The following is a 53,179-nucleotide window of genomic DNA, read 5'->3' on the forward strand; positions in this document are numbered from 1 at the left end:
ACCGCCACCGTCTGCGACGACAGACCCAGGCCGCTCAGGCCTTGGCTGCGCTCCGACCTCAGCAGGAAATCCGCTCGCAACGGTCTGAGCAAGCCAAGGGCTGGGCAGGCAGGCAGAGCCGGCCAGCGAGGGCGGTCGGCTGCGCCGACTTCCCTGCGCTGCTCGAACTGCAGGGCGGCCCCCAAACTCGCTCCGCTCGCCTGCGGCTCGCTGTGCTCAGACAATGTGGGCCAAGTCAGAGAGATTTGCCCTGCAGTCCTGCGCTGCTCGGCGCCCTCCAATGGCCGGCTCTGCCTGCCTGCCCAGCCCTTGGCGGCACGGTCGATGTACTGCGACGGCCCAGGAAATGCGCCCTGAGCGTCCGCTCAGGGCAGGGAACTGCCGTCGTCAGATGTCTTCGCTCAACCGCTTGAACGGCCCAATGCAGCTGTTGAGGCTTTCGTCCCCGCACATCAGGAACTCGCGGCCCGAGCGGTGGATGATGATGAAGTTGACCGCGATGTGGCCGACCTCCATCACCTCGCCCATGCAGTCGGGGCGGCCGTTGTCCTTGACGATCTTGTCGACCCAGCGGTAGAAGCCGCGCGGCGAGGGTTCCAGGTCGATCTCGAACTCGGACTGCGCGGACTGTTCGCCGCTGGTGACCGACATGCTGCCGTCGGCGTGGATGTCGTAGACCTCGTGGCAGGCGGTGCCGGGCACGTCGATGCGCCAGGCGCCCACCAGTGGATGCTTGCTGGGCAGCGGTGTGCGTCGCACGCTGCTGGGCGCATCCTCGGCTCCGGCCGGCGCGGCGGGTGCCAGCAAGGCCAGGGCCAGCAGCCAGGGCAGGGTCGGGTTCATGACGGCGTCTCCTGGGGATCATCAGGTCGCAGCGGGCGCACGCCGTAGCGGGCCATGGCCGCGGCGGTCTGCGACGCTTCGGTCGTTTGTCCAGGATACAGCCGGTAGCTGGGTGCGAGGATGGGCTCGGTGTGGGTGGGCGCGATCAGCACGACCGCATGGACCGGGAAGCGCCCTTGGGTCATGGCCAGCAGGGGCGCGGCCCAGCGCTGGAAATCGGCATCGACAGGGCGCAGCAGCCGCGCCCGTCCCTTGAGCTTGAAGCCCCTCTGCACGAAGACATCGACGAAGCTGAAGCACACCGCCGGCCGCTCGGCCAGGTTGCGCACCGTGGTGGGCGAGGCGATGTGGGCCACCGCAATGTGCCCGTCGACCAGCGCGAAGACTTCCTTGGGCGAGACGTTGGGCGTGCCGTCCGCGTCCACCGTGGCCAGCCAGCCCAGCACGGCGCGCCGGGCGGTGTCGAGCAGCGCATCGTCGAAGCCGGCTGGCAACGCGCTCATCGGGCGCGGGCCTGTGCCACCGCGTTCTTCGGATGCACCAGGCGGCGGCGGCCGTCGGCGCTGGGCTCGGCGGTGGCGACGATGATGTCGATCAGCTCGCGTGGCGTGAGCTTTGGGTTGACCGCCAGCATCTTGGCCGCCAGGTTGGCCACCTGCGGTGCGGCCATCGAGGTGCCCGACAGGGCCACGCGGGCGCCGCCGGGCAGGTAGCTTTCCACCAGATAGCCGTTGGCGTGCACCTTCACCGTGGGGCCGTAGCTGGTGAACGAGGCCTCGTCGCCGGCCAGGTCCACCGCACCCACCGTCAGCAGGTTGGGCAGCACGATGCCCGAAGGGATGAACTCGTTGAAGCTGGCATCGCTGTTGTCATTGCCGCCGGCGGCGATGAACAGGATCTCCGGGGCGCTGGCCATGGCCTCGGTCTCGGCGCGCTTGAGCAGGTCGAAATACTCGCGCGCCATGGCCTGGCGGTCTTCGGGCGACTTGCCCAGGCCGCATTGCTCCAGGTCGCTTTCGATGCTCTTGACGTTGCCGCCCCAGCTCATGTTGACCACCCTCGCGCCGTGCTGCTTCAGGAAGGCCACCGAGCCGTGCATCGAGGCCGCCTCGCGCTCGGTCTGCTCGCGCGTGGGGCAGGGATCGGGCTTGAGCGTGTGGCCGAACTCGATGCGCGCCACCAGCAGCCGCGCGCCCGGGTTGCCGGCCATCGCGATGCCGGCCACATGGGTGCCATGCTCGTAGTTGCCGGCCAGGTTGATCTCCTCGATCGCCGCCTTGTAGTCGGCCGGCGCCAGCGTGGACAGCCAGGTCTTGACCTCGCTGGCTTCCTTGCTGTCGATGTTGGCCTGCAGGTCGGAGAAGCCCTTGCTGCGCGCCACCATCTGCGGCAGCTTGCCGCGCAGTTCGGCGGGAATCGGTGCCAGCGTGGTATTCGCCGGGCGGGCGTACTTGTCGTAGCCGATGACCAACGGCTGGCCTTGCGCGTCCTTCACCACCTGGGTGCCGAACAGCGCGGTGTCGACACCGCTGTCCCACACCGCCAGCACCACCGGCGCCTTCACGTCGGCCGGCTGCAGGGCCACGTCGCGGGCGGCCCAGATGTCGGTCTTGGCCACCTGGTGCTGGGTCAGGTAGGCGGTGTAGGTGTCGATCAGGGTCTGCTTCAGCGGCAGGGTGCCGATCAGCGCGAAGCGGGCGAACACCAGCAGCGGTGCAAACTCGGAACTGACCGCGCCCGAGCTGTCGGCGATCGGCTGCACCACCTCGCGCACCCGGCCCAGCGCCAGCGCCTCGCCGATCAGCTCGGCGCTGGCCTTGGCGCCCTTGATGTCGTTGGCGATGACGGGGTAGGGCAGCGGGGCCAGCTCGCTGCGGATGAAGGCCGCCACGGCGGCCTTGTAGGCGGGGCTGCCCAGCGGATGCTGTTTCGCGGCGCTGGCCATGGCGCGCAGGCGCTGCGCCGAGATCAGCTTGTCGGCGGGCTTGTCCTGCAGGCTGCGCACCAGCTCGGCGCGCTGCAGTGCGCTGTCGTAGCGGCCGTCCAGGAAGTCCATGATGGCCAGCGTACTGAGCAGGTCGCGGCGCGTGCCCACGTCGGGGATGTCGTAGCCCGCCAGCACCGACTCGGTGTCGCGGCGCAGCGTGGCGGCGAAGGCCGCGAAGGCCTCGGGCTGGCGCACCACGGCTTCGAGTGAGCCCTTGACCGGGTAGCTGAAGCGCGGCAGATCGGCCGCCTTCTCGATGCGCGGCTTGGCGGTCTGGGCCTGCGCGGCGGGTGGGGTGAGCGCCAGCGCGCCAGTCAGCGCGAACACGGCCAAGGCGGCGAGCGGGGCAATGCGGGGGGTACGCATGGTGGGACAAAGCTCCTGGGTGAGGAGCGCGGATGGTAGCCGCGGCACCCGGGTGGCCGCGGGGAGTCCCCTTGAAACCCCTGAGAGGGAAGGCCCCGGGGGCCGTCGTATCCTGCAGCGTTGTTTGCCAGCACCCCACAGGAGCCAGACATGGGCCAGATGATCCAGTTTCAACGTCCCGACGGCCAACAGGCCGCCGCCTATCTGGCCGAGCCGGCCGACGCTGCCGGCGCGCCCGGCATCGTGGTGATCCAGGAATGGTGGGGCCTGAACGACCAGATCCGTGGTGTGGCCGACCGCCTGGCCGCCGCCGGCTACCGGGCGTTGGTGCCGGACCTGTACAAGGGCCAGTCCACGGTGGAGGCCGAGGAGGCCCACCACCTGATGGACGGCCTGAATTTCGGCGAGGCCGCCTCGCAGGACATCCGCGGCGCGGTCCAGCACCTGAAGGCCGGCGGCGGCAAGGTGGGCGTCACCGGCTTTTGCATGGGCGGCGCACTGACGCTGCTGGCGCTGTGCAACGCCCCTGAGGCCGATGCCGGCGTGGTCTGGTACGGCTGCCCGCCGCTGGAGTACATCGACGCCAGCAAGATCAGCGTGCCGCTGCAGGGCCACTGGGCCGAGCAGGACCAGTTCTTCCCGATCGCCACGGTGGATGCGCTGGCGGCCAAGCTCACCGAGGCCGGTGTGGCGCACGAATTCCACCGCTACCTGGCCCACCACGCCTTTGCCAACGAGACCGCGGTGGGCCCGGCGCGTATCCCGGCCACGCAGTACGACGCGGTGTGGGCGGCGCGCGCCTGGGACCGCACGCTGCGCTTTTTGGGTCGCACGCTGGGCTGATCCGCTCAGCTGCGGCAGGCTGGTGCGCCAGCGTCGGCGCGCATCTCCTGGTGGCGCCGCAGGCGCTGGGCCCAGCGGCGCGCGGCGCGCTCGGCGCGGGCCGCGGGCCGCATGCACTGCGCGCCCAGCCAGTCCCAGGCCTGGGCGATCGCGGCCTGCCGCAGCGCCAGAGCGCGCTCGCGGGCGTCATCGTGCAGCCGTGCGTGTTCGTGGATGTCCATGTCGTGCTCCTTCGGTGGGGTGTGCTTGCACTCTATGGATGGGGCGATCGGTTGGAAACCGCTTCAACTGCGCATCGGATTTGCAAAAAACGCAAAATAGGCGCGATGAACCTGCAGCTGGATGATCTGGCCCTGTTCGTCCGCGTGGTGGAGCTGGGCACGCTGTCGGCCGCCGCCCGGGAGCGCAATGCCCCGGTCAGCCAGGTCACGCGCTCACTGGCGCGGCTGGAGGCGCAGTGCGGCGCGCGGTTGCTCCACCGCAGCACCCATGGCCTGAGCCTGACCGACGAGGGCGACACCGTGCTGGCCCACGCGCGCCAGATGCTGCAGACCGGCCAGCAGCTGGAGAGCGAGCTGTCGGGCCGCCTGGCGGGTCCGCGCGGCTGGGTGCGGGTGGGCTGCAGCGCGGTGATCGCCCAGGCGGTGCTGGCGCCCAGCCTGCCCTCACTGCTGGCCGCGCACCCGGGCCTGCGGCTGGACATCGTGGCCGACGACCGCATGGTCGACATGGCGCGCGAGGGCCTGGACCTGACGATCCGCACCGGCACGCCCGCGGGCGACGACCTGGTGGCCCGCGAGATCGGCCAGCTCAGCCGCAGCCTGTATGCGGCGCCGGCCTACGCCCAGGTGAACGGGCTGCCCACCACACCCGAGCAACTCGCCGCCCACCAACTGGTGGGCCATGCGCTGATGCCGGTGCTCAACACCTGGACCTCGAGCGAGGGCCGCGAGCAGCGCCGCTGGACGATCAGCCCGTCGATCCGCGCCAGCGACACCGGCACCGTGCTGGCGCTGGTGTGCGCAGGGGTGGGCATCGGCCGCCTCGTCGATCTGGTGGCGCGGCCGCTGGTGCGCAGCGGCCAGTTGCTGCCGGTGCTGCCCGAGTGGTTTGGCGACAAGCCCCTGCCGATGTACGCGGTGATGCTGCGCGAGCGCCACCGCCTGCCCAAGGTGCGGGCCTGCATCGGGCACTGGGCGGCCTGGATGGCCGCGGTGTGAGCCCCCGGCTCAGGCCCAGGCGTCCCACACCAGCTTCACGCCGGTCAGCAGCATGCCCAGGTGGAACAGGCGGTAGAACCAGGTGGGGTTGATGCGGCGAACGATCTTCAGCCCCAGCCACACGCCCACCGGCGCGAAGGGCGCCAGCACCAGCGAGGTGGCCATGTTGCGGCTGTCGATCAGCCCCAGCCACCCGTAGGGCAGCCACTTCGAGAAGTTCACCGCGGTGAACAGCACCGCCAGCGTGGCGGTGAAGGTGATCGGCGCCAGGCGCAGCGGCAGCAGGTAGAAGCTGATCGGCGGCCCACCCGCATGCGCCACAAAGCTGGTGAAGCCCGACACCGTGCCCAGCAGCGTGCCCAGCCAGGCGGGCGGCGGCGGGCTGTCAGCGCGTGGCGGCCAGGCCAGCCGGATCGCCAGGAAGACCAGCGTGATCGCACCAACGACGCCGGCCACGGTGCGGCTGCTCAGCACGCCGAACAGCGCGGTGCCGATCAGCGTGCCCAGCAGCGCCGCCGGAATCAGTCGGCGCAGCAGCGTCCAGTCGGCCTGACGCATCAGCGCGGCCAGGCCCATCAGGTCCATGATCGCCAGCAAGGGCAGCATGATCGCGGCGGCCTGCGGCACCGGCACGGTCAGCGCCATCAGCGGCACCACGATGGCGCCGAAGCCGGCGCCGAAGCCGCTCTTGGAGATGCCCATCAGCACCACCGCCGGGATCGCCACGGCGTAGAAGAGCGGGTCGGTGATCATGCGGCGACAATTGGAGCATGTTCCAGCCCTCGCAAAACGATGTGCGCCGCTTCTTCTGCGAGACGCACGCCAAGGCCCGCCAGGGCCTGCCGCTCACACCGATCGAAACCCTGGCCGCCGGCTGGATCGAGCAGCACCCCGAGTACCACGCCGAGTTGTCCGACCTGCAGGCGGCACTGGCGGCGGTCTACACGGTGGAGGACGGGCGCACCAATCCCTTTTTGCACCTGGCCATGCACCTGACGATCAGCGAGCAGGTCTCGATCGACCAGCCCACCGGCATCCGCCAGGCGGTGGAGCTGCTGGCCGCGCGGCGCAACTCTTTGCACGAGGCCCAGCATGTGGCGATGGAGGCGCTGGGCGAGATGATCTGGGCCTCGCAGCGCAGCGGCCTGCCGCCCGATGGTCACGCCTATCTGGACGCGGTGCGCCGGCGCGCCACGGCCTGATCAGGCGGCCAGCGCGTCGACCGGGAAGTTCCAGGCCCAGTCGGGGCCGGCGCCCTGGCGAGCCAGGCGGCGCAGCACCCGCCGATAGGGATCGGTGTTGCCCGCATCGAACTGTGCCAGCACACGGTCGCGCCGAGCGGTGTCCAGACCGCTGGCGCCCAGCAGAACCTCGACCACGCACTGCGCCACCTCGCGGCGGGCCTGCAGCAGGGCCTGCAGTGCCAGTTGGAAGTCCTCGAATCCCAGCGCCCGCGTGTGGCTCACCGTGGGCAGATGCTGGAACAGCACATCCCGATCGAAGCGGCGGCGCGCCACCTTGGCATTGGACGGCGCGCAGTGTGCGCGCACCTGCTCGGCCCGCTGCGGGGTCAGCGCCGGCCGCAGGCGCAGCGCCGGGTCGGTGCCGGCCGCCTGACTGAACGCCTGGTACACGCCCTTGGGCCAGCGATCGACCGGCAGGCGGGCGTTGAGCAGCCGCTTGAGCTCAAGCAGCGCACCGCCGATCGACGGGTTGCGGTCCTGCGGCTCGTCGGAGGCATCCACCTCGATGCCCAGGCGGGCGAAGAAATCGTCGATCACGTTGCTGCGCAGCAGGGCCTGGCGGGCGTACACCCCCACCTGCAAGTCGGCGCCAGGCCAGGCGGCCTCCCAGCCGGCCAGGAAGTGGTCGTAGTCGACGCCTGTTCCGCTGCCGTAGGTGGCCAGGTCGGCGGCATGCTGTCGCGCATGGACCACCTGCTGGTAGCTGGAGACCAGATAGTCGGCCTGTTCGCGCAGGTAGACGATGACCGACGAGTTGCGCGGGGCGAAGGCGGCAGCCACATCCACGGCACGGGCGTTCTGGAAAGCCTCGGAGCTGAGCAGGACACGGCGCGCCGGGCGGCCGTCGAGCTCGCGCGCCAGATCGTGCCGGAACTGGCGCAGCGTGGCATCGGCCCGCTGCGGGTCTTCGCGCATCGAGCGCTGCTGCAGCACGCCGGCCAGCGCATGGTGGGCAATGCCCTGGCGGCCGGCGCGCGGATACAGGATGTCCTCGGCGGCCAAGCGGTCGGGGTGGTCGGCCAGGTAGGCCTGCAACGAGGAGGTGCCACTCTTGTGGCGGCCGATGTGCAGGATGAAGGTCGGCTCGGTCATGGATCGGTCGGGTCGCCTCAGGCGCCCGGCGCGAGCTCGGCCAGGGCATCGACGCGCTCGTGGAAGACCACGCGGTCGAAATAACCCTCGATGCTGGAGCGGTACACCGCCTGCAGCTTGAAGTAGCCGTTTGGATACAGGTGCACCGCCTTGCCCAGCAGGCAGCCGCCGATGGCCACGTGCAGGCGGTCGGTGTGGATGGTCTCGTAGCGGTCGATTGCGGCCATGAAGCCGGCGATGTCGGTGGTGTGCTTGCCCTGGTTGCTCAGGTCGACATTGCCGTGCGGTGCGACAAAGCGTCCGGGGTGACGTTCGCGGTCGTTGCGGAAGAACAGGCCGACACCCTGGCCGGTGCTGCGTGGCCAGTCCTGCAGCGCAAAGGCCATGTCGTGGCAGAAGTGCGCGCGCGGCATGGCCAGGCGGCTTTCCTGGTGGTCGCGGCGAAAGAAAGTGACGTCATCAGGAAGGTCCACCGGGACCTCATAGGTGGAGGGCAGCACCACCACGCGGAACTTGCGCCGCAACTTGCCGACGTGCGTGATGGCGTGGTTCCAGAACGAGCACCAGGCACCGCTGCCGCCGTAGATCAGCGTGCCGCCGGAGGGCTTCTGCATGAAGTCGACGCAACGGAAGTGCTCCTCCACCTGGAAGCCGTGGGTCTCGAAGAAGCGCAGCGTGCCGGCGCGGATCAGCCCGTCACCCCAGTTGCCCGGGTTGGGAAAGTAGTAGACGGGCTCGTCGCGGCAGATGTCCCGCAGCACATCGCGCAGGTGCTCGAAGTCGGGTCGGTGGGATTTCATGGCACGTTCCAGAGTTCGGATTCGACCATCGCGTGCAGGGCGGCCAGGTCGCCTTTGGCCTTGCGCGCGAACAGCGCACCCTCGGCGTGGGCCTGTCGCAGTGCCGGGGGCGCACCGGCGCCGTTGGCGCCCAGCTGGCCGCGCAGGTTGTGGCGTGTGCCGATACCGGCCTTCAGCGCCTCGGGTGCCTGGGACAGCGCGGTCTGGAAGAAGGTCTCGTCGGGCAGGAAGGTCTGCGACAGCAGCGTGGCCACCGCCGCCGCCTGCGGGGACTCGACCAGCCACTCGACCACCGAGCGGTGCAGCACCACCCACTGGCGGCCGATGACGTAGGGGTGGGTCGTCCAGAACCGCTGGCGGTCGCGCAGCTCGGGCGACGTCAGCGCGCGCAGCTGCAGGAACTTGTCGGTCTCGGTGCAGCATTCGGTGCAGGCCAGCGTGCGCCGCAGCTCAATACGGGACATCGGGTTGAAGGGCTCACCCGGCGCCGCCATCAGGCCCTCGACCACCTGGTCGGCCACCACCGAGATGCGGAACAGCGGCAGCCGCCGGCCCGAGCCAAGCCCCGCATAGGCCAGCCACACCGGCGGACGCCGCACCGGGAAGGCGAACAGGTGCGAGTGCAGGCCGGTCTCGGCACGGTGGCGCGCCAGCGCTTCGGCCATGGCCGCGGGCCGCCGCAGCGGAATGCAGCTGCCGCTGAGGTTGATGAACCAGTCCCACCCCGGGCGTTCGGCGGCGAACAGCAGCGACTCGCGCATCTGCTGCATCACGCTGGGGCCAGCCCAGATCACGGGCTGGCTGCGTCGCACCGTGGCCAGGGGGCCGATCTCGGCGGCCAGCGTGGCCACGTCGGCGGCGGGCGCGTCCAGGGTGACATCCACCTGGCCGCCCTCGCCGCTGAGGGCGCGCACCAGCCAGTGCAGGTGCGCCCACTGCTGGCCGTGGTGCTGGATCGAGAAGTGGATCATCGACGGCGGGTCAGCGCGCAGCCGCTCAGATGTCGTCGGCGAAGGCGCCGTCGGCGTCGCCGCGGGACTCGAAGGCGTAGTGCTCGGCCAGCTTGTGCCAGGCCTCCTCGGCGCTCTCCACGTACTGGAACAGGTGCACGTCCTCGGGGCTGATCATGCCGGTGTCCACCAGATGCTGCAGGTCGATCAGCTTCTCCCAGAACTCGCGGCCGAAGAGCAGCACCGGGCGGCGGCGGCTCTTGCCGGTCTGGATCAGGGTGAGCGTCTCGAAGAGCTCGTCGAGCGTGCCAAACCCGCCCGGGAAGCACACCAGCGCCACCGAGCGCATCACGAAGTGCATCTTGCGCAGCGCGAAGTAGTGGAACTGGAAGCACAGCTCCGGCGTGATGTAGGGGTTGGGCGCCTGCTCATGCGGCAGCACGATGTTCAGGCCCAGGCTCTGGCCGCCCACCTCCCAGGCGCCGCGGTTGCCGGCCTCCATGATGCCGGGGCCGCCCCCGGTGCACACGGTGATCGGCGTGGCCAGTGCCTTCGAGCGCTCAGTGACCAGGCGGGCGAAGCGGCGCGCCTCGTCGTAGTAGCGGCTCATCTGCTGCGCCGTCTCGGCGCGGCGCAGCGCGGTGGCATCGCCGCTGGCGCGCGCGGCCTGCAGCCGTTCCTCGGCCTGCTCAGGGCTGGGAATGCGGGCACTGCCGAAGATCACGATGGTGCTCTCAATGCCCAGCGCCTGCTGCACCATCTCGGGCTTGAGCAGTTCCAGCTGCATGCGCACCGGGCGCAGTTCCTCGCGCAGCAGGAAGTCGGTGTCGGTGAAGGCCAGGCGGTAGCTGCTCTCGGGACCGCCATAGCGGCCACTCGGCTGGGCGGCCTGCTGCGCATCCAGCGCGGCACTCGGAAAATTGCGGGCGGTGAGGTCGGACGGTCGTGCGGTCATGGGCAGGAGCTTACCCCCGCCGCGCCGCACTCAGCCACGCCCGGCCGCACAGACGGGGCATCCGGGATGAGCGGCCATGCGCACCTCGTCCCACTGCATGCGGCGCGCATCCAGCATCAGCAGCCGGCCGGCCAGCGAGCTGCCGATGCCGGCCACCAGGCGCAGCGCCTCCGCCGCCTGCATCGTGCCGATGATGCCCACCAGCGGCGCGAAGACGCCCATCGTGGAGCAGCGCACTTCTTCAAAGGTGGCCTCGGGCGGGAACAGGCAGGCGTAGCAGGGCTGGCCCGGGGCGCGCACGTCGTACACCGAGATCTGGCCGTCAAAGCCGATCGCCGCACCCGATACCAGCGGCCGGCGGTGCGCCACGCAGGCGGCGTTGACCGCCTGGCGGGTGGCGAAGTTGTCGCTGCAGTCGATGACCACGTCGGCCTCGGCCACCAGCGCGTCCAGGCGGGCGGCGTCGGCCCGCTCGGCCAGCGTGTCGACCCGCACGCCGGGATTGAGGGCATGGATCGCCGTGCGGGCGGATTCGACCTTGGGCTGGCCGATGCGCGCCTGCGCATGGGCCACCTGGCGCTGAAGATTGGTCAGGTCGACCGTGTCGTGGTCGACCAGGGTGATGCGTCCCAGGCCGGCGGTGCCCAGGTACAGTGCCACCGGTGATCCCAGACCGCCCGCGCCGATGACCAGTGCGTGCGCGTCCAGCAGCCGCTGCTGGCCCTCGATGCCGATCTCATCGAGCAGGATGTGGCGCGAGTAGCGCAGCAGCTCGTCGTCGGTCACCGTGGTGCTTAATCGGTGGCGGCTTCGGCCTTGCGCTCGGTGGCGGTCTTGGAAACCAGCACCGGCTTGCCCTTGAGCTGGTTGAGCGCCTGCAGCAGCGGGAAGTCCTCGGCGCTGCCGAACTCGGGCAGCGGCTTGACGGCGTCCTTGGACTTGGCGAGTTGCTCCTCCAGTTTCTGGCGGGCTTCCTCGCGGGCCTTTTCGCGGGCCTCGTCCTTCTTCTCGTCGGGACCGCCCAGGTGCTTTTCCAGGTCGGCCTCGCGCATGCGCAGCGCGGCGAAGACATTGCCCTCGGCGGTTTCGTCCAGCCACACATCGGGCACGATGCCCTTGGCCTGGATGCTGCGGCCACTGGGCGTGTAGTAGCGCGCGGTGGTGATCTTCAGCGCGGTGTCGGCGCTGAGCTGGCGTACGGTCTGCACCGAGCCCTTGCCGAAGGTCTGGCCGCCCATGACCAGGGCCCGCTTGTGGTCCTGCAGTGCGCCGGCGACGATTTCGGAGGCCGAGGCCGACCCTTCGTTGACCAGCACCACCAGCGGCACCTTCTTCAGCGCGGCGGGCAGCTTGCGCAGCGGATCGGGGCCACCGCGGCGCACGTAATTGTCCGGGTTGGCGCGGAAGGTGGCCTTGGCATCGGCGATCTGGCCGTTGGTGCTGACCACCACCGCATCGTTCGGCAGGAAGGCGGCTGCCACCGCCACGGCGCCCTCCAGCAGGCCGCCCGGGTCATTGCGCAGGTCGAGCACCATGCCCTTGATCGCCGGGTCCTGCTTGTACAGCTCTTCCAGCTTGCGGGCGAAATCGTCCACCGTGCGGTCCTGGAACTGGCTGACGCGCAGCCAGGCGTAGCCCGGCTCGATCAGCTTGGCGCGCACGCTTTGGACGTGGATTTCCTCGCGGGTGATGGTGACCGGGAAGCTGCGGCTCTCGGTCTTGCGGAAGATGGTGAGCGTGACCTTGGTGGCCGGCTCGCCGCGCATGCGCTTGACGGCCTGGTCGATGCTCAGGCCCTTGACGGGCGTGTCGTCGATGCGGGTGATCAAGTCGCCACTCTTGATGCCGGCGCGGAAGGCGGGCGAGCCTTCGATCGGGGAGACCACCTTGACCAGGCCGTCCTCGGCGCCGATCTCGATGCCCACGCCAACGAACTTGCCGGTCGTGCCCTCGCGGAATTCCTTGAAGGTCTTCTTGTCGAAGTACTGGCTGTGCGGGTCCAGGCCGGCGACCATGCCGCCGATCGCGTCAGTGATCAGCTTCTTCTCGTCGACCGGCTCGACATAGTCGTTCTTGACCATGCCGAACACCGCCGCCAGCTGCTGCATTTCTTCCAGCGGCAGCGGGCCGACGCTGCTTCGCGCGATGGCCTGGAGCTGGATGGTGGTCAAGGCTCCTGCCACGGCCCCCAGGGCCAGCCATCCCGCGACTTTCAATGATGTCCCCATGTTCTCGGCCTTCCGTGAGCACTCACCGGTGGCGGTATTGTAGGTGTCCAGGTCAAGCCCGGATGTCTCAATGCGGCCAAATGTTGCCGTCAGAAGGGGCTTGTGAGGCGGCTGGGCGGCGAAGCGGCCGCTCGCCTTGGGCCCGGCGTCCCTTAGACGCGGGATGCGGCGCGCCAGGCCTGCGGCACGCGCCTACACTGCCGGGATGGAACCGATTTCGGTCTTGATCGTCGAGGACGACGAACGCTTTCGCGTGGCCTTCGCCACCTCGGTGGCCGAGGCCGCGGACATGCGCCTGGCCGGCACCGCCGGCGATCTGGCGCCGGGCCTGCGCCTGCTGCGCGAGCAGCGCCCCGACGTGCTGCTGGTCGACCTGGGCCTGCCCAGCGGCAGCGGCGTCGAGCTGATCCGCTACGCCAACGACCACCTGCCGCAGACCGACGTGATGGTGGTCAGCGTCTTCGGCGACGAGCCGCACGTGATGGCCTCGCTGGAAGCCGGCGCCACCGGCTACCTGCTGAAGGACGCCCAGGCGGCCGACCTGACCGAGCAGATCCGCACGCTGCGCGCCGGCGGCAGCCCGATCAGCCCGGTGATCGCCCGCCAGCTGCTGCTGCGCCTGACGCCGCAGAGCGCGCCGGTGGTGGATGAAGCGCTGCTGTCGCCCCAGGAGCGCCAGGTGCTGACACTGTCGGCCAAGGGCTTCAGCTTCGAGGAGATCGCCCGCATGCTGGAGGTCTCTCGGCACACCGTGATGACCTATGTGAAGCGCAGCTACCGCAAGCTGCAGGTGCACTCCAAGACCGAGGCGATCTACGAGGCCCGCAAGCTGGGCCTGGTGCGTGACTGAAGCCGGTGAGGGCGCCGCCGGCCGGGCCGCCGCGGTGCGCTGGAGCAAGGCGCTGGCCGCCGGCCTGCTGGGCCTGGCCGGTCTGCTGGTCGCCGGGTCGGCGCCAGCGGTGCACAAGCTCGACCCCGACACCGTGACCAGCGCCGCCCAGCCAGCGCCGGTGCTCTACGCCGCCGGCCTGCACGCCTTGCGGCCGCACCAGTTGCCGGCCTACCGCGGACCGGCCGACCCCGGTGGCGTGGTCCAGGCACCGGCCCCCGACGACGCCAATGCCTGGACGCCATTGGCCCTGCCGCGTCACGAAACCCGTGATCCGCTGCGCGCGGCCGCCGCCGACCGCCCGCTGGTGGTGGACTGGCTGCGCATCGACCATGTCGTGCCGGCCGGCGAGCCGGGCCCGCTGGCGCTGTACCTGCCGCGGGTGGTGGGTTCGGCGGTGCAGGTGATCGCCCACGACGGCAGCCAGTGGCGCCTGCGCTGGGACGGCACCGACCAATGGCGCGAGCAGTGGAACCGCCCCATCCTGGTCGATCTGGGACCAGCGCCGCCGCCCGGCAGCCGGCTGACGCTGGCGGTAGGCCTGATCCACTATGACGGCGCCGAGACCCGGGTGGCGCGCATCTGGATCGGCCCGCGTGCCGAGTTGGCCGAGCGTGCCAGCCAGCGCCATGTGCTGCAGCAAGTGGCGCCGCCGGTGGGCAGCCTGACCTTCCTGTCGCTGGGTCTGTTCGCACTGCTGTTCTGGCTGGGCCGGCGGCGCGAGCAGGCTTATCTGCTGTTCTTCGGCTCCTCACTGGTCTGGGCGCTGCGCAACCTGCATTACTACGTGGACATGCCCGAGGACCGGGTGGCCTACGACTGGTTCTGGTGGATGACCAATGCCTCGCTGTCCTGGGTGATGGTGCTGGTCTACCTGTTCGCACTGCGCTTCGACGCCCGCCGCGCGCCCTGGCTGGAGCGCGGGCTGCTGGGCTTTGTTGCGCTGATGTCGGTGCTGGCCATGCCGCTGGAGGCCTCGCCGGTGCGCACGCTGGTGCAGTTGCACCTGATCAACGCGCTGGTGGGCGCGGTGGTGCTGCTGCGCCTGAGCTGGATGGCCTGGACCGGCGGCAGCCGTGAATTCCGGGTCATCACCGCCAGCCTGTGGCTGACCGAGGCCTTCGGCGTACACGACCTGTTGCTGGTCTCGGGCGGCGTATCGCCGGAGTCGATCTACCTGCTGCCCTACGCCTCGTATGTGCTGTTCCTGGCCTTTCTGTACGCGGTGCAGGTGCGCTACTCGATGGCGATCCGCGAGGTCGAGCGCGTCAACTCGGGCCTGGAAGCCCGCCTGGCCGCACGCGAGGAAGAGCTGCGCGCCAACCACGAGCGCCTGCGCGTGGTCGAGCGCGAGCAGGCGCTGCTGCTGGAGCGCCAGCGCCTGATGCGCGACATGCACGACGGCCTGGGCTCCACCCTGATGTCCTCGCTGGTGCTGGTCGAGCAGGGCCGCCTGGACGCACCGGCCGTGGCCGATCTGCTGCGCGAGTGCGTCGACGACCTGCGCCTGGTGATCGACTCGCTGGAGCCGATCGGCCACGACCTGGTGACGCTGCTGGCCTCGCTGCGCCATCGCCTGGGGCGCCGGCTGGAGAGCGCCGGGCTGGACATGCAATGGGAGGTCCAGGACTTGCCGCCACTGCCCTGGCTGGCGCCGCCCGACGCGCTGCAGGTGCTGCGCATCGTGCAGGAGGTGCTGACCAATGTGCTCAAGCATGCCCAGGCCAGCCGCATCCGCCTGGCCACCACGCTGCAGGACAGCACGGTGCAGGTGCTGATCGAGGACGACGGCGTGGGCTTCGACACCGGCCGCGCACCCAGCGGCCGCGGTCTGCGTCACCTGGTGCAGCGGGCCACCCGGCTGGGCGGGGCGCTGCAGGTGGACAGCCGGCCCGGCCAGGGCACGCGCGTGGCCTTGGACTTGCCGCTGCAGCGGGGCATGCCGGCTTGACCGACAATCCGGCCGTGACCATGCTCCAGCAACGCACTCTCAAGACCATCACCCGCGCCGTCGGCGTGGGTCTGCACAGCGGCCAGCGCGTCGAGTTGACGCTGCGCCCCGCCGCCCCCGACACCGGCATCGTCTTCCGGCGGGTCGACCTGCCGGTGCCGGTGGACATCCCGGTGCGCTTCGATTCCGTCAGCGACACCCGCATGGCCAGCACCATCTCGCCCGGCGGCGACCCCGGCGGCCCCAAGGTCCAGACCATCGAGCACCTGATGTCGGCCTGCTGTGGCCTGGGCCTGGACAACCTCTACATCGACATCACCGCCGACGAGGTGCCCATCCTCGATGGCTCCTCGGCCAGCTTCGTCTTCCTGCTGCAAAGCGCCGGCATCCAGTTGCAGAACGCGCCCAAGAAGTTCCTGCGCGTGAAGAAGGCGGTGGAAGTGCGCGAAGGCGAGGGCGCCCGGCTGATGTGGGCGCGGCTGGAGCCCTTCCATGGCTTCAAGCTGAGCTTCCAGATCGAGTTCAAGCACCCGGCGCTGGACGCCACCGGCCAGCAGGTGGTGTTCGACATGGGCAGTGGCACCTACGCGCGCGAGATCGCCCGGGCGCGCACCTTCGGCTTCACGCGCGATGTCGAGGCCATGCGCTCGCGCGGCCTGACGCTGGGCGGCAGCATGGACAACGCCATCGTCATCGACGACTACCGCGTGCTCAATGCCGATGGCCTGCGCTACGACGACGAGTTCGCCAAGCACAAGATCCTGGATGCGATCGGCGATCTGTACGTGGGCGGCCACACGCTGCTGGCGGCCTATTCGTCCTTCAAGGGCGGGCACGCGCTGAACAACAAGCTGCTGCGCACGCTGCTGGCCGATGCCCAGGCCTGGGAGCTGGTGAGCTTCCAGGATGCCGCCCACGCGCCGCGCGGCTTTGCCGAACTGGCGCCGGCCTGGTGAGGCGCCCGCGATGCTGATCTTTCGACTGGTCTTCGGCCTGCTGCTGCTCAGCGGCCTGCTGTGCTTTGCCGCCTACATTGCCACCCGCGACCCGCGCTGGCGCTGGCGCGGCCTGGTGGTGGTCAAGTGGACGGTACTGGCCGGGCTGGGCTTTTTCGCCGTGATCCTGCTGGAGCGGCTGGCGGTGATGCTGTAGCGGCCAGACCGGCCACATAGGCCGCCACCGCGCGCTCACCCACCGCCACCAGATCGAAGGCCGACGGGTCCATCGTCCACTGGCGCATCAGGCCATCGATCAGGCCGAACAGGCCCAGCGCGGCGCCGTGGGCGTCGGGTGCCAGCGTTCGGCAAGGCAGTTCCATCGCGCCGACAAACCCGGCCACCGCCTGGCGGTGCCGCTCGCCCACCGGGGCCAGCTCGCCCGTGTACTCGGTCAGGTGCATCGCGATGCGGAACACGCGCTGCATCTGCGCATGGCTGGACAGCTCGCGCAGCGGCGCCATCGCCATCCCGCGCAGCGTGGCAGCGGGGTCGCAAGGCGCCGCGCTGCGGGCCAGGTCAAACGCGCACTCGCAGGGCAGGGTGACGCGGTCCATCATGGCCGTGAACAGGGCGGCCTTGTCCTGGAAGTGCCAGTAGATCGCACCGCGCGTCAGGCCTGCGGCCGCGGCCACCTGCTGCAGCGAGGTGCCGGCCACGCCCTGCGACAGGAAGACCTGTTCGGCCGCATCGAGCAGCTGCTGGCGGGTCACCAGAGCGTCGGCCTTGGATTTGCGAACCATTGAAGAATCCGGGTAGCGTCAACGGCGGGTAAAGACCCTGCCTGATCAACATACATACACGATTGTATGTATACTGCGCCCCTTCGTGCAAGCCAGTCCTCAGCGACCCGGCTGCGCTCCCGAATCTCCCGTGGAAAGCCCCTGATGCCCACCACCGCGTATCCCCTGTGGACCCCTGTCCTGACCCGCGCGCTGCCCCGCGCCGCGCTGACCCTGCTGGTGGCCGCCCTTGTGGCCTGCGGAGGCTCCGGTGGCGGCGCGCCGGGTGGCGGCCAGATGCCGCCATCGCCGGTGGGCGTGGTCACCGCCACCCGCCAGCCGCTGGCCCTGTCCACCGAGCTGCCGGGCCGTCTGGAAGCCCTGCGCAGCGCCCAGGTGCGCGCCCGCGTGACCGGCGTGGTCCAGAAGCGCCTGTTCGCCGAGGGCGGCCAGGTCAAGGCCGGCCAGAGCCTGTTCCAGATCGATGCCGCGCCCTACCAAGCCGCGCTCGACAGCGCCCGCGCCACCGAGGCCAAGGCCGAGGCCGCGCTGGCCAATGCCCAGGCCACGCTGGAGCGCAACCGCCCGCTGGTCGAAGCCAAGGCGATCAGCCAGCAGGAATGGATCAGCACCCAGACCGCGCACAAGCAGGCCCAGGCCGACCTGGCCGCGGCCCGCGCGGCGCGCCAGACCGCAGCGCTGAACGTGGAGTACGCGCAGGTGCGCTCGCCGATCACCGGCCGCATCGGCCGTGCCACCGTCAGCGAGGGCCAACTGGTCAGCCAGACCGAGGCCACGCTGATGGCCACCGTGCAGCAGGTCGACACGCTCTATGTCAACTTCACCCAGTCTGCCGCCGAGGCCCTGCGCCTGAAGCGCGCTTTTGACAGCGGTGCCCTCAAAGCCAGCGGCTCCAACGCGGTGCGTGTGGTGCTGGATGACGGCTCCGAGTACCCGCTGGCCGGCAAGCTGCTGTTCACCGACCTGACGGTCGACGCGACCAGCGGCCAGGTCAGTCTGCGCGCTGAGGTTCCCAATCCCAAGGGGCAGTTGCTGCCGGGCCTGTACGTCAAGGTGCGCATCGAGCAGGCCGCCACCGACCACGCCATCCTGCTGCCGCAGCAGGCGGTGCAACGCAGCGCCGCGGGCGACACCGTGATGCTGGTCGGCGCCGACGGCCAGGTGGCCGTGCGACCGGTCAAGCTGGGCGGCTCGCGCGGCGCCCAGTGGGTGGTCACCGACGGGCTGCAGGGCGGCGAGCAGGTGATCGTTGACGGCTTCCAGAAGATCCGCCCCAAGGCACCGGTCAAGCCAGTGCCCTGGAGCCCGGCCGGCTCGGCGTCGGCGGCGGCAGCGTCGGCACCGGCCTCGGCCGCCAGCCGCTGAGCGCGGGAGTCCACGCATGAACTCGCGTTTCTTCATCGACCGGCCGATCTTCGCCTGGGTCATCGCCCTGTTCGTGGTGGTGATCGGCGCGGCGGCCATCACCCGGCTGCCGGTGGCGCAGTACCCCACCGTGGCGCCGCCGGCCATCGTCATCAGCACCGCCTACCCGGGCGCCTCGGCGCAGGTGCTGGAAGACTCGGTGCTGTCGGTCATCGAGCAGGAGCTCAATGGCGCACCGGGCCTGATCTACATGGAGTCCTCGGCCGACGCCAACGGCGGCGGCAGCATCACCGCCACCTTCGAGCCGGGCACCGATGTGGCCATTGCCCAGATCGAGGTGCAAAACCGCCTCTCGCGCGCCACGCCGCGCCTGCCCAGCGCGGTGACGCAACAGGGCGTGCGCGTCGACAAGGCGCGCTCGAACTTTCTGCTGTTCGTCTCGCTCACCTCCACCAACCCGGCCTATGACCCGGTGGCGCTGGGCGACTATGCCGCGCGCAACATCCAGCCCGAGCTGCTGCGCATCCCGGGCGTGGGCCAGGCCCAGCTGTTTGGCACCGAGCGCGCGATGCGGGTGTGGATCGACCCGGCCAAGCTGCAAGGCTTCGGCCTGTCGCCCACCGACGTGGTGGCGGCGATCCGCGCACAGAACGCCCAGGTCTCGGCCGGCACCATCGGCGCGCTGCCCAATGCCAGCGAGCAATCGATCTACGCCACGATCAACGTCAACGGCCAACTCAGCACCGCCGAGCAGTTCGGCGCCATCCAGCTGCGCGCCAACACCGACGGCTCCAGCGTTCATCTGCGCGATGTGGCCCGCCTGGAGCTGGGCGCCCAGGCCTATGCCAGCCGCTCGCGGCTGAACGGCAAGGACGCGTCAGGCATCGGCATCCAGCTCTCGCCCACCGGCAACGCGCTGGCCACCGCCACGGCCGTCAAGGAGCGCATGGCCGAGCTCAAGGCCTTCATGCCCGAGGGTGTCAGCTACGACATCCCCTACGACTCGTCGAAGTTCGTGCGCATCTCGATCCAGGAGGTCGTCAAAACGCTGATCGAGGCGATCGCGCTGGTCTTTGTCGTGATGCTGGTGTTCCTGCAGAACATCCGCTACACGCTGATCCCCACCATCGTCGTGCCGGTGGCGCTGACCGGCACCTTTGCGGTGATGCTGGCGCTGGGCTTCTCGATCAACGTGCTGACGCTGTTTGGCATGGTGCTGGCGATCGGCATCCTGGTCGACGATGCCATCGTGGTGGTGGAGAACGTCGAACGCATCATGGCCGAGGAGGGCCTGGGCCCGCGCGAAGCCACGATCAAGGCCATGGGCCAGATCACCGGCGCGATCATCGGCATCACCGTGGTGCTGGTCTCGGTCTTCGTGCCGATGGCCTTCTTCAGCGGCTCGGTGGGCAACATCTACCGCCAGTTCTCGCTGGCGATGGTGGCCTCGATGCTGTTCTCGGCCTTCATGGCGCTGTCACTCACCCCCGCGCTGTGCGCCACGCTGCTCAAGCCGGTGCCGGCTGACCACCACGAGAAGCGCGGCTTCTTCGGCTGGTTCAACCGCAGCTTCAAGCGCACCGCCAAGACCTACGAGGGCATGATTGCCAAGGTGCTGCCGCGCGCCGGCCGCTTCCTGGTCATCTATGCCGCGATCATCGCCGCGGTGGCGCTGATGTACCGCCAGTTGCCCACCTCCTTCCTGCCCAACGAGGACCAGGGCTACCTGATCGTCAATGTGCAGCTGCCGCCCGGCGCCGCCCAGGGCCGCACGCTGGAGGTGATCAAGCAGGTCGAGGGCTTCCTGCAGGCTCAGCCCGAGGTCGACAAGGTGGTCAGCGTGCTGGGCTTCAGCTTCTCGGGCTCGGGCCAGAACGCCGCGCTGGTGTTCGTGCCGCTCAAGCCCTGGGAGGAGCGCAGCGGGCCGCAGCACAGCGCGCAGGCGCTGGCCGGCCGCGCCTTTGGCTACTTCATGGGCAACATCCGCGACGCCTTCATCTTCCCGCTGTCGCCGCCGCCCATCCCCGAGCTGGGCACGGCCACCGGCTTCAACTTCCGGCTGCAGGATCGCGGCGGCAACGGGCACGAGGCCTTGCTGGCGGCGCGCAACCAACTGCTGGGCATGGCTTCGCAGAGCAAGGTGCTGCAGGGCGTGCGCCCGGACGGCCTGGAAGACGCACCGCAGCTGCAGCTCGACATCGACCGCGAGCGCGCCGCCGCGCTGGGCGTGTCCTTTGACACCATCGGCAACACGCTGGCGGTGGCGCTGGGTTCGGCCTATGTGAACGACTTCCCCAACGGCGGCCGCCTGCAGCGCGTGATCGTGCAGGCCGAGGCCTCGGCGCGCATGCAGCCCGAGGACGTGCTGCGCCTGTTCGTGCCCAACAACAAGGGGCAGCAGGTGCCGCTGTCGGCCTTTGCGCAGACGCGCTGGGTCACCGGACCGGCGCAGACCGTGCGCTACAACGGCTACCCGGCGATGAAGATCGGCGGCGACGCGGCGCCGGGCTATTCCACCGGTGACGCGATGGCCGAGATGGAGCGCCTGGCCGGCCAGCTGCCCCCCGGCTTCGGCTTCGAGTGGACGGGTCAGTCGCGTGAGGAGAAGCTCTCGGGCGCCCAGGCCACGATCCTGCTGGCCTTCTCGATGCTGGCGGTGTTCCTGTGCCTCTCGGCCCTGTACGAGAGCTGGAGCATCCCGGTGGCGGTGCTGCTGGTGGTGCCGCTGGGTGTGCTGGGCTCGCTGACCGGCGTGTGGCTGCGAGGCATGCCCAACGACGTGTACTTCAAGGTCGGCCTGATCACCATCATCGGCCTGTCGGCGAAGAACGCGATCCTGATCATCGAGTTCGCCAAGGACCTGATGGCCGAGGGCAAGGGGCTGATCGAGGCCACGCTGGAGGCCTGCCATCTGCGCTTCCGCCCGATCCTGATGACCTCGTTCGCCTTCATCCTGGGCGTGCTGCCACTGGCCATCGCCAGTGGCGCCGGCTCGGCCAGCCAGCGCGCCATCGGCACCGGCGTGATGGGCGGCATGATCACCGCCACCGTGCTGGCGGTGCTGATGGTGCCGGTGTTCTTCGTCGTCATCCGCCGGCTGTTCCCGGCCAGCGGCCATGAGGCGCCGCACGGCACCTCGATCGGCTCGGCCGCGACCGATGCGGCCGCCGCGGCCGCACTGAAGAAGGAGGGCCACTGATGCGCCGCCTGCTCACTCCCTTGGCTGCCAGCCTGCTGCTGGCCGGCTGCGTCCACCTGGCGCCCGATTACCAGCGCCCTGCCGCACCTGTGCCCGATACGCTGCCGGCGGCCGCTGAGGTCGCCCCGGGCGCCTGGCCATCCACCACCGAGCTGCTGCGCGACGCGCGCTTGCGCCAGGTGGTCGAGCTGGCCCTGGCCGGCAACCGCGACCTGCGGGCGGCCCTGCTCAATGTCGAGAAGAGCCGCGCCCAGCTGCGCATCGCCGACGCCGACCGCTGGCCCACGCTGTCGGCCGCGCTGATCGCCAGTCGCACGCCCAACAACCAGGGCGTGCAGACCAACAGCTGGCAGGGCGGCCTGCAGCTCTCCAGCTACGAGATCGACCTGCTGGGCCGGGTGCGCGATGGCAGCGATGCCGCGGCGGCCTCGCTGCTGGCCAACGAGGCCGGCGCGCGCGCTGCCCGGCTGGCGCTGGTCACGCAGACCGCCACCGCCTGGCTGACACTGGCGGCCGACACCGAGCAGCTGCGCCTGGCCCGCGCCACGCTGGCCACCCGCGAGGAGTCGCTGCGTCTGACGGCGCTGCGCGAGCGCGTGGGTGCTGCCAGCGCGCTGGAGCTGCGCGCCGCCGAAGGCCTGGCCGCCAGCGCCCGCGCCAGTGTGGCGCAGCTGGAGCGCCAGCAGGCCCAGGACCGCAACGCCCTGGCCTTGCTGGTCGGTCAGCCGCTGACGCCGGCACAACTGCCGCCGGACGATGTCTCGCTGGCCGGCGCCGACTGGCTGGCGCCGGTGCCCGCGGGCATGGGCTCGCAGGTGCTGCTGGCGCGGCCCGACGTGATCCAGGCCGAACAGCAGCTGATCGCCGCCAACGCCAACATCGGCGTGGCGCGCGCCGCGATGTTCCCGCGCCTGGTGATCAGTGGCAGCGCCGGCCAGGTCAGCGACACGCTGGCCGGGCTGTTCGATGGCGGCCAGTTCGCCTACTCGCTGACCTCGACGCTGGCGATGGCGCTGTTCGACAGCGGCCGCAACCAGGCGAACGTGCGTGTGGCCGAGGTCAACCGCGAGCAGGCCGTGGCCAGCTACGAGAAGACGGTGCAGGGCGCCTACCGCGAGGCGGCCGACGCGCTGGTCGCCCAGTCCACCTGGACCCGCCAGGTGCAGGCCCAGCAGGCGCTGCTGGCGGCCGAGCAGGAGCGCAGCCGGCTGACGCGGCTGCGCTTCGAAGTGGGCGCCGCCAGCCTGGTGGACACGCTGGACGCCGAGCGCGCGCTGGCCGCTGCGCAGCAGGCCCTGGTGCAGGTGCGTCTGGCCGAGGCGCTGAACCGCCTGGCGCTCTACAAGGCCTTGGGAGGCGCAGAGCGGGCTGGTTGATCAGTGCTCGCCGGCCTGCAGGCCGATGATGCCCACCACCACCAGCGCGAAGAACAGCGCCTTCATCGGCGTCATCGGCTCCTGGTAGAGCAGCGTGGCCAGCAGGGCCGTGCCCAGCGTGCCGATGCCGGCCCACACCGCATAGGCCGGCCCCAGCGGCACGCCGCGCAGCGCCACCGACATCAGCCAGATGCTGACCAGACCAAAACCCACCGCGCCCGCGGTGGGCGCCGGCTTGGTGAAGCCGTCGCACTCCTTCATCAGCACCGAGAAGGCGATCTCGCAGACGCCGGAGGCCACCACCAGCAGCCAGGCGAAGAGCGGGGTGGGCGAGGACAGCGACCAGTTCATGCCGGCAGTATCGCCGCTGTCTGCGGCTACCATCGGCGCATGACCCGTGCCGAGCTGATGGGCCAGCTGCTCGCCTTCGTCGCCCGCCTGATCACGGGCGCGCAGGGCCACTGGCGCGGCTGCGTGCCGCAGGCGGTGCAGCGCATCTACTTTGCCAACCACCAGAGTCACCTGGACTGGGTGCTGATCTGGGCCGCGCTGCCCGGCGAACTGCGTGCGCGCACCCGGCCGATCGCCGCGCGCGACTACTGGACCTCGTCGCCGCTGAAGCACTGGATCACGCGCGAGGTCTTCCATGCCGTCTATGTCGACCGCCAGCGCCAGGGCGACGAGGACCCGCTGGCACCGCTGCAGCAGGCGCTGCAGGGCGGCGACTCGCTGGTGATCTTCCCCGAGGGCACACGCGGCAGCAGCGGTGAACCGCAAGCCTTCAAGAGCGGCCTCTACCACCTGGCCCGCCAGTTCCCGCAGGTGCAGCTGGTGCCCTGCTGGATCGCCAACGTGCAGCGGGTGATGCCCAAGGGCGAGGTGGTGCCGGTGCCCATCCTGTGCAGCGTCAGCTTCGGTGCACCACTGGTGCTGGGCGAGGACGAGGACAAGGCGGGCTTTCTGGTGCGGGCGCGCGACGCGGTGATGGCCTTGCGACCGCCGGGGGGCGACTGAGGTGGGCTGGCTGAGGTCGCTCAGCGTGGAGCAGCAGGTGGGCCTGCTGTTCGTGGTGCTGTTCGGCGTGCTGGCACTGGCCAGCGCCGGTGCGTTGCTGTGGAACCTGCGCGAGCCGCGCGGCGACCGCGAGCGGCGGGCCCGCGAGCGCTTCGCGCGCGACCTGCGTGCGGTGTGGTTCGGCGCGGTGCTGTTCTGGCTGGGCTGGCTGTCGGGCGCGGTGGGCGCGACGCTGCTGTTCGGCGTGCTGGCCTTCCTGGCGCTGCGCGAGTTCGTCACGCTGATGCACACCCGGCGCAGCGACCACCGCGCGCTGCTGGCGGCCTTTTTCGTGATCCTGCCGCTGCAGTTCGTGCTGGCGGGCGGGCGCTGGTTCAACCTGTTCAGCGTCTTCATCCCGGTCTATGCCTTCATCGCGCTGCCGGTGATCAGTGCGCTGGCCGGCGACCCCGAGCGCTTCCTGGAGCGCAACGCCAAACTGCAGTGGGGCCTGATGGTCTGCGCCTTCGGCCTGTCGCATGTGCCGGCGCTGCTGCTGCTGGAGTTCCGCGGCTATGGCGGCCGCGGCGCCTTCCTGCTGTTCTTTTTGGTGGTGGTGGCGGCACTGGCGCAGATCGCGCAGGAGCTGGCCAGCCATGCCCTGCGCCGGCGGCCCACCGTTCGGGCGATCAGCCGCAGCTTCTCGTGGCGGGCTTGGGGGGCCGGCGTGCTGGTGGGCGCCGTGGCCGGCGCGGCGCTGTACTGGATCACGCCCTTCAAGCCCTGGCAGGCCTTTGCGATGGCGGCGCTGGCGGGGGGTGCCGGGCAGATGGGCGAGCTGGTGATGAAGGCGCTGAAGAAGGACGCAGGCGTACAGTACTGGGGTCCTCAGGCCAGCGTCACCGGTGCGGTGGGCCTGCTCGACCGCATTGCCCCGCTGGCCTTTTCGGCGCCGGTGTTCTTCCATTCGCTGCGCTGGTATTTCTCGCTCCCATGACACGCGTGCTCGGCATCGACCCCGGCCTGGCCACCACCGGCTTCGGCGTCATCGAGAAGGACGGCCCGCGGCTGCACTACGTGGCCAGCGGCACGATCCGCACCACCGGTGCGGGCACCGGTGTCGCACTGGGCGACCTGCCCGGGCGGCTGAAACTGATCTTCGAGGGCGTCACCGAGGTGGCCCAGCGCTACCAGCCCAGCGAGGCCAGCTGCGAAATCGTCTTCGTCAACGTCAACCCGCAGAGCACGCTGCTGCTGGGCCAGGCGCGCGGTGCGGCCCTCACGGCGCTGGTGATGGCGGGGCTGAAGGTCTCCGAGTACACCGCGCTGCAGATGAAGAAATCGGTGGTCGGCCACGGCCACGCCAGCAAGGACCAGATCCAGGCCATGGTGCAGCGCCTGCTGTCGCTGCCCGGCGTGCCGGGCAAGGACGCGGCCGATGCGCTGGGCCTGGCCATCACCCATGCGCACGCCGGCGGCAGCCTGGACGCGATGGCGCGGGCCGCCCCCTTGAACCGCCGCACCCATGCCCACTTCAAGGGTGGGCGCGCCTACTGAGCACCACCCCATGACCGTCACCGCACAGTGGATCGACCTGGACCCCGCCCGCCCGGGCTACCAGGGCTATCTGGCGCTGCCGCCGGCCGGCCGCGGCCCGGGCCTGCTGCTGCTGCAGGAGATCTTTGGCGTCAACGCACACATCCGCGCGGTGGCCCAGCAGTACGCGCTGGACGGCTTTGTGGTGCTGGCGCCCGATGTGTTCTGGCGCCAGTCGCCCCGGGTGGACCTGGGCTACGTGGGGGCCGACCGGGAGCGCGCGCTGGCGCTGATGCAATCCCTGCAGCCGGCCGAGGCCGGGCCAGACCTGGCTGCCGCGCTGGCCGCGCTGAAGGCCCGCCCTGAATGCAGCGGCCGCAGCGCCGCACTGGGCTACTGCATGGGTGGCCGACTGGCCTGGACGCTGGCGGCCCAGGGCGGCCTGGACGCCGCAGTGACGTATTACGGCGGCGGCATCCAGAACCAGCTGGCGCTGGCCCCGGCCATCACCTGTCCGATGCAGTTCCACTACGCGGGCGAGGACCCGCACATCCCGCTGGACGCGGTGGAGTCGGTGCGTGTCGCCATGACGCACAAGCCCGCCGAGCTCTTCGTTTACGAGGGGGCACAGCACGGCTTCAACTGCTGGGCGCGGGCCTCGCACGGCCCGGCCGCCGCGGCGCTGGCACACGGTCGGACGCTGCAGTTCTTGAGCGCGCTGTTCTGATCACTCCGGTCGGCTCTGACGGCCGGCCTTGATCTCACTGCGCTTGCTCTTGCTGGCCAGGCGCCGTTGCTGCGACCCCCGGGTCGGCTTGGTGGCCTTGCGCGCCTTGGGCACATGGGCGGCAGCGTCGACCAGTGCCTGCAGTCGCGCCAGCGCGTCGGACTGGTTCATCGGCAGGCTGCGGTGCTCCTGGGCCTTGATGACCACCACGCCGTCGCTGCCGATGCGGCTGTCGGGCCAGGTCATCAGCCGGGCCTTCAGCGCCTCGGGCAGTGAGCTGGCGCCGATGTCGAAGCGCAGGTGCGCGGCGTTCGACACCTTGTTGACGTTCTGGCCCCCCGCGCCCTGGGCGCGGATGGCCGTGAACTGCACCTCGGCCGGGTCGACCTGCGGTGCCTTGGCCATGTTCAGTGGCGGAAGTGGCGCGTGCCGGTCAGCACCATCGCGATGCCGCGCTCGTCGGCGGCGGCGATCACCTCGTCGTCGCGCATCGAGCCACCCGGATGGATGACGCAGGTGGCGCCGGCGTCGACCACCACGTCCAGGCCGTCGCGGAACGGGAAGAAGGCGTCGCTGGCGACTGCCGTGCCGGCCAGGCTCAGGCCGGCGGCCTGGGCCTTGATGCTGGCAATGCGGGCCGAGTCCAGGCGGCTCATCTGGCCGGCCCCCACACCAAAGGTCATGCCGTCCTTGCAGAAGACGATGGCATTGCTCTTGACGAAGCGCGCCACGGTCCAGGCGAACTTCAGGTCTTCCAGCTGCTGCGCGGTGGGCTTCAGTTTGGTCACCACCTTCAGCTCGCCGACGATGTCGACGTTGTCGGCCGACTGCAGCAGCATGCCGCCGCCCACGCGCTTCATGTCCAGCGGGTTGCTGGTGCGCGAGATGGCCACTTCCAGCAGGCGCACATTGACCTTGCCGGCGTAGGCGGCGCGCGCGGCCGGGGTGATGGTCGGGGCGATCGCCACCTCGACGAAGTGCTTGTTGGCGTTGATCTTCTCGACCACGTCGGCATCCAGCGGCCGGTTGAAGGCGATGATGCCGCCGAAGGCGCTGGTGGGGTCGGTCTTCAGGGCCTTCTCGTAGGCTTCCAGCAGCGTCGCACCCACGGCCACGCCGCAGGGGTTGGCGTGCTTGACGATGACGCAGGCGGGCGCCTCGAAGGCCTTGACGCATTCCCAGGCGGCATCGGCGTCGGCGATGTTGTTGAAGCTGAGCTCCTTGCCCTGGATCTGGGTCCAGCCGGCCAGCAGGCCCGGGGCGACCTGTGCTTCCCTGTAGAAGGCGGCGCTCTGGTGCGGGTTCTCGCCGTAACGCATGCCCTGCACCTTGTGCAGCTGCAGGTTGAACACGCTGGGGTATTCCTCGCGCGCCGGCACGGCGGCGGTGTTCTCCTCGGCGCCCGGGGCCAGCGAGGTCAGGTAGTTGCTGATCATGCCGTCATAGGCGGCGGTGTGCGAGAACACCTTCTTGGCCAGCATGAACTTGGTGGCGCGGGTCAGTGAAGTGCCCTTCGAGGCGGCCAGCTCGGCCAGCACCTGCGGGTAGTCGGCGGGGTCGATCACCACGCCCACGTCCTGCCAGTTCTTGGCGGCGGCGCGCAGCATCGCGGGGCCGCCGATGTCGATGTTCTCGATCGCGTCCTCGAACGTGCAGTCGGCCTTGGCAGTGGCCTGGGCGAAGGGATAGAGGTTGATGATCAGCAGGTCGATCGTGCCAATCCCATGTTCCTTCAGCGCGGCCATGTGCTCGGGCACATCGCGGCGGGCCAGCAGGCCGCCGTGCACGCGCGGGTGCAGGGTCTTGACGCGGCCGTCGAGCATCTCAGGGAAGCCGGTGATCTCGCTGACCTCGGTGACCGGCAGGCCGGCGCTGGCCAGCAGCTTGGCGGTGCCGCCGGTGGACAGCAGGCGGATGCCGTGGCCGTGCAGGGCCTGGGCGAAGTCGACGATGCCGGTCTTGTCGGAGACCGAGAGCAGGGCGGTGAGCTGGGTCATGGTGGGCGGGTCAGTTTGAAGAAGGGGGGATCACTTGATGAGCCGGTGGTCGAGCAGCTTGCGGCGCAGCGTGTTGCGGTTGATGCCCAGCCACTCGGCGGCCTTGCTCTGGTTGCCGTCGGCCTGGCGCATCACCACTTCCAGCAGCGGCTTCTCGGCGCTGGCCATCACCAGGTCGTGCAGCGAGTGCGGCTCGGCGCCGTGCAGGTCCTTGAAATACTGGTCCAGCGTGTCGCGCACGCTCTCCTCGATATTCTTCTTGCTCATGGGTCTCGGGGGGTCAGGCGCGCTCGCGCAACACGGCGTGGTTGGCGGCGGGCAGGGGCAGGCGCTCGTGGGTATCGGCCAGCTCGTCAAAGAAGGTGGACACCGCGCGCAACTGCGCGTTGGCGTCGTCCAGGGTGTTCATCACCGCGCGGAAGGCCTCGCCGCCGGGCAGCGTACGCACCGCCCAACCGATGTGCTTGCGCGCGCTGCGCACGCCACTGGCCTCGCCATAGAGGCCGTAATGGTCGCGCAGGTGGGTGGTCAGCCAGGCCTGCACCTCGCGCGTGGCGGGCGGCGGCAGGTGCTCGCCGGTGGCCAGGAAGTGGGCGATCTCGCGGAAGATCCAGGGTCGGCCCTGGGCGGCGCGGCCGATCATCAACGCGTCGGCGCCGGTGCGCGCCAGCACCGCGGCAGCGGCCTCGGGGGAGTCGATGTCGCCGTTGGCCACCACGGGAATCGACAGCGCGGCCTTCACTGCGGCCACCGTGGCGTGCTCGGCCTGGCCGCTGTAGCCCTGCTCGCGCGTGCGGCCATGGACGGTGACCATCGCCACGCCAGCGCTCTCGGCGGCGCGCGCCAGGCGCAGCGCATTGCGCTCGGTGTCGCACCAGCCGGTGCGCATCTTCAGCGTCACCGGCACGCCGCGCGGTGCGCAGGTGGCCACCACGGCCTCGATGATCTGCAGCGCCAGCGGCTCCTCGCGCATCAGCGCCGAGCCGGCCCACTTGTTGCAGACCTTCTTGGCCGGGCAGCCCATGTTGATGTCGATGATCTGCGCGCCGCGGTCGATGTTGTAGGCGGCGGCCTCGGCCATCATCGGCGCGTCGGTGCCGGCGATCTGCACGGCGATCGGCCCGGGCTCGCCGGTGTGGTCGGCGCGGCGCGAGGTTTTCAGTGACTGCCACAGGTCCTTGCGCGAGGTGACCATTTCGCTCACCGCATAGCCGGCACCCAGGCGCCGGCACAGCTGGCGAAACGGCCGGTCGGTCACCCCGGCCATCGGGGCGACGAACAGCCGGTTCGGCAGCTCATGGGGGCCGATGCGCATGGGGGAGGGTGCTGAAAAAGGAGGCAGGAGTATAGCCCCCAGGGCCTTGTCCGCCGGGCCACAATCGGTGCGATGGAGGCGTGGTTCACATCGCAGCTGGCCGGGCTGATGGATTGGCTGGCGCTGCCGCAGGTCGGCCTGCCGGCGGTGTTCCTGTTCGCGCTGGTGTCGGCGACGCTGCTGCCGCTGGGCTCCGAACCCGCGGTGGCCGCGCTGGTGCTGGCCGAGCCGGGTCTGTTCTGGCCGGCGGTGCTGGTGGCCACCGCGGGCAACACCCTGGGCGGCGCGATCAGCTGGTGGATGGGCTGGGGCGCCGAGCGCGCCTTCGAGCAGGTCACGCACCGGCCGCCGCGCGAGCAACGCGTGCTGGAAATGCTGCGCCGTTTCGGGCCCAAGGCCTGCGTTCTCAGTTGGCTGCCGCTGGTGGGCGATCCGCTGTGTGCGCTGGCGGGCTGGCTGCGGCTGCCCTTCTGGCCCTGCGTGGCCTGGATGGCGCTGGGCAAGTTCCTGCGCTACACGCTGATGACCGCGGCGATCGTGGCGGGTTGGCCGCTGCTGTCGGCCTGAGCCATCTGTCAACGGGTGCAACCGGCGGTCCGCCGCGGCAGGCCAGCATTCACAATCGGGGGACCATCGGGCCCCGACCGCTGGAGGGAGTGAAACCACAATGACAACCGAGCCATCCGCCGCATCCGCTTACCAGGCCCTGTGCGCGGCCTTCGCACGCATCCACCGCTACGAGCACCTGCAGGGCATCGTCAGCTGGGACCAGGCGGCCTACATGCCCCCGGCCGGCAACGAGGCGCGCGCGGCGGCGCTGGCCGAGCTGGCCGCGCTGCTGCACCGCCTACGCACCGAACCCAAGATCGGCCACCTGCTGACCCAGGCCGACGCCGAGCCGCTGGACGCGGTGCAGCGGGCCAATCTGCGCGAGATCCGCCGCCACTGGCTGCTGGCCACCGCCTGGCCCGAGGACCTGGTCGAGCGCCGCGCGCTGGCCGGCGCGCGCTGCGAGCACGCCTGGCGCAGCCAGCGCCCGGCCAACGATTGGGCCGGCTTTGCCGCCAACCTGCGGCCGGTGCTGGAGATCGCCCGCGAGGAAGCGCGGCTGCTGGCCGAGCGCAGCGGCCTGGGCCTGTACGACGCGCTGATGGACCAGTACGAGCCCGGCATGCGCGCGGCCGAGGTGGCGCGCCTGTTCGGCGAGGTGCGGCGCTGGCTGCCCGGGCTGATCCAGCAGGTGGTGGCGCGGCAGACCCAGGCGCCGGTGATCGATCCGGTGGGCCCGTTCTCGGTGCCGGCCCAGCGCGGTCTGTGCGAGCAGGTGATGCGCCGCCTGGGCTTTGATTTCCAGGCCGGCCGGCTGGATGTGTCCACCCACCCATTCTCGGGCGGCGCACCCGAGGATGTGCGCCTGACCACCCGCTTCGTCGAAGACAACTTTGTGCTCGCGCTGATGGGCACCATCCACGAGACCGGCCATGGCCGCTACGAGCAGGGCCTGCCGCGGGCCTGGCTGGGCCAGCCGATCGGTGCGGCCCGCTCGATGGCGCTGCACGAGAGCCAGAGCCTGTCCTTCGAGATGCAACTGGGCGGTCACCCCGGCTTCGCGCGGCTGCTGGCGCCGCTGCTGGTCGAGGCCTTCGGCGCCCAGCCGGCCTTCGAGCCGCTGAACCTGCACCGGCTGCTGACGCGGGTGAAGCCCGGCCTGATCCGGGTCGAGGCCGACGAGGTCACCTACCCGGCGCATGTGATCCTGCGCTTCGAGATCGAGCGCGCGCTGATCGAGGGCGAGGCCGAGGTCGACGACATCCCGGCCATGTGGGACGAGCGCATGCAGTCGCTGCTGGGCCTGGACACCCGCGGCAATTTCCGCGATGGCCCGATGCAGGACATCCACTGGACCGATGGGTCTTTCGGCTACTTTCCCTGCTATTCACTGGGGGCGATGTACGCCGCGCAGTGGTTTGCCGCGATGCGCCGCGACCTGCCCGGTCTGGACGCCTCGATCGACGCGGGTGACCTGTCGCCGGCACTGGATTGGCTGTCTGCGCGCATCTGGTCGCAGGCCAGCCAGTGGCCGACCGACGAGCTGGCGCAGCGCGCCAGCGGTGAGACGCTGAACCCGGCGCACTTCCGGGCGCACCTGGAGCGGCGCTATCTGCCCGACTGAGGACCCGCGCGACTGATCAGCGGCGCGACACCCAGCGCTCCAGCCGGTCCAGCGTGCGGTGGGTGCGCGCGACCAGCGCCTTGCCGCGCGGCGCTGGCGGCGGCGTGTCACTGGCCAGCAACTGGCGCGGCTCGTGCAGCCGATCCTCGTTCAGGCGCAGGCCGTGGCGCGCCAGTGTCGGGGCCAGCTCGGCGGCGCGCTCGCGCAGCATCTGCCGGGTCTGCTGGAAGGCATGGCTGGCCAGGCGGCGGCGCATCGAGTAGCTGAAGGTGCCGGCATGGAACATCTCGGCGTCGCCGTGGTCGGGCTCGAAGAGCAGGATGTCGCAGTCCGGATGGCTGCGCTCGTAGCCCTTCATGCCCAGCTCCAGCCGTGAATGGATCAGCGAGCGGAAGGTCTGGCTCAGCAGCGCCGGCAGGCCGCCCTGTTCCAGCCGCGGAATCGCGCCGGTGCCGGTGCGCCGGCCCTGGCCCGGCTCGTGGGAGGCATCAAAAGGCACCAGCGGGTTCAGGCAGATCAGCAGGTCCAGGCCGCGCTCGAGCAGCACCGAGGCATGCACGGTCTTCTTCAGCGCGCCGTCCACATAGTGCCGGCCACCGATCTCGACCGGCGGGTACAGGCCCGGCAGCGCGGCGCTGGCGACCACGGCCTGCGAGATCGGCACCTCATCCCAGCCGGGTTGGCCGAAGGGGGCGGCGTCGCCGGTGTCCAGGTCGGTGGCCACCACCACCAGCCGCTGACCCAGGTCGCGGAAGTCATTGCTGCGGCCCGGCGCCGAGAACAGCTGGCGCAGATGGCGCTCGAGCGGCGCGTTGTCGAAGAAGCCGTTGGGCAGCAGGCGGCCGACATCGGACATCCAGCCCGCCAGCGAGCCGCGGCCCAGCATCCACTGCCAGGCGGCCGAGGCGGTGACCATCGGCGCCATCGCCATGCGGCGCACGTACTCGTTCCAGGCGGGCTGGGTGAACAGACCTGGGTCGATGACGCTTTCGTCGCCACCGACGTTCTCGATGAAGGCCTCGCACATCGCGCGCGGTGTCAGGCCATTGGCCAGCGCGGCAGCGATGAAGGCGCCGGCCGAGACGCCGACGAAGTGGTCCACCCCGGTGAAGGACAGACCCTCGACCGAGTCTTCCAGCGCGCACAGGGCGCCGATCTCATAGATGGCGCCGATCGGGCCGCCGCCCGCCAGGGCCAGGCCGATGCGCGGGCGGCGCGGGGGACGTCGTCGGGGTCGGGCCATGCGTCAGGGCGGGGTGGGCGCCAGGGCGCCAGCACCCCGGCGGGAGCTTCAGGCCGCGGGGGCCGCCTTCTTGGCCGCCGCCTTGCGCGGCGCGGCGGCCTTCTTGGCAGGGGCCGGAGCCGGTGCCGGCGCCGCGGCCTTGGCGGCGGCCTTCCTCGGTGCGGTGGCCTTGCGCGGCGCCTTGGCCGGCTTGGCGGGCTTGACGTCGCCGCCCAACTGGGCCACGGCGGCGGCCAGGGCCTCGACGCGGGCGGTCAGCTCGGCCACGTCCTTGGCGGTGGGCACGCCCAGCTTGCTCATCGCCTTGGCGGTGCGGGCCTCGAAGATCGATTCCAGCTTGTCCCAGGAGGCGCCGGCCTTGTTGGTGACCTCACCGGCCATCGCGCTCATCTTGCCGGTCACGTCGCCCAGGCGCTCCTCGGCCACGGCCTGGGTCTTGCGCTGCAGGCTCACGCCTTCCTTGACCAGCGCCTCGAAGACCTTGCCGCCTTCTTCCTGTGCCTTGGCGAACGCGCCCATGCCGGCCAGCCAGATCTGCTGGGCCGAGGCCTTGACGGCGCCGGCGAGTTGGCTGTCGAGCAGGCCGGCGGGGTTGGCGGCCTTGGCCTCGGCCATCTTCTTGAGCTTCTTGACCATGGGATGTGTCCTCGCAGTGTCCGTGTGGCGTGGCTGGGTGGCCCGCGCCAAAGGCTTGGGCGCCTCGGGCGGCCACGCTGTCCCCCGAGTCATGCAGGCCAGTGTAGGCAGGCGGCCTGGAGGCTTCATCCTAATCCGCTAGGGAGACCGCTCTATCCCGGGATGATCCCGGGTTTGCGCGCAAAGGCCGGGCGGGCGGGCAGCGCCACAATCGGCGCCATTCATCGAGCACCGCAAGGAGATGGGCATGCGTTACTTCGTCACTGGCGCCACCGGGTTCATCGGCAAGCGCCTGGTCGCCGCGCTGCTGGCGCGCCGCGGCAGCACCGTGTACTTCCTGGTCCGCCCCGGCAGCGAGGGCAAGGTCCAGGGCCTGCTGGAGGCCTGGGGCGTGTCCAAGAACCGCGCGGTGGCGGTGACCGGTGACCTGACCAGCCGCAAGCTGGGCGTGGCCGCCGACCAGATCAAGGCCCTGAAGGGCCAGATCGACGCGGTCTACCACCTGGCCGCGGTCTACGACCTGGAGGCCGATGCCGAGAGCCAGGTGCGCGTGAACGTCGAAGGCACGCGCAACGTGGTCGAGTTCGCCAAGGCCGTCGACGCCGGCCACCTGCACCATGTCAGCTCGATCGCAGCCGCCGGCCTGTACGAGGGCGTGTTCCGCGAGGACATGTTCGACGAGGCCGAGAACCTCGACCACCCGTACTTCAGCACCAAGCACGAGAGCGAGAAGATCGTGCGCACCGAGTGCAAGGTGCCCTGGACGGTCTACCGCCCGGCGGCGGTGGTCGGCGACTCGCGCACCGGCGAGATGGACAAGATCGACGGGCCCTACTACTTCTTCAAGCTGATCCAGCGCATGCGCCAGATCCTGCCGCCCTGGATGCCGGCGGTGGGCCTGGAGGGTGGGCGCATCAACATCGTGCCGGTGGATTTCGTGGTGGCGGCGCTGGACCACATCAGCCACTCCAAGCACGTCATCAAGGGCAAGTGCTTCCACCTGGTCGACCCGGTGGGCTACCGCGTGGGCGACGTGCTGGGCGTGTTCGCCAAGGCCGCGCATGCGCCGAAGATGAACCTCTTCGTCAACGCCGCGCTGCTGGGCTTCATCCCGCGCAGCGTGAAGAAGGGCCTGATGGCGCTGGCGCCGGTGCGCCGCATCCACCGCGCGGTGATGGCCGACCTGGGCCTGCCCGAGGACATCCTCACCTTCGTCAACTACCCCACGCGCTTCGACTGCCGCGAGACGCAGGCGGCGCTGAAGGGCTCGGGCATCGAGTGCCCCAACCTGCACGACTACGCCTGGCGGCTGTGGGACTACTGGGAGCGCCACCTCGACCCCGACCTGTTCAAGGACCGCTCGCTCAAGGGATCGGTGGCTGGCAAGGTGGTGCTGGTGACGGGCGGCTCGTCAGGCATCGGCCTGGCCGCGGCGATCAAGTTCGCCGAGGCCGGCGCGATCACTGTGATCTGTGCGCGTGACGAGATCAAGCTCAAGGAAGCCGCCGACGAAATCCGTGAGCAGGCCGGCAAGGACGCCCAGATCCACACCTTCAGCGCCGACATCGCCAACGAGGAGAGCTGCGCCGCGCTGGTGACCTGGCTGACCGAGCAGTTCGGCGGTGTGGACGTGCTGGTCAACAACGCCGGACGCTCGATCCGCCGCGCCATCGAGTCCAGCTACGACCGCTTCCATGACTACCAGCGCACGATGGACCTGAACTACTTCGGCTGCCTGCGCGTGACCATGGGCCTGCTGCCGGGCATGGCGGCCAAGCGCAAGGGCCACGTGGTCAACATCAGCTCGATCGGCGTGCTGACCAACGCGCCGCGCTTCTCGGCCTATGTGGCCAGCAAGGCGGCGCTGGACGCCTGGACGCGCTGCGCCTCGAGCGAGTTCGCCGACGTGGGCATCACCTTCACCACGATCAACATGCCGCTGGTGCGCACGCCGATGATCGCGCCCACCAAGATCTACAACAACGTGCCCACGCTGTCGCCGGAAGAGGCCGCCGACATGGTGGCCGAGGCGGTGATCCACAAGCCGGTGCGCATCGCCACCCGCCTGGGCATCTTCGGCCAGGTGCTGCACGCGCTGGTACCGCGGGTGGCGCAGATCGTCATGAACACCAGCTTCCGCATGTTCCCGGACTCGGAAGCGGCCAAGGGCGAGAAGGGCGGCAAGCCGCAGCTGTCGGCCGAGGCGGTGGCGCTGCAGCAGATGATGCGCGGCATCCACTTCTGAGGCCGCTCGGGTCGCGCGGGCTTGCCCGCGCGACGTCTCACTTCTTGCGGATGGCGGTGACGACGTAGGCGCCGTCGCGCTTCTCGGCCTCGAACACCACCTGGTCGCCCACGGCCAGGCCCTGCAGCAGCGTCGCTGAGGTGGCCTTGTAGGCCATGGTCATGGCCGGCATGTCCAGGCTGGCGATGGCGTCGTGCTTGAGCGTGATGCGCATCTGTGCAGCGTCGATCTTGCGGACCTCGCCATCGGCCGCGGCTGCCAGACCGCTGGTCAAGGCCAAGCCGGCGGCGAGCACCAGGCGGGCGATGGAAGCGAGGGGGCGGGCGGTGCGCATGGCAGGGTTCTCCTTGTAGGGCTTCAACGCGGGCGGTGCGGTCCGGGATGACGCAGCCGTTGGGGCCGAATGATGCCGCAGCCGGTCCCTACAATCCGGCCATCCCCCTTTCGCCCCCGTCACCGCCATGACTTCGACCCCCACCCACGTCAGCGTCGACCACATCCTGCCGCGCGAGAAGGCCGAGATCCTCTCGCAGGCCCTGCCCTACATCCGCAAGTACCACGGCAAGACCCTGGTCATCAAGTACGGCGGCAACGCCATGACCGACCCCGCGCTGCAACAGGACTTCGCCGAGGACATCGTGCTGCTCAAGCTGGTCGGCATGAACCCGGTGGTGGTGCACGGCGGCGGCCCGCAGATCGACGAGGCGCTGAACCGCCTGGGCAAGAAGGGCACCTTCATCCAGGGCATGCGCGTCACCGACGAGGAGACCATGGAGGTCGTCGAGTGGGTGCTGGGCGGCGAGGTGCAGCAGGACATCGTCGGTCTGATCAACGCCGCCGGCGGCAAGGCCGTGGGCCTGACCGGCCGCGACGGCGGCCTGATCCGCGCCAAGAAGCTGAAGATGGTCGACAAGGACGACCCCAGCAAGGAACACGACGTTGGCCAGGTGGGCGACATCGACTCGATCGACCCCAGCGTCGTCAAGGCGCTGCAGGACGACGCCTTCATCCCGGTGATCAGCCCGATCGGCTTTGGCGAGCACAATGAAAGCTACAACATCAACGCCGACGTGGTGGCCGCCAAGCTGGCCACGGTGCTGAAGGCCGAGAAGCTACTGATGCTGACCAACATCACCGGCGTGCTCGACAAGAGCGGCCAGCTGCTGACCGACCTGACCGCCCGCCGCATCGACGAGCTGTTTGCTGACGGCACCATCAGCGGCGGCATGCTGCCCAAGATCGCTGGTGCGCTGGACGCTGCCAAGAGCGGCGTCAACGCGGTGCACATCATCGACGGCCGGGTCCCCCACGTGCTGCTGCTGGAGATCCTCACGGACCAGGCGTTCGGAACCATGATTCGAAGCCATTGAGCATGGTCCGACGGGTCTGGCTGTTCGACCTCGACAACACGCTGCACAACGCCGGCGCGTCGGCGTTCCGCTACTTCGATGGGGCGATGAACCGCTACATCGAGGAGCATCTGCAGGTCGCGCCCGAGGAGGCCGACCGCTTGCGTGCCGACTACTGGCATCGCTACGGCTCGACGCTGCTGGGGCTGATCCGCCACCACGGCGTGCGCCCCAGCCATTTCGTGCGCCACACCCACGCCTTCCCGGGTCTGGAGCGTGAGCTGGTGGGTCATCCGCATGACCTGGCGGCGCTGCGGCACTTGACCGGGCGCAAGATCGTGCTGACCAATGCCGGTCGGGACTACGCGCTGCGCGTGCTCAAGGCGCTGCGCATGGAGGGCTTGTTCGACGAGGTGATCGGCATCGAGGAGATGCGCATGTTCGGCCACCTCCGGCCCAAGCCCGACGCCCGCCTGTTCAGGGCACTGGCGGCCCGGCTGGGGGTGCATCCATCGCGCTGCGTGCTGGTCGAGGACACGCTGCTGCATCAGCGCGCCGCCCACGCCGTGGGCATGCGCACGGTGTGGATGCAGCGCTGGCTCAAGCACCATGCGCACGGGCCGGAAGTCGGTGTTTACCTGCACCGCAGGCCGCCCTATGTGTGTGCAAGAATCAAAACGCTGCAACAGTTGCGCCGGCTGCCCTGATGTCTGACCTGCCCGAATCCGCCGACCCGGTCGAGACCGAGGCACCCACCGACACGGCAGCGGCGGCGTCCGGCCGCAAGCGCCCCAAGCCGGGTGAACGCCGCGTGCAGATCCTGCAAACCCTCGCCGCCATGCTGGAGCAGCCCGGCGCCGACCGCATCACCACCGCCGCGCTGGCCGCCCAGCTGCAGGTCAGCGAGGCCGCGCTCTACCGCCACTTCGCCAGCAAGGCGCAGATGTTCGAAGGGCTGATCGAGTTCATCGAGTCCAGCATCTTCAGCCTGATCAACCAGATCGCCGAGCGCGAGCCCGATGGCCGCGCCCAGGCGCAGCGCATCACCCAGGTGCTGCTGCAGTTCGGCGAGAAGAACCCGGGCATGACCCGTGTGATGGTGGGCGATGCGCTGGTCTTCGAGCACGAGCGCCTGACCACGCGCATGAACCAGTTCTTCGACCGTGTCGAATCGCAGCTGCGCCAGAGCCTGCGCCAGGAGGCCCAGGCCGAGGGCTCGGCCACCCCCACGGTCGATGCCAATGGCCGCGCATCAGCGCTGACGGCCTTCATCGTCGGCCGCCTGCAGCGCTATGCCCGCTCGGGCTTCCGCCGCCTGCCCACCGAACAGCTCGACGTCGCGCTGGCCCTGCTGGCCTGATGCCCCCGGGCGCCGACGGCGTCAGTCGGCCGACACAATCCTGTCAACGCCACGCCCTCCAATCGGCTCATCGGCAGCCTGCTGCCATGACCCTCGGAGGACCCATGCTCACCCGTTCCCGCACCCTGGCCGCCTTGGCGCTGCTGGCCGCCGCCACCTCGGCCCTGGCCGGCCCGCCCGCCACGCTGACCGTCAAGATCCTGTCGCTCAACGACTTCCATGGTCAGCTCGAGTCCCCCGGCACCTTCCGCGCTCGGGCCACTGACCCCGCCGTGCCGGCCGGGGGAGCCGACTACCTGGCTGGCTACGTGACCGCGGCCAAGGCGGCCAACCCACACACGGTGGTGGTCTCGGCCGGCGACCTGATCGGCGCCAGCCCGTTGGTCTCGGCGCTGTTTCATGACGAGCCGACGATCGAGGTGATGAACCGCATCGGGCTGGACTTCAATGCGGTGGGCAACCACGAGTTCGATGATGGCAAGGTCGAGCTGCGTCGCATGCAGCGCGGCGGCTGCCACCCGAGCGACACCACGAACAGCTGCCGCGGTGCCGAGGTGGGCACGCCGGTGCCCTTCGAGGGCGCGCGCTTCGACTTTCTGGCGGCCAATGTGGTGCAGCGGCGCAACGGTGACACGCTGTTCCCGCCCTATGGCGTCAAGACCTTCGACGCCGGCGGCCGCCAGCTGCGCATGGCCTTCATCGGCATGACACTCAAGGACACGCCGCAGATCGTGTCGCCGTCAGGCATCAAGGGCCTGGCCTTCATGGACGAGGCGCAGACCGTCAATGCGCTGGTGCCGCGCCTGCGTGCCGCGGGCATCGAGGCCATCGTGGTGATGATCCACCAGGGCGGCGTACAGACCGGCACCACCGCCGACATCAATGGCTGCGAAGGTGGCTTGGAAGGCTCGCCGATCAAGCCGATCGTCGCTGCGCTCGATGGCGCCGTGGACCTGGTGCTGACCGGCCACACCCACGCCGCCTACAACTGCCAGCTGCCGCTGGCCAGCGGCCGGCTGGTGACGGTGACCAGCGCCAATGCGATCGGCCGCGTGCTGACCGACATCGATGTCACGCTGGACCGCCGCAGCGGCGACGTCACCGCGGTGAGCGCCGTCAACAAGGTGGTGGACCGCAGCAATCCGGCGATCGTGCCGAGCGCGCAGGTGGCCGCGATCACCAGCGCCTACAAGACCATCGCCGCACCGGTCGCCAACCAGGTGATCGGCGCCATCACCCGCGACGTGCCCAACACCAAGGACGCCGCCTGCAACATGCCGGCCGGCGATCTGGTGGCCGACGCCCAGTTGGCTGCCACCGCGCCGGCCGACCGCGGCGGCGCCCAGCTGGCGCTGATGAATCCCGGCGGCGTGCGCAGCCCCGGCTTCCTTTTCGCCGGCAGCGGCGTGGGTGAAGGCGATGGCAACGTCACCTACGGCGAGGCCTTCACCGTCCAGCCCTTCGGCAACAGCCTGGTCACGCTGACGCTGAGCTCGCAGCAGCTCAAGGACGTTCTGGAGCAGCAGTTCCCCAACTGCTTCGGCCAGACCAGCTTTGCGCGGGTGATGCTGCCATCCCAGGGCGTTCGCTACGAATGGGACCATGCCCAGGTCTGCGGCGGCAAGGTGCGCAATCTGAGCGTGCAGTTGCCGGAGGGCACGGTGACGGTGGTGGATGCGGCGGGCACGGTGCTGGAGCCCACCCGTCCCTGGCGCGTGACGGTGAACAATTTCATGGCCGATGGCGGCGACGCCTTCACGGTGTTCAAGGGCGGCTCCAACCGCCTGGGCGGTGGTCAGGACATCGATGCGCTGGTGAGCTACATGGCCCGCTTCAAGGCGCCGAATCCGCCCTATGACCCGGCCGCTGCCAACCTGGGCAAGCCGCGCATCGTGCGCCTGGACGCGGGCACCAGTTGCCCCTGAGCGGGCCCTCAGCGCTGCGGCCGCCCACTACACTGGCAGGATGTTCGATCCCGCCACATTGATGGGCCTGCTGGAGCGTGCCGATGCGGTGCTTCAGCGCCTCGAAGCCGTGCTGCCGCGCCCGCTGGCCGACCCCGACTGGTCGGCCTCGATCGCGTTTCGCTACCGCAAGCGCCAGGGCGCGGGCTGGCTGGAGCCGGTGCGCCATGTCGGCCTGATCCGCCTGGACGACCTGAAAGAGGTGGACACCCAGCGCGAGCGGCTGCGCCGCAACACCGCGCAGTTCGTGGCCGGCCGGCCGGCCAACAACGTGCTGCTGACAGGCGCGCGGGGCACCGGCAAGAGCTCGCTGATCCGCGCCTGCCTGCATGAGTTCGCCGAGCGCGGCCTGCGCCTGATCGAGGTGGACAAGACCGATCTGGTGGATCTGCCCGACATTGTCGAGCGCATCGCCGGCCGGCCCGAGCGCTTCGTGATCTTCAGCGACGACCTCAGCTTTGAAGAAGGCGAGGCCGGCTACAAGGCGCTGAAGTCCATTCTCGATGGCTCGGTGGCCGCCAGCACCGAGAACGTGCTGATCTACGCCACCAGCAACCGCCGCCACCTGCTGCCCGAGCGCATGGCCGACAACCTGGCGGCGCGCCACGACGAGAACGGCGAGCTGCATCCGGGCGAGGCGATCGAGGAAAAGATTTCGCTGTCCGAGCGCTTCGGCCTGTGGATCAGCTTTTACCCGTTCAGCCAGGACGAGTACCTGGCCATCGTGCGGCAATGGCTGGCGCACTACGGTGTGCCCGCCTCCGCCTGGGACGCCGCGCGGCCGCAGGCCCTGGTGTTTGCGCTGGAGCGCGGCTCGCGCTCGGGCCGCGTGGCGCACCAGTTCGCACGTGACTTCGCCGGCCGCGATCACGCCGATGACACCGCACCCGCGCGCAGCAGCGACACCCCGGCGCCCGACGGTCTGGACCATGTCTGAGCCAGTGCACTCGGCCGACGGCGTGGCCCGCGCGCCGCGCCCCGCGGTGGAGGTGGCCGTGGGTGTGCTGGTGCGCCGTGATGCCTCGGGCCAGGAGCGGCAGTTCCTGCTGACCTCGCGTCCGCCGGGCAAGGTTTACGCCGGCTACTGGGAGTTCCCGGGCGGCAAGCTGGAGGCTGGCGAGAGCGTGCACCAGGCGCTGGCGCGTGAGTTGCACGAGGAGCTGGGCATCACCATCGGCGCCAGCCGGCGCTGGCATGAGCTGGTGATGGACTACGAGCACGCCCGCGTGCGACTGCACTTCCGCCTGGTGTCCTCGTGGAGCGGCGAGCTGCAGATGCGCGAAGGCCAGGCCATGGCCTGGGAGACCTTGCCGGTGGCCAGCGTGCCGGTGCTGCCGGGCACCATTCCGGTGCTGCGCTGGTTCGCCGACGAGTGGGGACATGCCGGTCCCACCCACGCAGGCTGAGTCGGCGCTTCGTTACACTGCCCGCATGACTGACTGGCTGGACCGCGTGCGCTGGGATCGTGATGGGCTGGTGCCCGTGATCGCCCAGGAGGCTGCCACGGGCGACGTGCTGATGTTCGCGTGGATGAACCGCGAGGCGCTCTCGCGCACCGCCGCGTTGCGTCAGGCGGTCTATTTCAGCCGTTCGCGCCAGAAGCTGTGGCACAAGGGCGAGGAGTCGGGCCACTTCCAGGACGTGCACGAGATCCGCATCGACTGCGACCAGGACGTGGTGCTGCTGAAGATCACCCAGCGCGGCCATGAGCCCGGCATCGCCTGCCACACCGGCCGCCACAGCTGCTTCTATGAACGCCTGGAGGGCGACCACTGGGTGGCGGTCGATCCGGTGCTGAAGGATCCGGAGACGATCTACCGATGAGTGCCAACGACAGCCTGCAGCGCCTGCACGAGGTCATCCAGAGTCGCCGCCAGGGTGACCCGGACAAGAGCTATGTGGCCCGCCTGTTCCACAAGGGCACCGACGCCATCCTGAAGAAGGTGGGCGAAGAGGCCACTGAAACCGTGATGGCGGCCAAGGACGGCGACCGCGAGAAGATCGTCTACGAGGTGGCCGACCTGTGGTTCCACTCGATGATCGCGCTGGCCCACTTCGACCTGTCGCCGGCCGATGTGCTGCGCGAACTGGAGCGCCGCGAGGGCCTGTCCGGCCTGGAAGAGTTTGCTGCCCGCAAGGCCCAGGCGCGCGAGCGCCAGGGCGATTGACCCCCCGCTGGAGGACCCGATGAGCGACACCGACGCCGTGGTACTGGATGCTGAGCGCGAGGCCTCGCTGCGCAGCGTCAGCCAGATCAGCTACCTGTTGCACGCCGTGGTGGCGGTGGGGGCCGTGATCCCCAGCTTCCAGCCTGGCGTGGCGCTGCTGGTGGTGGCCTTCATCATCGACATGGTCAAGCGCGGCGACGCGGCAGGCAGCTGGCAGGAAAGCCACTTTGCCTGGCGCATCCGCAGCGTGGTCTGGGCCGGCTTGTTGTACCTGGTCACGGCGCCGCTGTGGGTGCTGCTGATCGTGCCGGGCTGGATCGCCTGGTTCGGCATCTCGCTGTGGTTTCTCTACCGTGTGGTGCGCGGCTGGTCGGCGCTGAACGACCGCCGGCCGATGCCGCGCTGAACTTTTTGGACGACGTCGCATCCCATGAGTGCTGATCCGAACTGCATTTTCTGCAAGATCGTCGCGGGCCAAATCCCCGCGAAAAAGGTTCACGAGGACGACCTGGTGGTCGCCTTCCACGACATCGCGCCCTGGGCACCGGTGCATGTGCTGATCATTCCGAAGCGTCACATCGCGTCGATGACCGAGGTGACCGAGGCTGATGCGGCGCTGCTGGGCCACATGAATGTGCTGGCGCCGCGCCTGATGGCTCAGCTGGGCGTGACCGACGGTTTCCGCCAGGTCATCAACACCGGTCGCGACGGCGGGCAGGAGGTGTTCCTCCTGCACATGCACGTGATGGGCGGTCCGCGGCCCTGGGCCAAAGGCTGACCCGGCGGGTGGGCATGGCCCGGCCCTAGAATCCAGGCTTCGACTTAGGAGAACATGACATGGGATCGTTCAGCATCTGGCATTGGCTGATCGTGCTGCTCATCGTGGTGATGGTGTTTGGCACCAAGAAACTGAAGAACATGGGCTCCGACCTGGGTTCAGCGGTCAAGGGCTTCAAGGACGGCATGAAGGGCGCCGCCGAGGGCGACCAGCAGCCGGTGCCGCCGGCGCAGCAGGTGGCCGCGCCGAAGACCGACGCCAACACCGTGGACGTCGAGACCAAGACCCGCTCCTGAACCCGCTTCCGCTGGTAGCGCGCGCATGATCGATTTCGGTTTCGACAAGCTGGCCCTGATCGGCGCTGTGGCGCTGATCGTCATCGGCCCCGAGAAACTGCCGCGCGTGGCCCGCACCGTGGGCCACATGGTGGGCAAGGCGCAGCGCTATGTGGCCGACGTCAAGGCCGAGGTGAACCGCTCGATCGAGCTGGAGGAGCTTCAGAAAATGAAGTCCCAGTTCGAGACCGCGGCGCGCGACGTCGAGCAGACGGTGCGCACCGAGGTCAATGACGCCGCCAGCAGCTTCGAGTCCAACTGGAGCGAGGTCACCGCCGGGCTCTCCGGGCCCGCCGGGGATGGCCATCCCCTGACCGAACCGCCGCTGAGCTACCAGCCGGTGCGCAAGAACTGGCGCGTCAAGCGTGGCGCCACGCCGCAGTGGTACAAGCAGCGCGCCGGCGTGCGCACCCATGTGCAGTCGGGCGCCGCCCGCGTGCGGCGCTTCCGCCCGCGCGCCGGCTGACCGCGCCCTGAATCCCCCTTTGTGCCCGACCGCGGGCCCCTGACCCGCATGAGCAACGAACCGCGCGACGAACTCGAAGGCACCGAAGCGCCGTTCGTCTCCCACCTGATCGAGCTGCGTGATCGCCTGATCCGCGCGTTGATCGCGGTGGGCATCGCCTTTGGCGTGCTGGCGCTGTGGCCCGGCCCCAGCGGCCTGTATGACCTGCTGGCGGCACCGCTGGTGAGCAATCTGCCGCAGGGGGCGACGATGATCGCCACCAACGTGATCTCGCCGTTCCTGGTGCCGCTGAAGATCACGCTGATGGCCGCCTTTTTGGTGGCGCTGCCGGTGGTGCTGTACCAGGTCTGGGCTTTTGTGGCGCCGGGCCTGTACAGCCACGAGAAGAAGCTGGTGCTGCCGCTGGTGGTGTCCAGCACGGCGCTGTTCTTCGCCGGCGTGGCCTTCTGCTACTTCTTCGTCTTCGGCCAGGTCTTCAAGTTCATCCAGCAGTTCGCGCCCAAGAGCATCACCGCGGCGCCGGACATCGAGGCCTACCTGGGCTTTGTGCTGACGATGTTCATCGCCTTCGGTGCGGCCTTCGAGGTGCCGGTGGTGGTGGTGGTGCTGGCGCGCATGGGCGTGGTCAGCGTCGAGAAGCTGCGCGAGTGGCGCGGCTACTTCATTGTCATCGCCTTCGTCATCGCGGCGGTGATCACGCCGCCGGATGTGGTCTCGCAGCTGGCGCTGGCGATCCCGATGGTGCTGCTCTACGAGCTCGGCATCCTCGCCGCGGGCCTGTTCATCAAGCACACCCAGGCGCCACCCGACAACGGCGCCTGAGGCCCGGGGTCCGTCAGCGCGGCGATTTCGGCCGCTGGGCGACGGTGACCATCAGCTGCAGCGTTTCGCTGCCGCGCTGCACGCCAATCTGCGCCTGCGACTGCGGCTTCAACTCGGACACCGCCAGCAGCAGCTGCGAGGTGCTGCGCACCGGCCGCCCGGCGATGGTGACGACGACATCGCCCGGGCGCATGCCCGCCTGGCTGGCCGGGCCGTTCTGCAGCACGCCGGTGATCAGCACGCCCTGGCTGACCGGCAGATTGAAGCTCTGCGCAAATTCCGGATCCAGGTCGCGTGGCTGCACGCCGATCCAGCCGCGGGTGACCTGGCCGTCGCGCACCAGGCCGTCCATCACATGCTGGGCCAGGTCGATGGGGATGGCGAAGCCGATGCCCATGCTGCCGCCCGACTGCGAGTAGATCGCCGAGTTGATGCCCACCAGGTTGCCCGCCGCGTCGACCAGCGCACCGCCCGAGTTGCCCGGGTTGATCGCGGCATCGGTCTGGATGAAGTTTTCGAAGGTGGACAGGCCCAGGCCGCTGCGGCCCAGCGCGCTGACGATGCCCGAGGTCACCGTCTGCCCCACGTTGAACGGATTGCCGATCGCCAGCACCGCGTCGCCCACCTGCAACTGCTCGATCGCGCCCAGCGTCAGGCTGGGCAGGTTGTCCAGGGTGATCTTCAGCACCGCGATGTCGCTCTCGGGGTCGGTGCCGATCAGCTGGGCCTCGGCTTGGCGGCCGTCGGCCAGGCGCACGCTCACCTGATCGGCGCCTTCCACCACATGGTGGTTGGTCAGCAGGTAGCCGTCGGCGCTGACGATCACGCCTGAACCCAGGCCCACCTGCGGCTCGGGCTGCTGACCCGGCTGCCCGAAGAAGAAGCGGAACCACGGGTCCTGGCTGTGCGGCTGCTGGGCCGAGCGCCGCGGCGGCGCCTTGCTGGCGGTGACGCTGACCACCGCTGGCGCCGCCCGCTTGGCCGCCACGGTCAGCGGCTGCAGCGGTGCCGAGGCCCCCGGGCTGCTGACCCCGACCGTGACCACACCCGAGGCGGGCGGCCGCGCCATGCCCAGAACGTCGGGGGCGCCACCCAGCCACTGCGGCTTGAAGGTGCCCACGACAAACAGCACCGCCACGGCCACCGTGACGGCTTGCGAGAAAATCAGCCAGGTTCTGCGCATTGGAAATCGGGGAAAGGACAGGCACCGTGGCCCAGCGACGCGACATCGAGATGCACCTGCATGAGCTGCTGCAGGTCGCCCGCTTCAAGGATTATGGGCCGAACGGCCTGCAGGTGGAGGGCAAGGACCAGATTGTCAAGATCGTCAGCGGCGTCACCGCCAACCGCGCGCTGATCGAAGCCGCGATCGCCGAGGGTGCCGATGCGCTGCTGGTGCACCACGGCCTTTTCTGGCGCGGCCACGACGGCCGCCTGACCGGCTGGCTCAAGGCCCGTGTCGAGCGCTTGCTGGCACATGGCATCAACCTGCTGGCCTACCACCTGCCGCTGGACGCCCATCCCGAGTGGGGCAACAACGTCCAGCTGGGTCGGCAACTGGGACTGCAGGGCGACGCCCGCTTCGGCGACCAGGACCTGGGCTGGCTGGGCGCGGCGCCGGTGGCCGCGCTGGAAGCGCTGGCCGAGCGCGCCCACCAGGCGCTGGGCCGGGCACCGCTGGTGCTGCCGGGCGACGGCCGGCCGCTGCGGCGGGTGGCCTGGTGCACCGGCGGCGCCCAGGGCTTCTTCGAGGCGGCGATCGCCGCCGGCGCCGATGCCTTCATCACCGGCGAGGTGTCCGAGCCCCAGGCCCACCTGGCGCGCGAGACCGGCGTGGCCTTTCTGGCCTGCGGCCACCACGCCACCGAGCGCTATGGCGCGCCGGCCCTGGGCGCCCACCTGGCCGCGCAGTTCGGCCTGGTGCACCACTTCATCGACATCGACAACCCCGCTTGATGAGCCTGCCGCTGCTGCTGACCATGGGCGATCCCGTCGGGATCGGCCCCGAGATCATCGTGCGGGCCCATGCGGCCGGCGCGCTGCAGGAGGCGATCATCGTCGGTGATCCGGCGGTGCTGGCGCGCGCCCAGGCCGCCTGCGGGATGCCGGCGGCCGATCTGCCGGTGTGGGTGCCGCCGGACCTGCAGGTCGACGGCCTCGCCACGCTGCCCTGGGGTCAGGTGGATGCCCGGGCCGGCGCTGCGGCTGCGAGCTGCATCATCGCCGCCACCCGCGAGGTGCTAGCCGGCCGCGCCCGGGCGCTGGTGACCGCGCCGATCCACAAGGAGGCGCTGGCTGCCGCCGGCCTGGGCGTGCCGGGCCACACCGAGCTGCTGCAGTCGCTGGCCAGCGAGCAGGCGGGCCGGCCGCTGCCGGTGCGCATGATGCTGGCCAATGACGAGCTGCGTGTGGTGCTGGTGACCATCCACATGGCGCTGCGGCGGGCGATCGAGGCGCTGGACACCCCTGGCATCCTGGAGACGATCGTCATCACCCACGAGGCGCTGCAGCGCTTCGGCATCGCCGCGCCACGCATCGCGGTGGCGGGTCTGAACCCGCATGCCGGCGAGGGCGGTCTGTTCGGCGACGAGGAGATCCGGCTGATCATGCCGGCGATAGAAGCGGCGTGTGCCCGTGGGATCGATGCCCGCGGCCCGTTCGCGCCGGACACGGTGTTCATGCGTGCCCGCGACACCCCGGCCCGGCCCGGCGAGTTCGACGCCGTGGTGGCGATGACACATGACCACGGTTTGATCCCGGTCAAATACCTGGGGGTTGAGCAAGGCGTCAACCTGACCCTGGGCCTGCCGCTGGTGCGTACCAGCCCCGACCACGGCACCGCGTTCGACATCGCCGGCCGCGGGCTGGCCGATCCGGCCAGCCTGCTGGCGGCGCTGCGCATGGCCCGGCGCCTGGCGCCGGGCTGAGCGCACCGCGGATCAGCGCTTCAGCGCGTCGCGGATCTCGCGCAGCAGCTGGATGTCTTCCGGCGTGGGCGCCGGCTCGGCCGGGGCGGCCGGTGCCGGGGCTTCGGCCTTCTTCAGGCGATTGATCTGCTTGATCATCATGAAGATGATGAAGGCCAGGATGATGAAGTTCAGCGCCACGGTGATGAAGCTGCCATAGGCGAACACCGCGCCGGCCTTCTTGGCATCGGCCAGATTGCTGGCCGCCGCGCCCGAGAGCTGGATGAAGTAGTTGCTGAAGTCCAGGCCACCGAAGAGCCAGCCGACGATCGGCATGATCAGGTCGCCGACCACCGAGTCAACGATCTTGCCGAAGGCGCCGCCGATGATGACGCCGACCGCCAGGTCGACGACATTGCCCTTCATGGCGAACTCTTTGAATTCCGAGACGAAGCTCATGGCTCTCACTCCTGTGCTGTTGTGTGCTGTTGTGTGTTGCAACGCCGCTGCAGGGCGGATTCCCCGTCGGCGCGCCTGCAGTGTCTCCGCATGCGGCATGAAGTCAACAACTTGCGCCAGCCTGACGTGCGCAGTTGCGCGATGACAGTCGACGCTGTTGCAGGTCCGCTAAAATGCCTGGTTGACCGAAAACACTAATCTGCGGGATTCCCCCATCCCGCCCCGAGCAGCTTCCCACATTCCAAAGGACCTCCATGAGTGACAACGCTGTGGACCAAGGCAAGCGCACCTGGCTCATCGCCACCGGTGCCGCGGGTGCCGTGGGTGGCGTGGCAACCGCCGTGCCCTTCGTCAGTACCTTCACCCCGTCCGAGCGCGCCAAGGCCGCCGGTGCCGCCGTGGAGGCCGACATCGGCGCCCTCAAGCCGGGCGAGAAGATGACCGTGGAATGGCGCGGCAAGCCGGTCTGGATCGTGCGCCGCACGCCCGAGCAGCTCGAGGGCCTGAAGAAGCTGAACGACCAGCTCGCCGACCCCGACAACCAGCGCAAGGCCTACCCGATCCCCGAGTACGCCAAGAACGAGGCGCGCTCGATCAAGCCGGAGTACCTGGTGGTGGTGGGCATCTGCTCGCACCTGGGCTGCTCGCCCTCCGACAAGTTCCAGGCCGGTGCCCAGCCCTCGCTGCCCGCCGACTGGCCGGGCGGCTTCCTGTGCCCCTGCCACGGCTCGACCTTCGACATGGCCGGCCGCGTGTTCAAGAACAAGCCCGCCCCTGACAACCTCGAAGTCCCGCCGCACATGTATCTCAGCGACTCCAAGCTGCTGATCGGCGAAGACAAGAAGGCCTGAACCGGCGTCCCCCGAACACAAGAAAGGCAACCATGGCTGCTGAATTCAAAGTCGCGCCGGCAGATGCGTCCGTCGGCGAGAAGCTGATGACCTGGGTGGACAACCGGTTCCCGGCGTCCAAGATGTACAAGGAGCACATGTCGGAGTACTACGCTCCGAAGAACTTCAACTGGTGGTACATCTTCGGCTCGCTGGCCCTGATGGTGCTGGTGATCCAGATCGTCTCCGGCATCTTCCTGGTGATGCACTACAAGCCGGATGCGGCGATCGCATTCGCCTCGGTCGAGTACATCATGCGCGATGTGCCCTGGGGCTGGCTGATCCGCTACATCCACTCCACCGGTGCCTCGGCGTTCTTCGTCGTGGTCTACCTGCACATGTTCCGTGGCCTGCTGTACGGCTCGTACCGCAAGCCCCGCGAGCTGGTCTGGATCTTCGGCTGCGCGATCTTCCTGGCGCTGATGGCCGAGGCCTTCATGGGCTACCTGCTGCCCTGGGGCCAGATGTCCTACTGGGGCGCGCAGGTGATCGTGAACCTGTTCGCCGCCGTGCCCTTCGTCGGCCCCGACCTGGCGCTGCTGATCCGTGGCGACTACGTGGTGAGCGACGCCACGCTGAACCGCTTCTTCAGCTTCCACGTCATCGCCGTGCCGCTGGTGCTGCTGGGCCTGGTGGTGGCGCACATCATCGCGCTGCATGAAGTGGGCTCGAACAACCCCGACGGCGTCGAGATCAAGGGCCCGAACGCCCCGAAGGACGCCAACGGCCACCCGCTCGACGGCATCCCCTTCCACCCGTACTACTCGGTGCATGACATCCTGGGCGTCTGCCTGTTCCTGATCGTCTTCACCGCGATCATCTTCTTCGCGCCGGAGCTGGGTGGCTACTTCCTGGAGTACAACAACTTCATCCCGGCCGACCCGCTGAAGACCCCGCCGCACATCGCGCCGGTCTGGTACTTCACGCCCTTCTACTCGATGCTGCGCGCCACGACCGACGTGATGGTCAACGTGCTGTGCGTGATCATCGGCCTGGGCGCGGTGGGCGCGGTGCTCAAGGGCAAGTTCGCCGGCACGGCCAAGATCGCCGTGATCGTCGGCGCGCTGGTGGCGATCGGCCTGCTCAAGACCTTCGACGCCAAGTTCTGGGGCGTGGTGGTGATGGGCGGCGCAGTCATCATCCTGTTCTTCCTGCCCTGGCTGGACCACAGCCCGGCCAAGTCGATCCGCTACCGCCCGACCTGGCACCGCAACCTGTACATCGTGTTCGTGATCTTCTTCGTCGTGCTGGCCTACCTGGGCATCCAGCCGCCGTCGGACATCGGCACGCTGATCGCCCAGGTCGGCACGCTGTTCTATTTCGGCTTCTTCCTGCTGATGCCCTGGTGGAGTCAGCTCGGTACCTTCAAGAAGGTGCCCGATCGCGTGACCTTCACGCCGCACTGAACCAGGCAGGAGCACACCACATCATGATCAAGAAACTCATCGCCGGCCTCGCTGCCGCGCTGTGCCTGGTCAGCGGCGCCACCGCCAACACCGGTGGCCCCGCCTGGGACAAGTTCCCCGCCGAGAAGCTGCAGAGCACCGCCTCGCTGCAGAACGGTGCCAAGCTCTTCGTCAACTACTGCCTGAACTGCCATGCGGCAGCCTTCATGCGCTACAACCGGCTGACCGAGATCGGCCTGACCGAGGAGCAGATCCGCACCAACCTGCTGTTCGCCGGCGACAAGGTCGGCGACCTGATGAAGGTCTCGATGGATGCACGCCAGGCCAAGGACTGGTTCGGTGCCACCCCGCCCGACCTGACCCTGGTGGCGCGCTCGCGTGCCGGCTCGCAGGGCACCGGTGCCGACTACCTGTACACCTACCTGCGCGGCTTCTACCGCGACGAAACCAAGGCCACCGGCTGGAACAACACCGTCTTCCCGAGTGTGGCCATGCCGCACGTGCTGTGGGAGTTGCAGGGTGAGCAGGTGCTGGGCGCTGATCACGCGCTGACCCTGGCCAAGCCGGGCTTGCTGGACGCCAAGGCCTATGACAATGCCGTGGGTGATCTGGTGGCCTACCTGCAGTGGATGGGCGAGCCTGTCCAGTTCCAGCGCACCAAGCTCGGCATCGCCGTGCTGGCCTTCCTGCTGGTGCTGACTTTCTTCGCCTATCGTCTCAACGCCGCGTTCTGGAAGGACGTCAAGTAAAGTAGGCCCTGCCGGACCGGCCGCGCGCCGGTCCCCGCGCGCAGTGGGACCCTGATGCGGGCCCACTGCGTTTTTCCGTTTTCGGCCCTGCCGAATCGCTTTTCCGTTCCGATCAAGGAGCCCGCCACCATGATGGTGCTTTACTCCGGTACCACCTGCCCCTACTCGCACCGCTGCCGCTTCGTGCTGTTCGAGAAAGGCATGGACTTCGAGATCCGCGATGTCGACCTCTTCGCCAAGCCCGAGGACATCGCCCTGATGAACCCGTACAACGAGGTGCCCATCCTCGTCGAACGCGACCTCATCCTGTACGAGTCGCACATCATCAACGAGTACATCGACGAGCGCTTCCCGCACCCGCAGCTGATGCCGGGCGACCCGGTGGCGCGCGCGCGCGTGCGCCTGTTCCTCTTCAACTTCGAGAAGGAACTGTTCGCCAACGTCAACATCCTGGAAGGCCGGGGCATCAAGGCCACCGACAAGCAGCTCGAGAAGGCGCGCGGCCAGATCCGCGACCGGCTCACCCAGCTCGCGCCGATCTTCCTGAAGAACAAGTACATGCTGGGCGACGACTTCAGCATGCTGGACGTGGCGATCGCTCCGCTGCTGTGGCGCCTGGACTATTACGGCATCGATCTGTCGAAGAACGCCGCGCCGCTGCTGAAGTACGCCGAGCGCATCTTCTCGCGCCCGGCCTACATTGAGGCGCTGACGCCGTCCGAGAAGGTGATGCGCAAGTAATCGCCTGGCAGGAGCCTCGATGAACACCCCGCCGCCCGCCAGCCCCGACAACCAGGGCTCCTCGACCCGGCCCTACCTGATCCGGGCGCTGCACGACTGGTGCACCGACAACGGCTTCACGCCCTATGTGGCGGTGTTCGTCGACGCGTCGGTGCAGGTGCCCGCCGAGTACGTCAAGAACAACGAGATCGTGCTCAACGTCGGCTTCGAGGCCACCAGTGGTCTCAAGCTGGGCAACGATTTCATCGAGTTCAAGGCCCGTTTCGGTGGCGTCGCGCGCGAGATCATCGTGCCGGTCGACCATGTCGTGGCCATCTATGCCCGTGAGAACGGGCAGGGCATGGCCTTCCCGATGCCGTCGGCCGAGGCGGCTGCGGCCGAGTCGCAGCCGCTGGTGGCACCGCCACCTGCCGCAGCCAGGCCGACGGCCGGACTGCGCCTGGCCAGCGTCGAGCCCGCAGCCGACCCCGATGCACCCACCGAGCCTGAGCCGCCCGCGCCGAGCTCGCCGGGTGCGCCCGGCCGGCCGGCACTCAAGCGCATCAAATAGGCCCTCAGCCTCCAGGGCCGCCTCCTAGAATGGCGACCCGTCCCGCCGGCTTAGCTCAGTTGGTAGAGCAACGGTCTTGTAAACCGTAGGTCATCCGTTCGATTCGGATAGCCGGCACCAGTCTTGCAGGGCGTGGAATAATGCAGGCCCCGTCGCCGCACGGGCTCAGGGGCGCCCGGAGCGCACCTTGATCCGCAGCGGCAGGGGCGGGCAACCGGCTTCGGCCAGCACCGCTTCCAGATGGGGCAGGGCGTGGCGCATCTTGGCCGCCACGGCGGCGTTGGGCACCAGCAGCGTCCAGCCCTCGTCATCGAGCGGTCCGGGC

General features: G+C 69.5%; 60 protein-coding genes and 1 tRNA gene (1 of these 61 cut by a window edge). 38 read left to right on the forward strand and 23 right to left on the reverse strand.

Features of this window, described 5'->3' with window-relative positions:
- Positions 1-387: 387 nt before the first annotated feature.
- Genes KAK06_RS00005 through KAK06_RS00015 form a run of 3 tightly spaced genes read right to left on the reverse strand, consistent with a single transcriptional unit; the run spans position 388 to position 3,196 of the window.
- Positions 388-843 (reverse strand): hypothetical protein, encoded by a 456-nt coding sequence (locus KAK06_RS00005; protein ID WP_247652561.1) that lies wholly within the window; start codon positions 841-843, stop codon positions 388-390.
- Positions 840-1,346 (reverse strand): pyridoxamine 5'-phosphate oxidase family protein, encoded by a 507-nt coding sequence (locus KAK06_RS00010; protein WP_210799635.1) that lies wholly within the window; start codon positions 1,344-1,346, stop codon positions 840-842. The genes KAK06_RS00005 and KAK06_RS00010 overlap by 4 nt, the downstream gene beginning before the upstream one ends.
- Complete coding sequence (locus tag KAK06_RS00015) at positions 1,343-3,196, reverse strand: S8 family serine peptidase (RefSeq protein WP_210799636.1); 1,854 nt, start codon at positions 3,194-3,196, stop codon at positions 1,343-1,345. The genes KAK06_RS00010 and KAK06_RS00015 overlap by 4 nt, the downstream gene beginning before the upstream one ends.
- A gap of 159 nt (positions 3,197-3,355) precedes the next feature.
- Here KAK06_RS00015 and KAK06_RS00020 point away from each other — a divergent pair, with 159 nt between their 5' ends.
- A complete protein-coding gene (locus KAK06_RS00020; protein WP_210800141.1) occupies positions 3,356-4,039 on the forward strand; it encodes a dienelactone hydrolase family protein in 684 nt (227 codons plus the stop codon).
- 5 nt (positions 4,040-4,044) lie between these two features.
- On the opposite strand, the gene KAK06_RS00025 is transcribed toward KAK06_RS00020, so the two are convergent.
- Positions 4,045-4,260, reverse strand: a complete 216-nt coding sequence (locus KAK06_RS00025; RefSeq protein WP_210799637.1) for a hypothetical protein — start codon at positions 4,258-4,260, stop codon at positions 4,045-4,047.
- 105 nt (positions 4,261-4,365) lie between these two features.
- Between KAK06_RS00025 and KAK06_RS00030 the strand changes: the two genes are divergently transcribed.
- Positions 4,366-5,259, forward strand: coding sequence for a LysR family transcriptional regulator (locus KAK06_RS00030; RefSeq protein ID WP_210799638.1), 894 nt, complete (start codon positions 4,366-4,368; stop codon positions 5,257-5,259).
- A 9-nt stretch (positions 5,260-5,268) separates the two neighbouring features.
- Here KAK06_RS00030 and KAK06_RS00035 read toward each other — a convergent pair whose 3' ends face one another.
- Positions 5,269-6,012, reverse strand: coding sequence for a sulfite exporter TauE/SafE family protein (locus tag KAK06_RS00035; RefSeq protein ID WP_210799639.1), 744 nt, complete (start codon positions 6,010-6,012; stop codon positions 5,269-5,271).
- 17 nt (positions 6,013-6,029) lie between these two features.
- On the opposite strand from KAK06_RS00035, the gene KAK06_RS00040 reads away from it, so the two are divergent.
- On the forward strand, positions 6,030-6,461 hold the full coding sequence (locus tag KAK06_RS00040; RefSeq protein ID WP_210799640.1) for a DUF1841 family protein: 432 nt from the start codon (positions 6,030-6,032) through the stop codon (positions 6,459-6,461).
- Here KAK06_RS00040 and KAK06_RS00045 read toward each other — a convergent pair whose 3' ends face one another.
- Genes KAK06_RS00045 through KAK06_RS00070 form a run of 6 tightly spaced genes read right to left on the reverse strand, consistent with a single transcriptional unit; the run spans position 6,462 to position 12,528 of the window.
- The gene (locus KAK06_RS00045; RefSeq protein ID WP_210799641.1) at positions 6,462-7,595 is read right to left on the reverse strand and encodes a hypothetical protein; all 1,134 of its coding nucleotides are present in this window, start codon (positions 7,593-7,595) and stop codon (positions 6,462-6,464) included.
- 17 nt (positions 7,596-7,612) lie between these two features.
- Positions 7,613-8,395: a hypothetical protein gene (locus KAK06_RS00050; RefSeq protein WP_210799642.1), complete on the reverse strand. Its 783-nt coding sequence runs from the start codon at positions 8,393-8,395 to the stop codon at positions 7,613-7,615.
- Entirely contained in the window at positions 8,392-9,366 is a 975-nt protein-coding gene (locus KAK06_RS00055; protein WP_210799643.1) for a beta-1,6-N-acetylglucosaminyltransferase, read from the reverse strand. The genes KAK06_RS00050 and KAK06_RS00055 overlap by 4 nt, the downstream gene beginning before the upstream one ends.
- A gap of 25 nt (positions 9,367-9,391) precedes the next feature.
- A complete protein-coding gene (locus tag KAK06_RS00060; RefSeq protein WP_210799644.1) occupies positions 9,392-10,300 on the reverse strand; it encodes an LOG family protein in 909 nt (302 codons plus the stop codon).
- A 30-nt stretch (positions 10,301-10,330) separates the two neighbouring features.
- Positions 10,331-11,086 carry a HesA/MoeB/ThiF family protein gene (locus KAK06_RS00065; protein WP_210799645.1) on the reverse strand — a complete coding sequence of 252 codons (756 nt, stop codon included), beginning with the start codon at positions 11,084-11,086 and terminating at the stop codon, positions 10,331-10,333.
- 8 nt (positions 11,087-11,094) lie between these two features.
- On the reverse strand, positions 11,095-12,528 hold the full coding sequence (locus KAK06_RS00070; protein ID WP_210799646.1) for a S41 family peptidase: 1,434 nt from the start codon (positions 12,526-12,528) through the stop codon (positions 11,095-11,097).
- Between the two features lie 205 nt (positions 12,529-12,733).
- Here KAK06_RS00070 and KAK06_RS00075 point away from each other — a divergent pair, with 205 nt between their 5' ends.
- Genes KAK06_RS00075 through KAK06_RS00090 form a run of 4 tightly spaced genes read left to right on the forward strand, consistent with a single transcriptional unit; the run spans position 12,734 to position 16,520 of the window.
- On the forward strand, positions 12,734-13,378 hold the full coding sequence (locus KAK06_RS00075; RefSeq protein ID WP_247652562.1) for a response regulator: 645 nt from the start codon (positions 12,734-12,736) through the stop codon (positions 13,376-13,378).
- A complete protein-coding gene (locus KAK06_RS00080; RefSeq protein WP_210799648.1) occupies positions 13,371-15,368 on the forward strand; it encodes a sensor histidine kinase in 1,998 nt (665 codons plus the stop codon). The genes KAK06_RS00075 and KAK06_RS00080 overlap by 8 nt, the downstream gene beginning before the upstream one ends.
- Positions 15,369-15,388: 20 nt before the next feature.
- A complete protein-coding gene (gene lpxC, locus KAK06_RS00085; RefSeq protein ID WP_210800142.1) occupies positions 15,389-16,324 on the forward strand; it encodes a UDP-3-O-acyl-N-acetylglucosamine deacetylase in 936 nt (311 codons plus the stop codon).
- A 10-nt stretch (positions 16,325-16,334) separates the two neighbouring features.
- Positions 16,335-16,520 carry a hypothetical protein gene (locus KAK06_RS00090; protein ID WP_210799649.1) on the forward strand — a complete coding sequence of 62 codons (186 nt, stop codon included), beginning with the start codon at positions 16,335-16,337 and terminating at the stop codon, positions 16,518-16,520.
- On the opposite strand, the gene KAK06_RS00095 is transcribed toward KAK06_RS00090, so the two are convergent.
- A complete protein-coding gene (locus KAK06_RS00095; RefSeq protein ID WP_210799650.1) occupies positions 16,447-17,106 on the reverse strand; it encodes a TetR family transcriptional regulator in 660 nt (219 codons plus the stop codon). The genes KAK06_RS00090 and KAK06_RS00095 overlap by 74 nt on opposite strands.
- 144 nt (positions 17,107-17,250) lie before the next feature.
- Here KAK06_RS00095 and KAK06_RS00100 point away from each other — a divergent pair, with 144 nt between their 5' ends.
- From KAK06_RS00100 to KAK06_RS00110, 3 genes are read left to right on the forward strand one after another with little or no spacing between them, the layout of a single operon-like run.
- Positions 17,251-18,471 carry an efflux RND transporter periplasmic adaptor subunit gene (locus tag KAK06_RS00100; RefSeq protein WP_210799651.1) on the forward strand — a complete coding sequence of 407 codons (1,221 nt, stop codon included), beginning with the start codon at positions 17,251-17,253 and terminating at the stop codon, positions 18,469-18,471.
- A 16-nt stretch (positions 18,472-18,487) separates the two neighbouring features.
- Positions 18,488-21,670, forward strand: coding sequence for an efflux RND transporter permease subunit (locus KAK06_RS00105; protein WP_210799652.1), 3,183 nt, complete (start codon positions 18,488-18,490; stop codon positions 21,668-21,670).
- Positions 21,670-23,046, forward strand: coding sequence for an efflux transporter outer membrane subunit (locus KAK06_RS00110; RefSeq protein WP_210799653.1), 1,377 nt, complete (start codon positions 21,670-21,672; stop codon positions 23,044-23,046). The genes KAK06_RS00105 and KAK06_RS00110 overlap by 1 nt, the downstream gene beginning before the upstream one ends.
- Here the strand turns inward: KAK06_RS00110 and KAK06_RS00115 are convergent, their stop codons facing one another.
- Entirely contained in the window at positions 23,047-23,397 is a 351-nt protein-coding gene (locus KAK06_RS00115) for a DMT family transporter (RefSeq protein ID WP_210799654.1), read from the reverse strand. It lies immediately after the preceding gene.
- A gap of 39 nt (positions 23,398-23,436) precedes the next feature.
- Here KAK06_RS00115 and KAK06_RS00120 point away from each other — a divergent pair, with 39 nt between their 5' ends.
- Genes KAK06_RS00120 through KAK06_RS00135 form a run of 4 tightly spaced genes read left to right on the forward strand, consistent with a single transcriptional unit; the run spans position 23,437 to position 26,302 of the window.
- Complete coding sequence (locus tag KAK06_RS00120; RefSeq protein WP_210799655.1) at positions 23,437-24,060, forward strand: lysophospholipid acyltransferase family protein; 624 nt, start codon at positions 23,437-23,439, stop codon at positions 24,058-24,060.
- A 1-nt stretch (position 24,061) separates the two neighbouring features.
- A complete protein-coding gene (locus KAK06_RS00125) occupies positions 24,062-25,036 on the forward strand; it encodes a phosphatidate cytidylyltransferase (RefSeq protein WP_210799656.1) in 975 nt (324 codons plus the stop codon).
- Complete coding sequence (gene ruvC, locus KAK06_RS00130; protein WP_210799657.1) at positions 25,033-25,596, forward strand: crossover junction endodeoxyribonuclease RuvC; 564 nt, start codon at positions 25,033-25,035, stop codon at positions 25,594-25,596. Before KAK06_RS00125 ends, ruvC begins: the two co-directional genes overlap by 4 nt.
- Positions 25,597-25,606: 10 nt before the next feature.
- On the forward strand, positions 25,607-26,302 hold the full coding sequence (locus KAK06_RS00135) for a dienelactone hydrolase family protein (RefSeq protein WP_210799658.1): 696 nt from the start codon (positions 25,607-25,609) through the stop codon (positions 26,300-26,302).
- On the opposite strand, the gene arfB is transcribed toward KAK06_RS00135, so the two are convergent.
- Genes arfB through dusB form a run of 4 tightly spaced genes read right to left on the reverse strand, consistent with a single transcriptional unit; the run spans position 26,303 to position 29,614 of the window.
- A complete protein-coding gene (arfB, locus tag KAK06_RS00140; RefSeq protein WP_210799659.1) occupies positions 26,303-26,707 on the reverse strand; it encodes an alternative ribosome rescue aminoacyl-tRNA hydrolase ArfB in 405 nt (134 codons plus the stop codon).
- 2 nt (positions 26,708-26,709) lie between these two features.
- Positions 26,710-28,299, reverse strand: coding sequence for a bifunctional phosphoribosylaminoimidazolecarboxamide formyltransferase/IMP cyclohydrolase (gene purH, locus KAK06_RS00145; RefSeq protein WP_210799660.1), 1,590 nt, complete (start codon positions 28,297-28,299; stop codon positions 26,710-26,712).
- A gap of 30 nt (positions 28,300-28,329) precedes the next feature.
- Entirely contained in the window at positions 28,330-28,566 is a 237-nt protein-coding gene (locus tag KAK06_RS00150) for a helix-turn-helix domain-containing protein (RefSeq protein WP_210799661.1), read from the reverse strand.
- A gap of 13 nt (positions 28,567-28,579) precedes the next feature.
- Complete coding sequence (gene dusB / locus KAK06_RS00155) at positions 28,580-29,614, reverse strand: tRNA dihydrouridine synthase DusB (RefSeq protein ID WP_210799662.1); 1,035 nt, start codon at positions 29,612-29,614, stop codon at positions 28,580-28,582.
- A gap of 72 nt (positions 29,615-29,686) precedes the next feature.
- Between dusB and KAK06_RS00160 the strand changes: the two genes are divergently transcribed.
- Both KAK06_RS00160 and KAK06_RS00165 read left to right on the forward strand, forming a co-directional pair.
- Positions 29,687-30,181, forward strand: a complete 495-nt coding sequence (locus tag KAK06_RS00160) for a YqaA family protein (RefSeq protein ID WP_210799663.1) — start codon at positions 29,687-29,689, stop codon at positions 30,179-30,181.
- 100 nt (positions 30,182-30,281) lie between these two features.
- Positions 30,282-31,787, forward strand: a complete 1,506-nt coding sequence (locus KAK06_RS00165) for a carboxypeptidase M32 (protein WP_210799664.1) — start codon at positions 30,282-30,284, stop codon at positions 31,785-31,787.
- Positions 31,788-31,803: 16 nt separating this feature from the next.
- Here the strand turns inward: KAK06_RS00165 and KAK06_RS00170 are convergent, their stop codons facing one another.
- On the reverse strand, positions 31,804-33,030 hold the full coding sequence (locus tag KAK06_RS00170) for a patatin-like phospholipase family protein (RefSeq protein ID WP_210799665.1): 1,227 nt from the start codon (positions 33,028-33,030) through the stop codon (positions 31,804-31,806).
- 48 nt (positions 33,031-33,078) lie between these two features.
- Positions 33,079-33,666: a phasin family protein gene (locus tag KAK06_RS00175; RefSeq protein ID WP_210799666.1), complete on the reverse strand. Its 588-nt coding sequence runs from the start codon at positions 33,664-33,666 to the stop codon at positions 33,079-33,081.
- A gap of 247 nt (positions 33,667-33,913) precedes the next feature.
- Between KAK06_RS00175 and KAK06_RS00180 the strand changes: the two genes are divergently transcribed.
- On the forward strand, positions 33,914-35,911 hold the full coding sequence (locus KAK06_RS00180; RefSeq protein ID WP_210799667.1) for an SDR family oxidoreductase: 1,998 nt from the start codon (positions 33,914-33,916) through the stop codon (positions 35,909-35,911).
- A 37-nt stretch (positions 35,912-35,948) separates the two neighbouring features.
- Here the strand turns inward: KAK06_RS00180 and KAK06_RS00185 are convergent, their stop codons facing one another.
- Complete coding sequence (locus KAK06_RS00185) at positions 35,949-36,245, reverse strand: copper-binding protein (protein ID WP_210799668.1); 297 nt, start codon at positions 36,243-36,245, stop codon at positions 35,949-35,951.
- A gap of 127 nt (positions 36,246-36,372) precedes the next feature.
- On the opposite strand from KAK06_RS00185, the gene argB reads away from it, so the two are divergent.
- From argB to tatC, 13 genes are all read left to right on the forward strand, one after another.
- On the forward strand, positions 36,373-37,281 hold the full coding sequence (argB, locus tag KAK06_RS00190) for an acetylglutamate kinase (protein WP_210799669.1): 909 nt from the start codon (positions 36,373-36,375) through the stop codon (positions 37,279-37,281).
- A gap of 2 nt (positions 37,282-37,283) precedes the next feature.
- A complete protein-coding gene (locus KAK06_RS00195; protein ID WP_210799670.1) occupies positions 37,284-37,967 on the forward strand; it encodes a pyrimidine 5'-nucleotidase in 684 nt (227 codons plus the stop codon).
- Positions 37,967-38,620: a nucleoid occlusion factor SlmA gene (slmA, locus tag KAK06_RS00200; protein WP_210799671.1), complete on the forward strand. Its 654-nt coding sequence runs from the start codon at positions 37,967-37,969 to the stop codon at positions 38,618-38,620. Before KAK06_RS00195 ends, slmA begins: the two co-directional genes overlap by 1 nt.
- Positions 38,621-38,724: 104 nt before the next feature.
- Entirely contained in the window at positions 38,725-40,545 is a 1,821-nt protein-coding gene (locus KAK06_RS00205; RefSeq protein ID WP_210799672.1) for a bifunctional metallophosphatase/5'-nucleotidase, read from the forward strand.
- A gap of 40 nt (positions 40,546-40,585) precedes the next feature.
- On the forward strand, positions 40,586-41,521 hold the full coding sequence (locus KAK06_RS00210; RefSeq protein WP_210799673.1) for an ATP-binding protein: 936 nt from the start codon (positions 40,586-40,588) through the stop codon (positions 41,519-41,521).
- Positions 41,514-41,990 (forward strand): NUDIX domain-containing protein, encoded by a 477-nt coding sequence (locus KAK06_RS00215; protein ID WP_210799674.1) that lies wholly within the window; start codon positions 41,514-41,516, stop codon positions 41,988-41,990. The genes KAK06_RS00210 and KAK06_RS00215 overlap by 8 nt, the downstream gene beginning before the upstream one ends.
- Before the next feature lie 25 nt (positions 41,991-42,015).
- Positions 42,016-42,408 carry a phosphoribosyl-AMP cyclohydrolase gene (hisI, locus tag KAK06_RS00220; protein ID WP_210799675.1) on the forward strand — a complete coding sequence of 131 codons (393 nt, stop codon included), beginning with the start codon at positions 42,016-42,018 and terminating at the stop codon, positions 42,406-42,408.
- A complete protein-coding gene (locus KAK06_RS00225) occupies positions 42,405-42,752 on the forward strand; it encodes a phosphoribosyl-ATP diphosphatase (protein ID WP_210799676.1) in 348 nt (115 codons plus the stop codon). Before hisI ends, KAK06_RS00225 begins: the two co-directional genes overlap by 4 nt.
- Before the next feature lie 19 nt (positions 42,753-42,771).
- Positions 42,772-43,158: a DUF4870 family protein gene (locus KAK06_RS00230; protein WP_210799677.1), complete on the forward strand. Its 387-nt coding sequence runs from the start codon at positions 42,772-42,774 to the stop codon at positions 43,156-43,158.
- Positions 43,159-43,182: 24 nt separating this feature from the next.
- Positions 43,183-43,530: a histidine triad nucleotide-binding protein gene (locus tag KAK06_RS00235; protein ID WP_210799678.1), complete on the forward strand. Its 348-nt coding sequence runs from the start codon at positions 43,183-43,185 to the stop codon at positions 43,528-43,530.
- A gap of 59 nt (positions 43,531-43,589) precedes the next feature.
- Positions 43,590-43,826: a Sec-independent protein translocase subunit TatA gene (gene tatA, locus KAK06_RS00240; RefSeq protein WP_210799679.1), complete on the forward strand. Its 237-nt coding sequence runs from the start codon at positions 43,590-43,592 to the stop codon at positions 43,824-43,826.
- A 25-nt stretch (positions 43,827-43,851) separates the two neighbouring features.
- The gene (gene tatB / locus KAK06_RS00245; protein WP_210799680.1) at positions 43,852-44,331 is read left to right on the forward strand and encodes a Sec-independent protein translocase protein TatB; all 480 of its coding nucleotides are present in this window, start codon (positions 43,852-43,854) and stop codon (positions 44,329-44,331) included.
- A gap of 48 nt (positions 44,332-44,379) precedes the next feature.
- The gene (gene tatC, locus KAK06_RS00250) at positions 44,380-45,153 is read left to right on the forward strand and encodes a twin-arginine translocase subunit TatC (RefSeq protein WP_210799681.1); all 774 of its coding nucleotides are present in this window, start codon (positions 44,380-44,382) and stop codon (positions 45,151-45,153) included.
- Between the two features lie 13 nt (positions 45,154-45,166).
- Here tatC and KAK06_RS00255 read toward each other — a convergent pair whose 3' ends face one another.
- Entirely contained in the window at positions 45,167-46,336 is a 1,170-nt protein-coding gene (locus tag KAK06_RS00255; RefSeq protein WP_210799682.1) for a trypsin-like peptidase domain-containing protein, read from the reverse strand.
- A 50-nt stretch (positions 46,337-46,386) separates the two neighbouring features.
- Here KAK06_RS00255 and KAK06_RS00260 point away from each other — a divergent pair, with 50 nt between their 5' ends.
- On the forward strand, positions 46,387-47,109 hold the full coding sequence (locus KAK06_RS00260; RefSeq protein WP_210800143.1) for a Nif3-like dinuclear metal center hexameric protein: 723 nt from the start codon (positions 46,387-46,389) through the stop codon (positions 47,107-47,109).
- On the forward strand, positions 47,109-48,080 hold the full coding sequence (gene pdxA / locus KAK06_RS00265; RefSeq protein WP_210799683.1) for a 4-hydroxythreonine-4-phosphate dehydrogenase PdxA: 972 nt from the start codon (positions 47,109-47,111) through the stop codon (positions 48,078-48,080). The genes KAK06_RS00260 and pdxA overlap by 1 nt, the downstream gene beginning before the upstream one ends.
- A 12-nt stretch (positions 48,081-48,092) precedes the next feature.
- On the opposite strand, the gene mscL is transcribed toward pdxA, so the two are convergent.
- Positions 48,093-48,518 (reverse strand): large conductance mechanosensitive channel protein MscL, encoded by a 426-nt coding sequence (mscL, locus tag KAK06_RS00270; RefSeq protein ID WP_210799684.1) that lies wholly within the window; start codon positions 48,516-48,518, stop codon positions 48,093-48,095.
- Positions 48,519-48,772: 254 nt separating this feature from the next.
- Here mscL and petA point away from each other — a divergent pair, with 254 nt between their 5' ends.
- The 6 genes from petA to KAK06_RS00300 all read left to right on the forward strand — a co-directional run bounded on the left by petA (position 48,773) and on the right by KAK06_RS00300 (position 52,974).
- Positions 48,773-49,369, forward strand: coding sequence for a ubiquinol-cytochrome c reductase iron-sulfur subunit (gene petA / locus KAK06_RS00275; protein WP_210799685.1), 597 nt, complete (start codon positions 48,773-48,775; stop codon positions 49,367-49,369).
- 32 nt (positions 49,370-49,401) lie between these two features.
- Positions 49,402-50,814 (forward strand): cytochrome b, encoded by a 1,413-nt coding sequence (locus KAK06_RS00280; protein WP_210799686.1) that lies wholly within the window; start codon positions 49,402-49,404, stop codon positions 50,812-50,814.
- A 26-nt stretch (positions 50,815-50,840) separates the two neighbouring features.
- Complete coding sequence (locus KAK06_RS00285; RefSeq protein WP_210800144.1) at positions 50,841-51,563, forward strand: cytochrome c1; 723 nt, start codon at positions 50,841-50,843, stop codon at positions 51,561-51,563.
- 129 nt (positions 51,564-51,692) lie between these two features.
- Complete coding sequence (locus KAK06_RS00290) at positions 51,693-52,304, forward strand: glutathione S-transferase N-terminal domain-containing protein (protein ID WP_210799687.1); 612 nt, start codon at positions 51,693-51,695, stop codon at positions 52,302-52,304.
- 19 nt (positions 52,305-52,323) lie between these two features.
- The gene (locus KAK06_RS00295) at positions 52,324-52,854 is read left to right on the forward strand and encodes a ClpXP protease specificity-enhancing factor (RefSeq protein ID WP_210799688.1); all 531 of its coding nucleotides are present in this window, start codon (positions 52,324-52,326) and stop codon (positions 52,852-52,854) included.
- 44 nt (positions 52,855-52,898) lie between these two features.
- A tRNA-Thr gene (locus KAK06_RS00300) sits at positions 52,899-52,974 on the forward strand.
- A gap of 45 nt (positions 52,975-53,019) precedes the next feature.
- On the opposite strand, the gene KAK06_RS00305 is transcribed toward KAK06_RS00300, so the two are convergent.
- On the reverse strand, positions 53,020-53,179 hold the 3' portion of the coding sequence (locus tag KAK06_RS00305; protein ID WP_210799689.1) for a hypothetical protein. The gene runs 161 nt beyond the window's last position; only the last 160 of its 321 coding nucleotides appear in the window; its start codon lies off the right edge, out of view; its stop codon occupies positions 53,020-53,022.

Source organism: Ideonella aquatica (genome assembly GCF_018069755.1).
In the GTDB taxonomy this organism is placed as follows: domain Bacteria; phylum Pseudomonadota; class Gammaproteobacteria; order Burkholderiales; family Burkholderiaceae_C; genus Ideonella; species Ideonella aquatica.

What these genes read in the sequence shown, in the direction of transcription:
- KAK06_RS00040 (WP_210799640.1), top strand. Translation starts at nt 6,030, where the DNA reads ATGTTCCAGCCCTCGCAAAACGATGTGCGCCGCTTCTTCTGCGAGACG.
- KAK06_RS00150 (WP_210799661.1), bottom strand. Translation starts at nt 28,566, where the DNA reads ATGAGCAAGAAGAATATCGAGGAGAGCGTGCGCGACACGCTGGACCAG.
- tatC (WP_210799681.1), top strand. Translation starts at nt 44,380, where the DNA reads ATGAGCAACGAACCGCGCGACGAACTCGAAGGCACCGAAGCGCCGTTC.
- KAK06_RS00280 (WP_210799686.1), top strand. Translation starts at nt 49,402, where the DNA reads ATGGCTGCTGAATTCAAAGTCGCGCCGGCAGATGCGTCCGTCGGCGAG.
- KAK06_RS00005 (WP_247652561.1), bottom strand. Translation starts at nt 843, where the DNA reads ATGAACCCGACCCTGCCCTGGCTGCTGGCCCTGGCCTTGCTGGCACCC.
- tatB (WP_210799680.1), top strand. Translation starts at nt 43,852, where the DNA reads ATGATCGATTTCGGTTTCGACAAGCTGGCCCTGATCGGCGCTGTGGCG.
- KAK06_RS00010 (WP_210799635.1), bottom strand. Translation starts at nt 1,346, where the DNA reads ATGAGCGCGTTGCCAGCCGGCTTCGACGATGCGCTGCTCGACACCGCC.
- KAK06_RS00110 (WP_210799653.1), top strand. Translation starts at nt 21,670, where the DNA reads ATGCGCCGCCTGCTCACTCCCTTGGCTGCCAGCCTGCTGCTGGCCGGC.
- KAK06_RS00195 (WP_210799670.1), top strand. Translation starts at nt 37,284, where the DNA reads ATGGTCCGACGGGTCTGGCTGTTCGACCTCGACAACACGCTGCACAAC.
- KAK06_RS00100 (WP_210799651.1), top strand. Translation starts at nt 17,251, where the DNA reads ATGCCCACCACCGCGTATCCCCTGTGGACCCCTGTCCTGACCCGCGCG.
- tatA (WP_210799679.1), top strand. Translation starts at nt 43,590, where the DNA reads ATGGGATCGTTCAGCATCTGGCATTGGCTGATCGTGCTGCTCATCGTG.
- KAK06_RS00050 (WP_210799642.1), bottom strand. Translation starts at nt 8,395, where the DNA reads ATGAAATCCCACCGACCCGACTTCGAGCACCTGCGCGATGTGCTGCGG.
- KAK06_RS00055 (WP_210799643.1), bottom strand. Translation starts at nt 9,366, where the DNA reads ATGATCCACTTCTCGATCCAGCACCACGGCCAGCAGTGGGCGCACCTG.
- KAK06_RS00090 (WP_210799649.1), top strand. Translation starts at nt 16,335, where the DNA reads ATGCTGATCTTTCGACTGGTCTTCGGCCTGCTGCTGCTCAGCGGCCTG.
- KAK06_RS00180 (WP_210799667.1), top strand. Translation starts at nt 33,914, where the DNA reads ATGCGTTACTTCGTCACTGGCGCCACCGGGTTCATCGGCAAGCGCCTG.
- KAK06_RS00160 (WP_210799663.1), top strand. Translation starts at nt 29,687, where the DNA reads ATGGAGGCGTGGTTCACATCGCAGCTGGCCGGGCTGATGGATTGGCTG.
- pdxA (WP_210799683.1), top strand. Translation starts at nt 47,109, where the DNA reads ATGAGCCTGCCGCTGCTGCTGACCATGGGCGATCCCGTCGGGATCGGC.
- KAK06_RS00075 (WP_247652562.1), top strand. Translation starts at nt 12,734, where the DNA reads ATGGAACCGATTTCGGTCTTGATCGTCGAGGACGACGAACGCTTTCGC.
- KAK06_RS00230 (WP_210799677.1), top strand. Translation starts at nt 42,772, where the DNA reads ATGAGCGACACCGACGCCGTGGTACTGGATGCTGAGCGCGAGGCCTCG.
- slmA (WP_210799671.1), top strand. Translation starts at nt 37,967, where the DNA reads ATGTCTGACCTGCCCGAATCCGCCGACCCGGTCGAGACCGAGGCACCC.
- KAK06_RS00255 (WP_210799682.1), bottom strand. Translation starts at nt 46,336, where the DNA reads ATGCGCAGAACCTGGCTGATTTTCTCGCAAGCCGTCACGGTGGCCGTG.
- KAK06_RS00210 (WP_210799673.1), top strand. Translation starts at nt 40,586, where the DNA reads ATGTTCGATCCCGCCACATTGATGGGCCTGCTGGAGCGTGCCGATGCG.
- KAK06_RS00095 (WP_210799650.1), bottom strand. Translation starts at nt 17,106, where the DNA reads ATGGTTCGCAAATCCAAGGCCGACGCTCTGGTGACCCGCCAGCAGCTG.
- KAK06_RS00030 (WP_210799638.1), top strand. Translation starts at nt 4,366, where the DNA reads ATGAACCTGCAGCTGGATGATCTGGCCCTGTTCGTCCGCGTGGTGGAG.
- KAK06_RS00135 (WP_210799658.1), top strand. Translation starts at nt 25,607, where the DNA reads ATGACCGTCACCGCACAGTGGATCGACCTGGACCCCGCCCGCCCGGGC.
- ruvC (WP_210799657.1), top strand. Translation starts at nt 25,033, where the DNA reads ATGACACGCGTGCTCGGCATCGACCCCGGCCTGGCCACCACCGGCTTC.
- mscL (WP_210799684.1), bottom strand. Translation starts at nt 48,518, where the DNA reads ATGAGCTTCGTCTCGGAATTCAAAGAGTTCGCCATGAAGGGCAATGTC.
- KAK06_RS00165 (WP_210799664.1), top strand. Translation starts at nt 30,282, where the DNA reads ATGACAACCGAGCCATCCGCCGCATCCGCTTACCAGGCCCTGTGCGCG.
- KAK06_RS00185 (WP_210799668.1), bottom strand. Translation starts at nt 36,245, where the DNA reads ATGCGCACCGCCCGCCCCCTCGCTTCCATCGCCCGCCTGGTGCTCGCC.
- KAK06_RS00120 (WP_210799655.1), top strand. Translation starts at nt 23,437, where the DNA reads ATGACCCGTGCCGAGCTGATGGGCCAGCTGCTCGCCTTCGTCGCCCGC.
- dusB (WP_210799662.1), bottom strand. Translation starts at nt 29,614, where the DNA reads ATGCGCATCGGCCCCCATGAGCTGCCGAACCGGCTGTTCGTCGCCCCG.
- KAK06_RS00015 (WP_210799636.1), bottom strand. Translation starts at nt 3,196, where the DNA reads ATGCGTACCCCCCGCATTGCCCCGCTCGCCGCCTTGGCCGTGTTCGCG.
- KAK06_RS00035 (WP_210799639.1), bottom strand. Translation starts at nt 6,012, where the DNA reads ATGATCACCGACCCGCTCTTCTACGCCGTGGCGATCCCGGCGGTGGTG.
- KAK06_RS00290 (WP_210799687.1), top strand. Translation starts at nt 51,693, where the DNA reads ATGATGGTGCTTTACTCCGGTACCACCTGCCCCTACTCGCACCGCTGC.
- lpxC (WP_210800142.1), top strand. Translation starts at nt 15,389, where the DNA reads ATGCTCCAGCAACGCACTCTCAAGACCATCACCCGCGCCGTCGGCGTG.
- KAK06_RS00295 (WP_210799688.1), top strand. Translation starts at nt 52,324, where the DNA reads ATGAACACCCCGCCGCCCGCCAGCCCCGACAACCAGGGCTCCTCGACC.
- KAK06_RS00260 (WP_210800143.1), top strand. Translation starts at nt 46,387, where the DNA reads ATGCACCTGCATGAGCTGCTGCAGGTCGCCCGCTTCAAGGATTATGGG.
- KAK06_RS00025 (WP_210799637.1), bottom strand. Translation starts at nt 4,260, where the DNA reads ATGGACATCCACGAACACGCACGGCTGCACGATGACGCCCGCGAGCGC.
- KAK06_RS00105 (WP_210799652.1), top strand. Translation starts at nt 18,488, where the DNA reads ATGAACTCGCGTTTCTTCATCGACCGGCCGATCTTCGCCTGGGTCATC.
- KAK06_RS00205 (WP_210799672.1), top strand. Translation starts at nt 38,725, where the DNA reads ATGCTCACCCGTTCCCGCACCCTGGCCGCCTTGGCGCTGCTGGCCGCC.
- KAK06_RS00235 (WP_210799678.1), top strand. Translation starts at nt 43,183, where the DNA reads ATGAGTGCTGATCCGAACTGCATTTTCTGCAAGATCGTCGCGGGCCAA.
- KAK06_RS00070 (WP_210799646.1), bottom strand. Translation starts at nt 12,528, where the DNA reads ATGGGGACATCATTGAAAGTCGCGGGATGGCTGGCCCTGGGGGCCGTG.
- arfB (WP_210799659.1), bottom strand. Translation starts at nt 26,707, where the DNA reads ATGGCCAAGGCACCGCAGGTCGACCCGGCCGAGGTGCAGTTCACGGCC.
- KAK06_RS00060 (WP_210799644.1), bottom strand. Translation starts at nt 10,300, where the DNA reads ATGACCGCACGACCGTCCGACCTCACCGCCCGCAATTTTCCGAGTGCC.
- KAK06_RS00045 (WP_210799641.1), bottom strand. Translation starts at nt 7,595, where the DNA reads ATGACCGAGCCGACCTTCATCCTGCACATCGGCCGCCACAAGAGTGGC.
- purH (WP_210799660.1), bottom strand. Translation starts at nt 28,299, where the DNA reads ATGACCCAGCTCACCGCCCTGCTCTCGGTCTCCGACAAGACCGGCATC.
- hisI (WP_210799675.1), top strand. Translation starts at nt 42,016, where the DNA reads ATGACTGACTGGCTGGACCGCGTGCGCTGGGATCGTGATGGGCTGGTG.
- KAK06_RS00020 (WP_210800141.1), top strand. Translation starts at nt 3,356, where the DNA reads ATGATCCAGTTTCAACGTCCCGACGGCCAACAGGCCGCCGCCTATCTG.
- petA (WP_210799685.1), top strand. Translation starts at nt 48,773, where the DNA reads ATGAGTGACAACGCTGTGGACCAAGGCAAGCGCACCTGGCTCATCGCC.
- KAK06_RS00170 (WP_210799665.1), bottom strand. Translation starts at nt 33,030, where the DNA reads ATGGCCCGACCCCGACGACGTCCCCCGCGCCGCCCGCGCATCGGCCTG.
- KAK06_RS00115 (WP_210799654.1), bottom strand. Translation starts at nt 23,397, where the DNA reads ATGAACTGGTCGCTGTCCTCGCCCACCCCGCTCTTCGCCTGGCTGCTG.
- KAK06_RS00175 (WP_210799666.1), bottom strand. Translation starts at nt 33,666, where the DNA reads ATGGTCAAGAAGCTCAAGAAGATGGCCGAGGCCAAGGCCGCCAACCCC.
- argB (WP_210799669.1), top strand. Translation starts at nt 36,373, where the DNA reads ATGACTTCGACCCCCACCCACGTCAGCGTCGACCACATCCTGCCGCGC.
- KAK06_RS00225 (WP_210799676.1), top strand. Translation starts at nt 42,405, where the DNA reads ATGAGTGCCAACGACAGCCTGCAGCGCCTGCACGAGGTCATCCAGAGT.
- KAK06_RS00215 (WP_210799674.1), top strand. Translation starts at nt 41,514, where the DNA reads ATGTCTGAGCCAGTGCACTCGGCCGACGGCGTGGCCCGCGCGCCGCGC.